Origin of the sequence: Aeromonas sp. Prich7-2 (assembly GCF_017939255.1) — a bacterium.
Classification (GTDB): Bacteria; Pseudomonadota; Gammaproteobacteria; order Enterobacterales; family Aeromonadaceae; genus Aeromonas; species Aeromonas caviae.
On record NZ_JAGKRI010000009.1, the window covers coordinates 1 to 53,861 of the forward strand.

The following is a 53,861-nucleotide window of genomic DNA, read 5'->3' on the forward strand; positions in this document are numbered from 1 at the left end:
TAGAGGCAGTAGAGGCAGTAGAGGCAGTAGAGGCAGTAGAGGCAGTAGAGGCAGTAGAGGCAGTAGAGGCAGTAGAGGCAGTAGAGGCAGTAGAGGCAGTAGAGGCAGTATCAGAATCAACTAAAAGAAAAGCCGGGACAAGCCCGGCTTTTTCTTTTATCACTCAGCAGCTGCTTCAGCAGCGGCCGGGCGGTCTACCAGCTCAATGTAAGCCATAGGAGCGTTGTCGCCAGCACGGAAACCGCATTTCAGAATGCGAGTATAACCGCCGGCGCGCTCCAGGTAGCGCGGGCCCAGTTCATTGAACAGCTTAGCCACGATCGCGTTATCGCGAGTACGGGCAAATGCCAGGCGACGATTAGCAACGCTATCAGTCTTGGCAAGGGTGATCAGCGGTTCAACTACACGACGCAGCTCTTTTGCCTTAGGCAGAGTCGTCTTGATGATCTCATGACGAACCAGGGAGCTGGCCATGTTGCGGAACATAGCCTGACGATGGCTGCTGTTCCGGTTCAGTTGACGACCACTCAAACGATGGCGCATGACCTTATCCTTCTAACTAAATCTGTGAAACCCGTAATCTGGATTACTCGTCAGCGATGCTGGCGGGCGGCCAGTTCTCAAGGCGCATGCCAAGAGACAGACCACGGGAGGCCAACACGTCCTTGATCTCAGTCAGGGACTTCTTACCGAGGTTAGGAGTCTTAAGCAACTCAACTTCGGTACGCTGTACCAGATCACCAATATAGTGGATAGCTTCTGCCTTCAGACAGTTCGCTGAACGAACTGTCAGCTCCAAATCATCGACAGGACGCAGCAGAATCGGATCAAACTCGGGTTTCTCTTCTTTCTTCTCGGGCACGCTGACATCGCGCAGATCCACGAAGGCTTCCAGTTGCTCTGCCAGAATAGTGGCGGAACGACGGATGGCTTCTTCCGGATCCAGAGTACCATTGGTCTCCATGTCGATAACCAGCTTGTCCAAGTCGGTGCGCTGTTCCACACGTGCCGCCTCGACATTGTAGGCGATGCGAACGATGGGGCTGAACGCGGAGTCCAGCAGCAGGCGACCGATGGGACGCTCTTCATCATCGTTGTGAACACGAGCAGAAGCAGGCACATAACCACGACCGCGCTGAACTTTCAGGCGCATGCTGATCTCAGCATTTGCACCAGTCAGGTGGCAGATTACGTGCTCCGGGTTTACGATCTCGACTTCATCACCGTGAGTGATATCACCAGCGGTAACGGGGCCTGTTCCAGACTTGGTCAGGGACAGAGTTACCTCGTCCTTGCCTTCCAGCTTCACAGCGATACCTTTCAGGTTGAGCAGGATTTCAAGAATGTCTTCCTGTACACCTTCTTTGCTGCTGTACTCGTGCAGTACTCCGTCGATCTCGACTTCAGTAACCGCACAACCGGGCATAGATGACAGCAAAATACGACGCAGGGCATTGCCCAGCGTGTGGCCAAAGCCACGCTCAAGCGGCTCGAGAGTCACTTTCGCGTGAGTCGGGCTAACTTGCTCGATGTCAACTAGCCGCGGTTTAAGAAAATCTGTTACAGAACCCAGCATTGTGTCCTCTCTTTAGAAGCTAGCTTTACTTGGAGTAAAGCTCGACGATCAGCTGTTCGTTAATGTCGGCAGACAGGTCGGAACGCTCCGGCAGGCGCTTGAAGGCACCTTCCATCTTAGCAGCGTCAACCTCTACCCAAGTCGGCTTCTCGCGCTGACCAGCAACTTCCAGGGAAGCTTTGATACGCGCTTGCTTCTTAGCCTTCTCGCGAACGCAGATCACGTCCTCAGGGGATACCTGGAAAGAAGGAACATTCACAACGCGGCCGTTTACCATGATGGCTTTGTGGCTCACCAGCTGACGAGATTCAGCACGAGTGGCGCCGAAGCCCATGCGGTAGACGACGTTGTCCAGACGACCTTCCAGCAGCTGCAACAGGTTTTCACCGGTGTTACCCTTTTGACGGGCAGCGTCGCGGTAGTAGTTGCGGAACTGTTTTTCCAATACGCCGTAGATACGACGTACTTTTTGTTTCTCGCGCAGTTGCACACCGTAGTCGGACAGACGCGCTTTACGCGCACCGTGTTGACCAGGAACGGTGTCAATCTTGCACTTAGAATCAATCGCACGAACACCAGACTTCAGGAAGAGGTCGGTGCCCTCACGACGGCTAAGCTTAAGCTTAGGACCGATATATCTTGCCATCTTCTTTCTCCAACAATCCTAGACCAAGTAGCTACAGCGTTACACGCGGCGCTTCTTGGGAGGACGACAACCGTTGTGCGGGATCGGAGTCACATCAGTAATGTTAGTGATGCGGAAACCAGCCGCGTTCAGAGCGCGGATGGAAGACTCACGACCGGGACCCGGACCTTTGACCATGACTTCCAGGTTCTTCACGCCGTATTCTTTGGCGATCTCACCAGCACGCTCAGCAGCTACCTGGGCAGCAAACGGAGTGGACTTACGGGAACCACGGAAACCGGAACCACCAGAGGTAGCCCAAGACAGAGCATTGCCCTGACGGTCAGTAATGGTCACGATTGTGTTGTTGAAAGATGCATGAACGTGCGCAATACCGTCGCTCACTTGCTTTTTAACGCGCTTGCGAGCACGAGTCGGAGTTTTAGCCATTTTCTACCTTCCCGTTACTTCTTGATAGCCTTGCGCGGACCCTTACGGGTACGAGCGTTGGTCTTGGTACGTTGACCACGAACAGGCAGGCTACGACGGTGACGCAAACCACGGTAGCAACCCAGATCCATCAATCGCTTGATGTTCATGGAAATCTGACGACGCAGGTCACCTTCGACGGTGAATTTACCTACTTGTTCACGCAGATTCTCGATCTGAGCTTCGTCCAGGTCTTTAATTTTCACATTCTCAGCGATACCGGCTGCGGCACAGATGGCCTTGGAGCGGGTACGACCGACGCCATAAATAGCAGTCAGTGCAATGACTGCATGTTTATGGTCAGGAATGTTAATGCCAGCGATACGGGCCACTATTCACTCCTACATATAGTAGATAACGACCACCACAAAGCCCGTGAGCGGATACGTGGCGGTCAACCAATACACAACAAAAGTTGGCTGGCTATATTAGCCAGCACAACTATTTGTTGCAAGTACTAACCGTAAAAAATTAGCCTTGGCGCTGTTTATGCTTTGGCTCGCTGCAAATCACACGCACCACACCGTGACGCTTGATGATTTTGCAGTTACGGCAGATTGCCTTAACGGAAGCACGAACTTTCATTGCTTAACTCCGTAACTACGCCGACCTTTAGCGGCCGTAGCCCTTCAGGTTGGCCTTCCTCAGGACGTCGCCATATTGATGAGACATCATATGGGTCTGAACCTGAGCCATGAAGTCCATGATAACTACCACGATAATCAGCAGCGAGGTGCCACCGAAGTAGAACTGTACGTTCCAGGCAGTCATCAGGAACTGGGGTACCAGACAGATAAAGGTAATATAGAGCGCACCTGCCAATGTCAGGCGAGTCATAACCTTATCGATGTAACGTGCTGTCTGCTCGCCCGGGCGGATCCCCGGGATAAAGGCTCCACTCTTCTTCAGGTTATCTGCTGTCTCGCGGGGGTTGAACACCAGCGCGGTATAGAAGAAGCAGAAGAAGATAATGGCTGCTGCATAGAGCATCTCGTACAAGGGCTGACCCGGCTGCAGGACCATAGAGACCTGTTGCAGAATGTCAGCGATCTTGCCCTCGCCCTGACCAAACCAGGAGGTAATGGTACCCGGGAAGAGGATGATGCTGGATGCGAAAATCGCAGGAATCACACCGGCCATATTCACTTTCAACGGCAGGTGTGTGCTTTGCGCAGCGAATACCTGGCGGCCTTGTTGACGCTTGGCATAGTTAACGACGATACGACGCTGACCACGCTCCACGAACACCACAAAGTAAGTCACAGCGAAAACAATCAAGCCCAGCAACAACAACAGCAGGATGTGCAATTCCCCTTGACGTGCCTGTTCGGCCGTAGCGCCAATGGCATGAGGCAGACCGGCGACGATACCTGTGAAGATAATCAACGAGATACCATTACCAATCCCACGCTCGGTAATCTGTTCACCCAACCACATCAAGAACATGGTACCGGTGACCAGACTCACAACGGCTGTGAAATAGAAGCCCAAACCCGGATGAGTCACGAGTCCTTGCATCATATTCGGCAGACCTGTTGCAATACCAATGGCCTGGAACGTTCCCAAAACCAGCGTGCCCCAACGGGTATATTGGCTAATCTTGCGACGGCCGGATTCACCTTCTTTCTTGAGTTCAGCAAGAGCAGGGTGAACCACAGTCAGCAGCTGGATAATAATCGACGCCGAAATGTACGGCATGATCCCCAGTGCAAGAATAGAAGCACGCGAGAGTGCACCACCACTGAACATGTTGAACATCTCAATGATGGTGCCCTTCTGTTGTTGGAACAACTCGGCCAGTACGGCGGCGTCAATACCAGGGATCGGCACATAAGAGCCTGCACGGAACACGATAATTGCCCCGAGAACGAAGAGCAGACGGCTCTTCAGTTCGCTCAGACCACCTTGTGCTTTAACATCCAATCCTGGTTTCTTAGCCATTGTACTGATTATTCCTCGATTTTACCGCCAGCGGCCTCGATGGCTGCACGTGCACCCTTGGTGACGGACAGACCACGAACGGTCACAGCACGGTCAATGTTGCCAGACAGAACAACTTTAGCGAACACGATGTTTTTGGTAATAACACCGGCTTGCTTCAGAGTGCTCACGTCGACCACATCACCTTCTACCAGGGCGATTTCGTTCAGGCGCACTTCGGCAGAAACCAAAGATTTGCGAGAGAAGAAACCGAACTTCGGCAGACGGATTTTCAAAGGCATCTGGCCGCCTTCGAAACCGTTGCGGACCTTGCCGCCACCGGAACGAGAGGTCTGACCTTTAACACCACGACCACCGGTCTTGCCCAGACCAGAACCGATACCACGGCCCGGACGGTGCTTGACGCGCTTGGAGCCAGCGGCCGGAGACAGAGTATTCAGACGCATGCTTAGCCCTCCACCTTAACCATGTAATAAACCTGGTTGATCATGCCGCGTACGCAGGGAGTATCTTCCAGCTCAACGGTGTGACCAATGCGACGCAGACCCAGACCACGCAGAGTCGCCTTGTGCTTTGGCAGACGGCCGATAGAGCTGCGAGTTTGAGTTACTTTTACAGTGTTAGCCATGTCGCATTACCCCAGAATTTCTTCAACGCGCAGACCACGCTTGGCCGCGATCTGTTCCGGTGATTGACCGTGAACCAGAGCGTCGACAGTTGCGCGAACAACGTTGATTGGGTTGGTGGAACCGTAGGTCTTGGCCAGCACGTTGTGGATACCAGCAACTTCCAGTACGGCACGCATGGCGCCGCCTGCAATGATACCAGTACCTTGGGAGGCCGGCTTCATGAACACGGTGGAACCAGAGTGAACGCCACGCACCGGGTGGTGCAGGGTGCCGTTGTTCAGCTCAACCTTGTTCAGGTTACGCTTAGCCTGTTCCATCGCCTTTTGAATGGCGGCCGGAACTTCACGTGCCTTACCGTAACCGTAACCTACACGGCCGTTACCATCACCCACCACGGTCAACGCGGTGAAGGACATGATACGACCACCTTTAACAGTTTTCGAAACACGGTTTACTGCAATGAGCTTTTCTTGCAGTTCGCCGGCTTGAGATTCGACTTTAGCCATCTTCGACTCCTAGCTTAGAACTGAAGACCAGCGTCACGAGCAGCGGCAGCCAGAGCGGCTACACGACCGTGATACTTGAAACCGGAACGATCGAAAGATACGTTCTGAACGCCTTTGGCAATAGCACGCTCAGCGATAGCCTTACCTACAGCGGTAGCAGCATCTGCGTTACCGGTGTATTTCAGAGCTTCACTGATGGCTTTCTCTACTGTGGAAGCAGAGGCCAGAACTTCGGAACCGTTGGCTGCAATAACCTGCGCATAGATATGACGCGGGGTACGGTGAACAACCAGACGGGTAGCTCCCAGTTCCTGCATCTTTTTCCGAGCACGAGTAGCACGACGGAGACGAGCTGCTTTCTTGTCCATAGTGTTACCTTACTTCTTCTTAGCTTCTTTAGTACGCACTTGCTCGTTGGCATAGCGTACACCCTTGCCCTTGTAGGGCTCCGGAGCGCGGTAAGCACGGATATCGGCGGCGACTTGGCCAACCAGCTGCTTGTCCACACCACGCAGAACGATCTCGGTGGCGGACGGACATTCAGCGGTGACACCAGCCGGCAGCGCATGCTCTACCGGGTGAGAGAAGCCCAGTGCCAGCGCAACAGCATTGCCCTTGATGGAGGCTTTGTAACCTACACCAACCAGCTGCAGCTTGCGCTCGAAGCCTTGGGTAACACCGACTACCATGTTATTGACCAATGCACGGGCAGTACCGGCCTGAGCGTCAGCACCAGCGATGCCATCGCGCGGGGCGAACTTCAGTACATTGTCTTCTTTGGTCACTTCTACACCGGCGTGGATGGAACGAACCAGGGAACCCTTGCCACCTTTGATGGACAGTTCTTGGCCGTTCAGAGTCACCTCTACGCCAGCAGGAATAGTGACGGGTGCCTTAGCAACGCGAGACATTTCCGACCTCCTATTAAGCGACGTAGCAGATGATCTCACCACCCATGCTTGCCTTGCGGGCAGCACGGTCGGTCATCACACCTTTAGACGTGGACACGATAGCAACACCGAGACCGCCCATGACTTTCGGCAGATCAGTAGTGCGCTTGTAAATACGCAGGCCGGGACGGCTCACGCGTTGGATCAGTTCTACAACCGGCTTGCCCTGGAAATACTTCAGTTCGATTTCCAGTTCCGGTTTCACGTCACCAGCTACGTTGTAGCCAGCGATGTAACCTTCTTCTTTCAGCACTTTGGCGATAGCCACTTTCAGCTTGGAAGAAGGCATGGAAACCGCAACTTTGCTCGCCGCCTGACCGTTACGGATGCGGGTCAGCATATCCGCGATCGGATCTTGCATGCTCATAGTCTAACTCCCGAGATTCTTACCAAGAGGCCTTTTTGAGGCCCGGAATTTCGCCCTTCATGGCATGCTCACGCACCTTGATGCGAGAGAGGCCAAACTTCCGCAGGAAACCGTGCGGACGACCAGTGATGTTGCAACGGTTACGCTGGCGGGACGGACTGGAATCACGGGGCAGCTGTTGCAGTTGCAAGACAGCATCCCAACGCGCTTCTTCAGAAGCGTTCATATCAACGATGATAGCTTTCAGCTCGGTACGCTTGGTCGCGAACTTGGCTGCCAGCTTCGCACGCTTTGCTTCACGTGCTTTCATGGATGTTTTAGCCATAACCCTAACCTTACTTGCGGAATGGGAAGTTAAAGGCAGCCAGCAGAGCACGGCCTTCTTCGTCGGTATTCGCGGAAGTGGTGATGGTGATATCCAGACCACGGACGCGATCGACCTTGTCATAGTCGATTTCCGGGAAGATGATTTGCTCACGCACGCCCATGGAGTAGTTACCACGGCCATCGAACGCCTTGGCGTTCAGACCACGGAAGTCACGGATACGCGGTACGGAGATGCAAATCAGCCGTTCCAGGAACTCCCACATACGCTCGCCACGCAGGGTTACTTTACAACCTATCGGGTAGCCTTCACGAATCTTGAAGCCCGCAACAGATTTGCGTGCTTTGGTGATCAGCGGCTTCTGACCGGAAATGGCAGCCATATCGGCAGCAGCATTTTCCAGCAATTTCTTGTCAGAGATCGCTTCACCAACACCCATGTTCAGGGTGATTTTCTCGATCCGAGGGACTTGCATGATAGTCTTGTAACCGAACTGCTTGGACAGTTCATTTACTACATCGGATTTGTAGTAATCATGCAGTTTCGCCATCGTTAAACTCCAATTACTTCACAAGTTCGCCGGTGGATTTGAAGAAACGGACTTTCTTGCCGTCTTCAATCCGGAAACCAACGCGGTCAGCCTTGCCAGTGGCAGAGTTGAACAGCGCGACGTTAGATACATCGATGGGGGCTTCTTTGGTGACGATGCCGCCAGCCTGACCCAGTGCGGGTGCCGGCTTTTGGTGTTTCTTCACCTGGTTGATGCCTTCCACGATTACCTTACCTTTTGCAATCAGGACTTGAGTGACTTTGCCACGCTTGCCCTTGTCTTTGCCGGTAAGAACAATTACTTCGTCTTCGCGACGGATTTTAGCTGCCATCGTTCGACTCCTTACAGTACTTCGGGTGCCAGGGACACAATCTTCATGAACTTCTCGTTACGGAGTTCACGGGTCACCGGGCCAAAAATACGAGTACCGATTGGCTGTTGGTTGTTGTTAAGCAACACAGCCGCATTGTTGTCGAAACGGATGACAGAGCCGTCCGGACGACGAACGCCTTTACGGGTGCGTACGACCACCGCGTTATACACATCACCTTTCTTCACTTTACCGCGAGGAATGGCTTCCTTGATGGAAACCTTGATGATGTCGCCGATGCCGGCATAACGGCGGTGCGAACCACCCAGAACCTTAATACACATTACACTGCGAGCGCCGGAGTTGTCGGCAACACCCAGCATACTTTGCATCTGGATCATCTTAGTGCTCCGCTTTGTTTACTTCTTATCCCTGATGGGATCTGGCTGCCTTCAAAAGGCGCGAAACTATAACACAGCTATTTTTGAAAAGGTAGCCTAAAAAACAAACGGCCCCGATGGGGGGCCGTTTGGGCTAAAAAGTACCGAATTAGGCCTTTTCTACGACAGCAACCAGGGTCCAGGACTTGGTCTTGGACAGCGGGCGGCACTCGCGGATTTCCACGAGATCGCCAGCCTTGCACTCGTTGTTCTCGTCATGCACGTGCAGCTTGGTAGTGCGCTTGATGATCTTACCGTAGATCGGGTGCTTTACCTTGCGCTCGATAGCGACGGTGATGGACTTGTCCATCTTGTCGCTAATTACACGACCTTGCAGAGTACGGATCTTGTCAGTCATTACGCACCTGCCTTCTCAGTCAGTACAGTCTTGATACGTGCGACGTCACGACGCACTTGTTTCAGAGTGTGAGTCTGAGCCAGCTGGCCGGTGGAAGCTTGCATGCGCATGTTGAATTGCTCACGCAGCAGACCCAGCAGCTCCTGGTTCAGTTCTTCGACGCTCTTTTGACGCAGATCTTGGGCTTTCATCACATCACCGTCTTAATTACGAAAGTGGTCTGAACAGACAGCTTAGCTGCGGCCAGGGCAAACGCTTCACGCGCCAGAGCCTCAGGTACACCATCCATCTCGTACAGAACCTTGCCAGGCTGGATCGGGCAAACCCAGTATTCCACGTTACCCTTACCTTTACCCATACGAACTTCGAGGGGCTTTTCGGTGATGGGCTTGTCCGGGAACACACGGATCCAGATCTTGCCTTGACGCTTAACGTGACGGGTCATGGCACGACGGGCTGCTTCGATTTGACGAGCAGTCAGTTGACCACGAGATGTCGCCTTCAGGCCAAAGGTACCGAAGGATACTTCGTTACCGGCATTGGCCAGACCGCGGTTACGACCCTTGTGGGTCTTGCGGAATTTAGTACGCTTAGGTTGCAACATTTACCGAATCTCCTTACTTGGCAGCGCGGCGCTTGTTGTCACGCTTGGGCTTCGCAGGAGCTTGCTCTTGAGCAGCGGCAGCATTGACTGCAGCCAGACCGCCCAGAACTTCGCCCTTGAAGATCCAAACTTTAACGCCGATCACACCGTAAGTGGTGTGGGCTTCAGAAGTTGCGTAGTCGATGTCGGCGCGCAGGGTGTGCAGGGGCACACGACCTTCACGGTACCATTCGGTACGCGCGATTTCAGCACCGCCCAGACGACCGGAAACTTCCACTTTGATGCCCTTGGCACCCAGGCGCATGGCGTTCTGTACGGCGCGCTTCATAGCACGACGGAACATTACGCGACGCTCCAGCTGGGAAGTGATGCTGTCGGCAACCAGTTTGCCATCCAGCTCCGGCTTGCGGACTTCGGAAATGTTGATCTGAGCAGGCACGCCAGCGATTGCGGCTACAGCTTTGCGCAGTTTTTCAACGTCTTCGCCTTTCTTGCCGATCACGACACCCGGACGAGCGGTGTGAATGGTCACACGGATGCTCTTGGCCGGACGCTCGATAGTGATCTTGGACAAGGAAGCGTTTTTCAGCTCCTTGGTCAGGAACTGGCGTACTTGGAAATCGCTGTACAGGTTGTCAGCGAAGTCTTTGGTGTTCGCGAACCAGGTAGAATTCCAAGGCTTGGTAATACCCAGGCGAATGCCATTAGGATGTACTTTCTGACCCATTGCTTATCTCCCAGCCTTAGCGTCGGATACCACTACAGTGATGTGAGCGGTACGCTTGAGGATACGATCCGCGCGACCTTTGGCACGCGGGCGGATGCGCTTCATGGAGGGACCTTCGTCTACCATGATGGTGGCAACACGCAGGGTGTCGATATCGGCACCTTCGTTGTGCTCAGCGTTGGCAATGGCAGATTCCAGCACTTTCTTCACCAGAACAGCAGCCTTTTTCGGACTGAAGGTCAGGATGTTCAGAGCCTTGTCTACGGACAGACCACGTACTTGATCGGCTACCAGACGAGCTTTCTGGGCAGAAGTACGGGCATAACGGTGTTTAGCGATAGCTTCCATCATTTATCCCTTAGCGCTTCTTAGCCTTCTTATCAGCAGCATGGCCGCGATAAGTACGAGTCGGTGCGAATTCACCCAGTTTGTGACCGATCATTTCTTCGGTAACGAAAACCGGAACGTGCTGACGACCATTATGGACAGCGATGGTCAAACCGATCATGTTCGGGATGATCATTGAACGACGGGACCAGGTCTTAACCGGCTTTTTATCCCCGCTTTCCACCGCTTTCTCTACCTTCTTCAGCAAGTGCAGGTCGATAAATGGACCCTTCTTGAGAGAACGTGGCATGGTGATTCCTCTATGTTAACAATTACTTGTTACGACGACGTACGATGTACTTGTCGGTACGCTTGTTCTTACGGGTCTTGAAGCCCTTAGCCTTCTGGCCCCATGGGGACACAGGCTGCATGCCCTTGTTACGACCCTCACCACCACCGTGCGGGTGATCAACCGGGTTCATCGCCATACCGCGAACGGTCGGACGAATACCACGCCAGCGGTTAGCACCGGCTTTACCCAGTTGACGCAGCATGTGCTCGGAGTTACCCACTTCACCGATGGTAGCGCGGCACTCGGCCAGAACTTTACGTACTTCGCCGGAACGCAGACGCAGAGTTACATAGTTACCTTCACGAGCCAGGATCTGGATGAAAGTACCAGCGGAACGAGCCAGCTGGGCACCTTTACCAGGCTTCATCTCAACGGCGTGAACGGTAGAACCGACCGGGATGTTGCGCATCGGCAGGGTGTTACCCACCTTGATGGCAGCATCAGCACCAGAGGCGATTGCATCACCAGCTTTCAGGCCTTTCGGAGCCAGGATGTAACGACGCTCACCGTCTGCATACAGCACCAGGGCGATGTTTGCGGTACGGTTAGGATCGTATTCCAGACGCTCAACTTTGGCCGGAATGCCGTCTTTGTCGCGCTTGAAGTCGATCAGACGGTAGTGTTGCTTGTGACCACCACCGATGTGACGAGTGGTGATACGACCGTTGTTGTTACGGCCACCGGACTTGCTTTTGCTGTCCAGCAGAGCGGCGAAGGGCTTGCCCTTGTACAGCTCTTGGTTGACGATCTTGACGACGTGGCGGCGGCCCGGAGAAGTAGGCTTGCACTTAACGATTGCCATTTTTCAGAACTCCTCTTACTCGGCTGCGCCCATGAAGTCGATGTCCTGACCAGCTTTCAGGGTCACATAAGCCTTTTTCCAATCGGAACGACGGCCTACGCGTGCACCTGCGCGCTTGGTCTTACCCTTCATGTTCAGGGTACGGACGGTCTCAACTTCGACCTCGAACAGTTTCGCAACTGCAGCTTTGACTTCCGCCTTGGTGGCATCAACAGCAACTTTGAACACGATAGTGTTCTGCTTTTCTGCGACCATGGTGCTCTTTTCAGAGATGTGCGGAGCCTTCAGAACTTTCAGCAGACGCTCTTCACGGATCATGCCAGCATCTCCTCGATTTGCTTAACTGCGTCAGCAGTCATCAGAACCTTGTCGAAAGCGATCAGGCTGACCGGGTCGATACCGGCAACGTCACGCACGTCAACTTTGTACAGGTTACGAGCAGCCAGGAACAGGTTCTCATCGACTTCAGCAGTCACGATCAGAACGTCAGTCAGTTCCATTTCTTTCAGCTTGGCGATCAGTTCTTTGGTCTTCGGCGCTTCGATGCCGAACTTCTCAACAACGATCAGGCGCTCTTGACGTACCAGCTCGGACAGGATGCTACGGATAGCGCCGCGGTACATCTTCTTGTTTACTTTCTGGCTGTGATCTTGCGGCTTAGCAGCAAAGGTCACACCACCGGAACGCCAGATGGGCGAACGGATGGAGCCAGCACGGGCACGACCAGTACCCTTCTGACGCCACGGCTTTTTGCCGCCACCAGACACTTCAGAGCGAGTCAGCTGCGCACGAGTACCCTGACGGGCACCAGCGGCATATGCAACGACAACCTGGTGAACCAGAGCTTCGTTGAATTCGCGCCCGAAGGTAGTCTCGGAAACTTCAAGAGCGCTCTTGGCGTCTTTCATTACCAATTCCATTACTATCTCCTCAGACGTTACGCTTTGACGGCAGGTTTGACGATCACGTTGCCGTTGGTTGCACCCGGTACTGCGCCTTTGATGAGCAGCAGGTTGCGTTCAGCGTCAACACGAACCAGTTCCAGGTTCTGAGTCGTTACACGCTCAGCACCCATGTGACCAGCCATCTTCTTGCCCTTGAATACACGGCCCGGGGTCTGGTTTTGACCGATGGAGCCAGGTACACGGTGGGACAGGGAGTTACCGTGGGTCATATCCTGGGTACGGAAGTTCCAGCGCTTAACAGTACCGGCAAAACCTTTACCCTTGGATGTGCCGGTAACGTCTACCAGCTTAACGTCAGCGAGAAGATCTACTTTCAGCTCGCTACCAACAGTGAAAGTTTCACCGTTGTTCAGGCGGAATTCCCACAGACCGCGACCGGCTTCTACACCAGCTTTGGCGAAGTGGCCAGCTTCCGGCTTGGTTACGCGGCTGGCTTTCTTGGCGCCAGTGGTAACCTGAATAGCGTTGTAGCCGTCGGTTTCTACAGATTTGACCTGAGTTACACGGTTAGCTTCAACTTCGATAACAGTCACCGGGATAGAAACGCCATCTTCAGTGAAGATGCGAGTCATACCCACTTTGCGACCTACAAGACCGATTGTCATTGTTATCAACCTCTTTCCGTAATTAACCCAGGCTGATCTGGACGTCTACACCAGCTGCCAGATCCAGACGCATCAGAGCGTCAACGGTCTTGTCAGTCGGTTCAACGATGTCTACCAGACGCTTGTGAGTGCGGATCTCGTACTGATCACGCGCGTCTTTGTTGACGTGCGGGGAGATCAGAACGGTGAAACGCTCTTTGCGAGTCGGCAGCGGGATAGGACCGCGAACCTGCGCGCCAGTGCGCTTAGCAGTTTCAACGATTTCCGCAGTGGATTGATCGATCAGGCGATGATCAAAAGCCTTCAGGCGGATACGGATTCTTTGGTTCTGCATTGACAGAGCTCCAATAGATAAAAGAACATAAATCAACACCGCCCGACCGAGATTACTCCCGCCAGAGGTGTGATTTTTCACGTTTCCTCCCATATCGGGAGGACTGTATGGCTGGCAACTCGTAAACGGGAAGCTCAGCAAGCAGACATATCGTCTGGCTGCCTCATGGGCAAGCGGAGGGGATTATACGGATTTTTTCCACTCACGCAAGTGAAGGCGGACAGATTGTGCGCAATGTTGTGTGGCGGATGGATCTCCAGGCGATCAAATCATCGCCCTCGGCGAGACGGTAACGACAATGTTGCAAACAGGCTGATAGACTGCGCCCTCGCCCCTGTTTGCGGAACGCATCCCATGCTCAAGAATCAGAAGAAAGCCTACCAGTACGGGCTCTGTGCCGTCGCCCTCTGGTCCACGGTGGCCAGCGCCTTCAAGATCTCCCTCGCCTACTTTGAACCAGTACAGCTGCTGCTGGTCGCCGCCAGCACCTCGACCCTGACCCTGGGATGCATCGTGGCCTGTCAGGGCAAACTGCCGCTACTGCTCGACTACATCAAGAGTCGCCCCCTCTACTACCTCGCTCTCGGGGTCCTGAACCCCTTCCTCTATTACCTGCTGCTGTTCAAGGCATATGATCTGCTGCCCGCCCAGCAGGCGCAGACTCTCAACTACACCTGGGCCATCACCCTCAGCCTGCTGGCCGTTCCCTTCCTCGGTCAAAAGCTGCGCCGCCGCGATGGCGTCGCCATCGTGCTCGGCTATTTCGGCGCCCTGGTGATCGCCACCAGGGGGGACGTGTTCGGTCTACAGTTCGACAGCCCCCTCGGCGTCACGCTGGCGCTGGTGTCGACCCTGATCTGGGCCGGTTACTGGATCCTCAACACCCGCAATCAGGGGGATCCCGTCGTCAGCCTGCTGCTCGGCTTCCTCATCAGCCTGCCCTTCATCATCGTGGCGACCTGGTTGCTCTCGGACTTTGCCATGACCGCCTGGCAGGGATGGGCCGGCGCCATCTATGTGGGGCTGTTCGAGATGGGCTTCGGTTTCGTGCTCTGGCTGATGGCCCTGCGCCACGCCACCAACACAGCCCCCATCAGCAACCTCATCTTCATCTCGCCGTTTGCCTCTCTGGTGCTGCTCAACCTGTTGATCGGCGAAACCATTCACCCGGCAACCCCCATCGGGTTGGCTCTCATCGTCGCCGCCCTGCTTATCCAGCAACTCAAATATGGCAAGCGCTACCGCAAGGTGAGCGACCCCCACGCCTGACAGACAAAAGGGCGCATCTCTCGATACGCCCTGCTTTCAATCCATCCACTCCAGCGGCTGGTTCTTGGGTAGCCGGATCTCCACCTGCAAGCCCCCCAGTTCGGAGCGCCCCAACCTGATGGTGCCGTGATGCTGGGAGACTATCTTGGCAACGATGGCTAGCCCCAGCCCGCTGCCGCCACCGGTGCGCGCCACATTGCCCTGGGTGAAGGGCTTGAGCACCCGGGAGTAGTCCTCTTCTGCGATCCCCGGGCCATTGTCGGAGAGTCGCAGCCGCACCCAGTGGCCATCATCCCTGAGCTCGGCCTGCAACCGGGTCGCGCCATAGCGCAGGGAGTTGCCCGACAGATTGTTGAGGATACGGCGAATGCTGATGGGATGGCAGGCCACACGCACCGCCTCCTCCGGCAGGAGCAGCTCCACTTCCAGTCCCTGATCGGTCTGCATCAGCAACGCATCGTGAATGAGCTGGGTCAGGTCGACGGGCCGGGCATCGAGCCCCTCGTTCGGGCGAATGTAGTCGATGAACTGATCAATGATACCGTTCGACTCATCGATGTCCGCATTGATGCTCTCCTTGAGGTACTCATCCCCCGAGGACATCATCTCGGTCGCGAGACGAATGCGGGTGAGAGGGGTGCGCAAATCGTGGGATACCCCGGCCATCATCAGGTTGCGCTCCTCGATCAGCCCCTTGATGGAGCTCGACATGTGGTTGAAGGTGCGGGTCAGGCGGCGCACCTCCCGCGAGCCCTGCTCCCCCAGGGCATCGGGAAAGTTGCCGCGCGCCACCGCCACGGCCCCCGCTTCCAGATCCTCCAGCGGTCGCACCAGCTGACGGGCAAAACGCCAGGCTGCAAACAGGGTCACCACCAGCAAGACGCTCATATAGAGGATGAGCGGTTCGATGTCGTCATCTTCAATTTCAGTCAGGGGAATGCGCACCCACATCTGGCTGGCCTGGGGAGGCTGGATCCAGATGATGTAGTGATCCTGGATTTCAACTCTGACCCTGGTATCCCCTTTCAATTCGCGGCTGATGCTCTGCTCCAGATAGGGGTAGGGCTTGGAATCATTCAGCCCGTGCTGCTCCGCCTCGCTCTGGGTATAGATGTCGCTGCCAGTGGTCACATAGACCAGCGCCTCGGCATCTTCACTGAGCGCCAGCTGGTTGTTGTCCACCGGGAAGATGAGTTTGACCTGGTTTGCCAGCAGGTGGCTGATCTGCTTGACGGTCGGCGCCAGCAGGTAGTTGTAGAAGGTAACGTAGGAGACGACTTGATAGACCACCAGCACGGCAGCCAGAAACCAGAGCATGCGGGAGAACATGCTGCCCACTTTCTTCATGCGTTCTCACCGTCCGGTACGAACACATACCCCAGACCCCAGACGGTCTGCAGATAGCGGGGCTGGGCCGGGTCCTGTTCCAGCAGGCGGCGCAGGCGGGAGACCTGCACATCAATGCTGCGCTCGGTGGCCGTGTACTCGCGACCACGGGCCAGGTTCATCAGCTTGTCACGGGAGAGCGGTTCGCGAGGATGACTCACCAGCACCTTGAGCACGGCGAACTCCCCGCTGGTCAGGGCAACCGGTTCGCCATCACGACTCAGTTCACGGGTCGCCAGATTGAGCTGGTAGGCCCCGAAACTCACCATCTTCTCCGCCGCGGAAGGGGCGCCGGGCAGCTCCACGGTATGGCGGCGCAGCACGGCGCGGATCCGGGCCAGCAGCTCACGGGGGTTGAACGGCTTGGGCAGATAATCGTCGGCCCCCATCTCCAGACCGACGATGCGATCCACTTCGTCCCCCTTGGCGGTGAGCATCAAGACAGGGATCTGGTTGCCGGCCTCGCGCAGGCGGCGGCAGATGGAGAGGCCGTCTTCCCCCGGCAGCATCAGATCAAGCACCATCAGGCTGAAGTTTTCACGCGTCAGCAGGCGATCGGCCTGCTCCCCGTTGGCGACACCTCGCACAACAAACCCCTGCTCGGTGAGGTAGCGCTCCAACAAGGAACGCAGTTTCAGATCGTCGTCCACCACCAGGACCTTGTATTGCTGACTCATTGCCACCTCTCTTTTCTGTCTCCCCTCATACTAGAGCCGCCCCCTGCAACCACAAAGCATAAATATGTTACCGGTTATTGCCCTCATTCGGCCCCGGAGCCGGGAGGGATGGATGGCCAGCTCTGCTTTTTGCTCGACAGCGCGGCGACAATGACTAAGATCCCGAGCAACCGGATGCAATTGGCGAGGGAGTGATAACCCCATGAAAACCAAACTCATTACCCGTGAAGGCTACACCAGGCTCCGGCAGGAGCACGACATGCTCTGGCGGGAGGAGAGGCCCGATGTCACCAAAAAAGTGGCCTGGGCGGCGAGCCTGGGTGATCGCAGCGAGAATGCCGATTACCAGTACAACAAGAAACGCCTGCGGGAGATCGACCGCCGGGTTCGCTACCTGCGCAAGTGCCTGGAAGAGCTGACCATAGTCGACTACTCCCCCTCCCAGGAGGGCAAGGTCTTCTTCGGCGCCTGGGTCGAGGTGGAAAACGACGAGGGTGAGACCAAGCGCTTTCGCATTGTCGGCTATGACGAGATCTTCGGCCGCAAGGATTACATCTCCATCGACTCCCCCATGGCCCGCGCCCTGCTCAAGAAAGAGGTGGGCGATGAAGCCATGGTGCAAACGCCAGTGGGTGACGCCTGCTGGTACATCAATGAGATCAGCTATCCCAAATAAGCCAGCACCGACCCTGACTGCCAAATCGGCTGACAAGGCCAGGAGAGACCGAGCATATCCGCCCACCGGGTATGAGAAACGTCATTTCTGCCGGGGTGGCATCCCGCTGCCCGACCCCATATAGTGCTCACACCCGGCGCCTTGCGGCGCCAACCGGCCCGCGCGGCAGTGGCCTGGCAGGTATCTAAAGTATCGCCAGGACAGACCCCCTGTTCGGCGACATAGCCCCACGCTGGCCAGTTAGACAGGACCCGACCAAGAGACCCTCGATGCAAAGCCACGTAATAGAACATCAGATCGCCGGTGAGCTGAATGCCCGCCCGGAACAGGTGCAGGCAGCCGTTCGCCTGCTGGACGAAGGCGCGACCGTTCCCTTCATCGCCCGTTACCGCAAAGAGGTGACCGGCGGTCTGGACGACAGCCAGTTGCGTACCCTGGAGAGCCGCCTCGGCTACCTGCGTGAACTGGCGGATCGCCGTCAGGTGATCCTGCGCTCCATCGAGGAGCAGGGCAAACTGACCCCCGAGCTGGCCCGCGAGCTGAACGAGGCCGACAGCAAGACCCGTCTGGAAGACCTCTACCTTCCCTACAAGCCCAAGCGCCGCACCAAGGGGCAGATGGCCATCGAGGCGGGGCTGGAGCCACTGGCGGATTTGCTGCTGGGTGACCCCATGAAGGATCCCGAACAGGAGGCGGTTCGCTTCCTCAATGTCGAGCAGGGGATCACCGACGGCAAGGCCGCCCTCGACGGTGCCCGTTACATCCTGATGGAGCGTTTCGCCGAGCAGGCCGATCTCCTTGAGAAGTTGCGGGACTACCTGTGGCACAACGCCACCCTGCGTACCCGCGTAGTGGCAGGCAAGGAGCAGGAAGGGGCCAAGTTCAAGGACTACTTCGAACACGACGAACCCCTGCACAAGGCCCCCTCCCACCGGGTGCTGGCCATGTTGCGCGGCCGCAACGAGGGGATCCTCAACCTGGCGCTGGTCACCGGCGAGGATGAGGGTACCAGCCCCTGCGAAGGGATCATTGCCCATCACCTCAGACTCAACCTGCAACACCGCCCGGCCGACAAGTGGCTGCAGGGGGTGGTGAGCTGGACCTGGAAGATCAAGCTCTCCCTGCAGATGGAAACCGAGCTGATCGGCCGTATCCGCGAGTCAGCGGAGGAGGAGGCGATCAAGGTGTTCGCCATGAACCTCAAGGATCTGCTGATGGCGGCACCGGCCGGCATGCGCTGCACCATGGGGCTGGATCCCGGCATCCGCACCGGGGTCAAGGTAGCGGTGGTGGATGCCACCGGCAAGCTGGTCGATCACGCGACCATCTATCCGTTCGAACCCAAACGCCAGGTTGACCAGAGTCTCAAGACCCTGAGCGAGCTGTGCCAGAAGCACAAGGTCGAGCTCATCAGCATCGGCAACGGCACCGCATCCCGGGAAACCGACCGCCTGGTGAGCGATCTGTTCGAGCGCTACCCGGCCGCCAAGGCACAGAAGATAGTAGTGAGTGAAGCGGGGGCATCGGTCTACTCCGCCTCCGAGCTCGCCTCCCAGGAATTCCCGGATCTCGACGTCTCCATTCGCGGCGCCGTCTCCATCGCTCGTCGTCTCCAGGATCCCCTGGCAGAGCTGGTCAAGATCGATCCCAAGAGCATCGGTGTGGGCCAGTACCAGCACGACGTCGGCCAGAGCCAGCTGGCCCGCCGCCTCGACGCGGTGGTCGAGGATTGCGTGAACGCGGTCGGGGTGGATGTGAATACCGCCTCGGTCGCCCTGCTCAACCGGGTTTCCGGCCTCTCCCAGACCCTGGCCCAGAACATCGTCGCCTACCGCGACGAGAACGGCGCCTTCAAGAGTCGTCAGCAGCTGCTGAAAGTAAGCCGACTCGGGCCCAAGGCATTCGAGCAATGCGCCGGCTTCCTGCGCATTCGGGGCGGCAGCAACCCGCTGGACGGCTCGGCGGTGCACCCGGAATCCTACCCGGTGGTGGAGCGGATCCTCGCCAAGCTGGAGCAGACCGTGGACAGCCTGCTCGGCAACAGCAGCCTGCTGCGCACCCTCAAGCCCACCGACTACACCGACGATCAGTTCGGGGTGCCTACCGTCACCGACATCATTGGCGAGCTGGACAAGCCCGGCCGCGACCCGCGTCCCGAGTTCAAGACCGCCACCTTCAAGGAAGGGGTGGAGAAAATCAGCGATCTGGTGCCCGAGATGGTGCTGGAGGGTGTGGTCACCAACGTCACCAACTTCGGCGCCTTCGTCGACATCGGCGTCCATCAGGACGGGCTGGTGCACATTTCTTCCCTCACCGATCGCTTCGTCAAGGATCCCCGCGAGGTGGTCAAGGCCGGTGACATCGTCCGGGTCAAGGTGCTGGAAGTCGACGTACCGCGCAAACGCATCAGTCTGACCATGCGTCTGGATGAAAAAGCCGGCCAGCCTGCACGCAAAACGGCCGAGCCGCGTCACACCGGCAACACCCGACCGAAACAGGCGCCCCGTCAGAGCGCTCCGACCGAGGGTGCCATGGGCAACGCCTTCGCGGCTGCCCTGTCGAAACTGAAGAAATAAGCCCCCAGAATGCAAAAAAGCCCCGAAAGGGGCTTTTTCATGCCTGCACGGAGCGGGATCAGACGTCCTGACTCAGGCTATGCGGGGAGGCCGGCCTCACCGCTTGCTGATAGTGCCTGGCAATCACCTGGTTTCGATTGTCCATATAAGCACCGAGCGGGCCTGTGGTTTCCTGCCTGAGGGTCATCAGATCCTTGCGGGCCTGTGCCTCCTTGCCAGAGGCGGCACGGGCCACACTCATGTCTTGTGACGATGGTTCATCGGGAGCCAGTGCAGCGGCACGCACCTGCTGCATCTTGGCGATGGTCGCGGCGGGATCCCCGGGAATGGTCCCCATGTCGATGACCACCTCCCCCCCGGTGGCATAACGCTTGCCATCCGGCCCACGGGAAAACTGGTAGGTAGGGCTCCCCGCATGCTCGCCGCCGGCTGCCTGGTGAGCCTGCTCGTGCTTGCGGACTTCGAGATCCCGCTCGACCAGCGCAGCCACCTGACGCTGCTGCTTTTGCTGCTCCTGCTGTTCACCCTCCTGACGTTGTCGACGCTCCCCCTCCTCCCCCGTTACCTCGACAAAACGGTGCGTCACCATCACGGGGCCGGTCTGGCCGTTCTCTTTCGTGGACGAGGATGGGGCGGCGGGATTGGCCTGGGCGGCCCGGGATCTCTCTTTCTGGGAACCGACGCCGGACTCGGCGTTGGACGCCTCACTCTGGCGGCTGGGGGGCACCAGTTCTGCGCGGCGGTTGTCAGTCTGTGCCGATTCCGTCTGCGGCTGCAGTTGATTCGGAATGATGGTCGGCAGACTGACGTTGATGTTCATGTCACACCCGGATATCGATCAGGGTGCCCAGCATGTCGCTGGCCGTCTGGATCACCTTGGCGGATGCCCCGGCATGCAGCTCGGCCACCTTGAGATTCACCAGTTCATCCGGCAACTGCACCTGATCACCCGCTGGCGTATTGAGACGGGCAATCTGGCTGGACGCCTGGCCCGCCAACTGCTCGGCCCGTTGGAACCCCTGCACGCCCGCCGTCATGGCTGATTCGATACGCATTGGCACACTCCTCTGTAGGGTTGGCTAATTATCCACCAACCTGACGAGTTATTGAAGCCTGCCGCTCAAATCTCAGTCAATGAACTGCCGCAGGAGGGTGATGAACTGCTCTGGATGGGAGATGAAGGGAGCATGGGATGCCTTCTCCAGCACCAGACTGTGGCTGACAGGATAACGCGCATCCAGCAAGGGAATGGCGGCCTTCGGCACAAGGGTATCCAGCCTGCCGTAAAGACGCAGCCAGGGCAGATCCAGGCCGATCAGTTCATCCCGCAGATCGACCTCGGCCAGCAGGCCCAGACCCGCCTCCAGGGCCGCAAGCCGGGGAGCGGGTCGCTCCGCCAGCCAGTGACGCAACTGGCGAATGTCGTTTCTGGCGTGCTCGCTGCCCATGGCCTGAATCGCGAGGAAGCGCTCTATGGTCTGCATGAAGTCGCCGGCCAGCATCTGGTTGAACCCCGCCAGCACCTTGGGGGCAATCCCGGGCCACTCGTCGCGGGCCATGAAGCAGGGAGAACTGGCTACGGTAATGAGAGAGTGAAGGCGTTCAGGCATGGTCAGCGCCAACTGACTCGCCACCAGACCACCGAGGGACCAGCCGAGCAGATGGCATTTTTCAGGCAATATGGCCGCCACCTGCTCTGCCAGCCGGGGCAGGGTGTAGTCTGTCCCTGCTTGCAGGGGGCTGTTGCCAAAGCCGGGCAGGTCCACCAGATGCAGCCGATAGTGGGCAGCCAGTTCTTGGGCAATACCATGCCAGACGGCCCCGTTCATGCCCCAGCCATGCAACAACACCAGGTCCGGGCCCTGGCCAAACCGCTCAACCGATACGCTCATCTAGACTCAAGATCCCTGTTTATCTGCTTGGAGCCTGCATGTTAAAGCGGCTGCTCGCCAAAGCAAGTCCGATCCTTGGCACCCAGTCCGACTGGCTCGGTCTGTGCCTGCTCTGTCGCCAACCCTGTGACGAGACGCCCTTGTTGTGCTCCTGGTGTCGCCACGCCCAGCGCCAACACGACAGACGATGCCTGATGTGTGCAGCACCGCTGCCGGAGCAACATCGCGAGAGCGAACTGCTGTGCGGTCGCTGCCAGCGCAGACCCTCCCCCTGGGAGCGTTTACAGGTGATCGGCGATTATCAGGCACCTTATGCCCAACTCATCCCCCAGCTGAAGTATTCCGGTCAGATCCTGCTCGCGCCGCTGCTTGCCCGCCTGCTGGCAGACCATCTGGACCTCGCCAACCCACCGCAGGTCATCATTCCGGTTCCCCTGCACTGGTGGCGCCAGTGGTGGCGCGGCTTCAATCAGGCAGAAGAAATCGGCCATGCCCTGAGCGCACTCACCGGCATTCCTTGCGACACCCGCGTACTGCGCCGGACAAGGTCGACCCCGCAACAGACCCGGCTCAGTGCCGGCCAGCGGCGACGCAATCTGCGTGGCGCCTTCGAAATAGAACCTCACCACTACCGGCATGTGGCACTGCTTGATGATGTGGTCACCACGGGCGCCACCGCAGGTCAGCTCACCCGGTTGCTTCATGAGCACGGCGTCACCACGGTAGAGGTGTGGGCCATCTGCCGTACCCTCCGACACCTGAAATAACCGGGCTGGGATCCGGCCCGGGAGTCCGCTGGCGGCATGATTCCGATACGCCCGGGCTCACAGGCTCGCCATCGGCACGCTACCCAAGCCCCGCCAAGCGAGTTATCATGAATACCCTAGTCGTACACTCAGGTTTATGAGGATAGTGATGATCAGCATTTCCGACACCGCCCAGGCCCACTTCCGCAAGTTGCTGGAGAAGCAGCCTGATGGCACCAACATCCGGGTGTTTGTGGTCAATCCGGGAACCCAGAATGCCGAGTGCGGCGTATCCTATTGCCCACCCGACGCGGTCGATCCGGAAGATCAGCACCTGCCCTTCAGCGGCTTCGACTGCCTGGTCGATCCCCTGAGCGCCCCCTTCCTGGTGGATGCCACCATCGATTTCGTCACCGATCAGATGGGCTCCCAGCTCACCCTGAAAGCCCCCAACGCCAAGATGCGCAAGGTGGCCGACGACGCCCCGCTGATCGACCGTATCGAGTACGTGTTGATGTCCGAGGTGAACCCCATGCTGGCCGGTCACGGCGGCAAGGTCACCTTGGTCGAGCTGACCGACGACAAACTGGCCATCCTGCAGTTCGGCGGCGGTTGCAACGGTTGCTCCATGGTCGACTACACCCTGAAAGAGGGGATCGAGAAGCAGTTGCTGGAGAAATTCCCGGGCGAACTCAACGGCGTGAAAGATGCCACCGAGCACCAGCGCGGCGACCACTCCTACTACTGATTTGCCCCCTTGCGGCAAAGAAAAGGCCCCGCCAGTTGGCGCAATGCTGTTCAGATAAGCACTTTTTTGACTGATTATTCATAAATTGGATTTGAGTTGAGGGGGCAAGGCTGTGTCCAGTCGATCTTCCTCCAGCCTTTATCCAGCGGGGCTTGCAATAGAAAGAGGGAGGCATCATGCCTCCCTCGATTTTTTGTCCTGATACTACGTGGACTGGAACTCAAATTCTCTTAAGTGAACAGCATTGCGCCAGTTGGCGGGGCCTTTTGCATGCTGCGGCTGGCAGAAGATCACTCGTCCTTCTTGTCTCGCGACAGCAGGGCGATGGCCGCCTCTTTCGGATTCTTGCCTTCGTACAGCACCTTGAAGATCTGTTCGCAGATGGGCATCTCGACGCCACAGCGGGCCGCCAGCAGATGCACCTCCTTGGTGTTGCGATAGCCTTCCACCACCTGGCCTATCTCGGCCATGGCGGTGTCAACCGACTTGCCCGCTCCCAGCGCCAGACCGAAACGGCGGTTGCGCGACTGGTTGTCGGTACAGGTCAGCACCAGATCCCCGAGCCCCGCCATCCCCATGAAGGTCTTGGCGTCGGCCCCGAGGGCGGCGCCCAGACGCTGCATCTCCACCAGGCCCCGAGTGATGAGCGCAGTTCTGGCGTTGGCCCCAAAGCCGAGTCCGTCGGAGAGACCGGCACCGATGGCGATGACGTTCTTGACCGCCCCGCCCAGCTGCAGACCGATGAAGTCCGGATTGGTATAGACCCGGAACGAGCGGCCGCAGTGCAGCAGGTGGGAGAGATCGTCGGCAAAGTCGTCGTGGGTCGAGGCCACCGAGATGGCGGTCGGCAGACCGGCGGCCAGCTCGCGGGCGAAGGTCGGGCCCGAGATGACCGCCAGTGGAATGGCATCCCCCAGCACCTCCCGCGCCACCTCTTGCAGCAGACGGCCGCTATCCGGCTCCAGCCCCTTGGTGGCCCAGGCGATCCGGGTATCCGGGCGCAGGAAGGGTTTGACCTGGGCCAGTACCTGGCCGAACACATGGCTCGGCACCACCAGCAGCAGCACGGGAGCGGCTTGCACCGCCGCCTGCAGATCCGACGTCAGTTGCAGATCGGCCGGGAAGGGGACATCCGGCAAGAATGCCTTGTTGCAGCGATCCTGTTCCAGCTCGGCGACATGGGCAGGGTCGTGACCCCACAGCAGGGTCGGATGACCATTGCGCGCCAGAGAAATGGCAAGGGCGGAGCCATAAGACCCCGCCCCCAGGACCGAGATTGCGATCTGGTCGGCCATTATCAGGCTTCCGCAGTCGCCTGCTGGGCCTGTACCTGCGCCATGTGCTGGGCGAACAGGGCGTCGAAGTTGACCGGTGCCAGGTTCAGTTGCGGGAAGGAACCCTTGCTCACCAGGTTGGACACCGCTTCGCGGGCATACGGGAACAGGATGTTCGGGCAGAAGGCCGCCAGGCAGTGGGCCAGTTGCGGCTCAGGCAGGTTGCCGATGGTGAAGATGCCGGCTTGCTGCACTTCGCACAGGAAGGCGGTCTCGGTTTCCAGCTTGCAGGTGACAGTCAGGGTCAGCACCACTTCATAGACGCTGTCGGCCAGGACATTGGTCTTGGTGTCCATGTCCAGCTTGACGTCAGGCTGCCACTCTTTCTGGAAGATGTGCGGGGTATTCGGGGCTTCGAAGGAAACATCCTTGGTGTAGACACGCTGGATGTGGAATTCCGGTTGCACTTCCTGGTTGTTGATTTCGTCAGCCATTTCGTTTGATTCCTTTTTAAGATAATGAGTGGGCGCAGGCCCTTAAATCAGCGTTTTTTGGTCACCGGCAGATTGTCTGCACGCCATTGGGCCATGCCACCGCTGAGCACATACACCTGCTTGAAACCGGCCTTGCTCAGTTGGCGACCCGCGCCACCAGCGGTCATCCCCGACTCGCACACCACTATGATGGGGGCATCCTTGTGCTTTTCAACCGGACCCAGATTATTCGCCTGGATCTGGGCGAGCGGCAGGTGATGGGCCCCGGCCAGATGACCCTTGGCAAATTCATCCTGACTGCGAATGTCCACGACGGTGGCATTTTCACGGTTGATAAGCAGGGTAGCGGCGTGGTTGTTGACCGCCTTCACCGGAGAAAAACGAGCACGCACAGTGGTATACACCAGGGTGCCTGCCAGGCCCAACCAGGCTGCGGTCAGCAGCGGATTGCGGGCCGCGAAATCCAAATACTCTTGCATCTTCTACTATCCAGGGACCAAGACAAGGGCCCGAGTATACATGGGGCCCTGCATAAGATCAGCCATCTTGGCGGCAAAGCGAGAGCAAGCTCCCATCAGGGATGGCTGCCGATTCTTCCTCCTCCAACCGGGCCGAACGAGAGGATGCTCCATGCCGAAAAGAGGGGGGAAACAGAGGAAAACCCGCCGCGGCAGACAAGCCGGCAACATGCCTAAAACAGCGGGATAACAGTTAAAAAGCGAGGCTGGAGAGGGACTTGGCTATCAGGTGACTATTTCGGCAGATGTAGTAATATTACGCTAGTTTCACTTCCCGCAATTCATTCCTATCCGAGAGGACATAGCCTTATGTCAACAGCTAAGAAACCGCTGGTTCTGGTCATCATGGACGGTTGGGGCTACAGCACCAAGCAAGAGTACAACGCCGTTGCTGCTGCCAAGACCCCCAATCTGGATCGCCTGGCCCGTGACTACACCAGCACCCTGATCTCCGGCTCCGGCCTGGACGTGGGTCTGCCGGACGGCCAGATGGGCAACTCCGAAGTGGGCCACACCAACATCGGTGCCGGTCGCGTCGTCTATCAGGAGCTGACCCGCATCTCCAAGGACATCCAGGACGGCGACTTCTTCCAGAACGTCGAGCTGGCCAAGGCTGTCGACGCTGCCGTGACCAAGGGCAAGGCCGTGCACATCATGGGTCTGATGTCCCCGGGTGGCGTACACAGCCACGAAGAGCACATCATGGGCATGATCGAGATGGCCGCCAAGCGTGGCGCCGAGCAGATCTACTTCCACGCCTTCCTGGATGGCCGCGACGTCCCGCCGCGCAGTGCCCAGTCCTCCATCGATCTGTTCGACGCCCTGTTTGCCCGACTGGGCAAGGGTCGTTTCGCCTCCATGATCGGTCGTTACTACGCCATGGACCGCGACAACCGCTGGGATCGCGTGCAGCAGGCCTATGACCTGATGACCCAGGGCAAGGGCGAATTCACCGCCGACAACGCCACCGACGCGCTGGCCGCTGCCTATGCCCGCGACGAGAACGACGAGTTCGTCAAGGCCACCCGCATCGGCGACGCTGCACCGATGATCGACGGCGACGCGCTGATCTTCATGAACTTCCGTGCCGACCGCGCCCGCGAAATCACCCGCGCCTTCGTCGATACCGACTTCACCGGCTTCGCCCGCACCGCCACCCCGGCCCTGCACTTCGTGATGCTGACCGAATACGCGGCCGACATCAAAACCGCCTGCGCCTATCCGCCCACCGCCCTGGTCAATACCCTGGGTGAGTGGCTGGCCAAGCAGGGCAAGACCCAGCTGCGCATCTCCGAGACCGAGAAGTACGCCCACGTCACCTTCTTCTTCAACGGTGGCGAAGAGGCCTGCTTCAGCGGCGAAGATCGCGAAATCGTGGCGAGCCCGAAAGTGGCTACCTATGACCTGCAGCCGGAGATGAGCTCCGAAGAGCTGACCGACAAGCTGGTTGCGGCCATCAAGAGCGGCAAGTACGACGTCATCATCTGCAACTACCCGAACGGCGACATGGTCGGTCACACCGGCGTGTTCGATGCGGCCGTCAAAGCCTGTGAAGCGGTCGACCACTGCATCGGTCGCGTCACCGACGCCCTGGCGGAAGTGGGTGGCGAGTGCCTCATCACCGCAGACCATGGCAACGCCGAGAAGATGATGGACGAAGAGACCGGTCAGGCCCACACCGCCCACACCAATCTGCCGGTTCCCCTCATCTACTTCGGTCGTAAAGCCGAGGTCGCCGAAGGCGGCAAACTGTCCGATCTGGCCCCCACCATGCTGACCCTGATGGGTCTGCCGGTGCCGCCGGAAATGACTGGCAAGCCCCTGATGATTCTGAAATAATCCTGCCCCATGCGGGGATGCGAAATTATTTCACAGAAAACCAGTCGCGTCGGCCTGTTGGTCGGCGCGCTGTTTTTTTGCCTGATCGGCGGTACCGGCACAGCCCGGGCTGCGAACCAGCAGCTGGGGGCCATGCAGTCCCAGATCAAGGAACAGCAACAGACCCTCAAGCTCAGCAAGCAGGAGCTTGCCAAGCTCAACACCCAGCTCAAGGCTGACGAGCAGGCCATTTCGGCTGCCGCCGCCAAACTCGAGCAGACCAGACAGCAACTCCGGCAGAACCAGCAGAAGCTGGCGTCCCTGCAGCAGGACAAGCTGGCACTGGAGCAACAAGCAAAACATCAGAAACAGTTGCTGGCCAAGCAGGCGGAAAGCGCCTTCCAGGCGGGCAACCACGATTACCTCAAACTGCTGCTCAACCAGCAGGATCCGGCCAAGCTGAGCCGCGCCCTCGACTATTTCGACTACCTCAACAAGGCCCGTATCGAGGCCATCGAAGCCCTGCGCGCCACCCGTGACAAGCTGGCCAAGAACCAGCAGGCCACCAAAGAGACCGAGAACCGGCTCCAGACCCTGATCGGCGAGCAGCAGGAGCATCACCAGAGCCTGCTGGCCAGCCAGCAGAGCCGTGCCAAGGTGCGCAACCAGTTGCAGCAGTCGGTGCAGGCCGACGAGCAGAAGCTCGACAAGCTGGTCAAGGCGGAGAAGGCGCTCAAGGCGCGGCTGGAAGAGCTGCGTCGTCAGCAGGAAGAAAAGGAACGCCGCGAACGGGCCGAGCGGGAGCGCCTTGCCAAGATCAAGGCCGAGCAGGAGCGCCAGCGCCGTCTGGAGGCCCAGCGCCTGGCAGCCGAGCAGAAACGCATCGAGGAGCAGCAGCGGATCGCAGCCCAGCAGCGCCAGGTCGGCGAACAGCAGCGGCTGGCGGCCCAGCAGCAACGCGTCGCCGAACAGCAGGCCAAGGTGGCGCAGCAGCAAGCAGCCGCCCGCAACAGCGCCAAGGCGAGCAGCAACGGCTACGGCGGTCTGAGCACGGGTGGCAACCTGCGCTGGCCGGTGCAGGGCCCCATCCTCATCTCCTACGGCTCGCCGCGTACCGCCGAGCTGAAGTGGAAGGGCACCCTGATCGGCGCCAGCGAAGGGACCCAGGTCAAGGCGGTGGCACCGGGCCAGGTGGTCTACGCCGACTGGCTCGACGGCTTCGGCATGCTGCTGGTCATCGACCACGGCAAGGGCTACATGAGCCTCTACGGCCACAACCAGTCGCTGCTGCGCCAGGTGGGACAAAAGGTGGAGCAGGGTGAGCCCGTGGCCCTGGTCGGCGACAGCGGCGGACAGGAGCGCTCCGGCCTCTACTTCGAGATCCGCTATCAGGGCGAGGCCATCAACCCGACCAAGTGGCTGGCCAGACGCTAGGCCCGCCTTGTCGGTGCCCGAGTGGAGTCCGCTACCTCATCCCCAGCCCTTCTCCCGCGAGGGGAACAGGGAGCAAAAGACAGCAACACCGCGTCGTTTACCACTTCACCTGACAAAAAGTCTGCATCGCGCAGGCTTTTTGCTTGGCAGGGGAGGCACCACACCGCCCGCCCCGATGATGAAAACTTACCTCTTTTCCACCCCGCTCAGGGGAAGACCACCAGCCCGATCTGCTCCAGCAGCCCCTGCTGCTGATCTTCATTGATCTGCACCCCGGCGAGGTTGACCCGGCGCAGATCCAGACCGGGCAGATCGCACTGGCGCGATCGCAGCCTTGCAGGTTGAAGCTGGTCCAGTCGATTCGCCCGAACTCGGAGCCGCTGAGATCCGAGCCCGCCAGGGAGGCGCCCAGCAGGTTGGCCCCCTGCCAGCGGTTGCCGGCAAGCTCGCAGCGCTCCAGCAGGCAGCTTTCGAAGTTGGCGTAGCTGAAGTTGTTGCCGGTGAGGTGGGCCTCGCAGAAATAGCTTTTGGCAGTGATCCGGTTGGCGAAGCTGGCATGGGCGAAGTTGATCCCCATGGCCTGGCAGTCGCGCATCTCCAGCCCAAGACACTGGCTACGGCCGAAGTCCGCCAGGGTGAGATCGCAGCGCAGGAAGCTCGCCTCCCGCAGATCGCAGCCCTGAAACAGGCATCCCAGCTCCCGTTCCCTGTCATAGAAGCTGCAGTCGACGAAGCGGCTCTCCCCAAGATCGAGCCAGGAGAAGGTACAGCCGATGAAGCGGCACCCCTGGAACTGCTCCCCCTCCACCTCCTGCTGCTCGAAGTGGACCCCCTCGAAACACCTGCCCTTGATCATCCCCTGCCCCCTGTTGATGGCGTCATATGCTGACATTGCCGTGCAAAAACGGTAATGTTACGTGTAACATTTTTTGCCGGATCCCCAGATGAACGACACCCGCAAGCGCCGCCCTACCCTGCAGGACATTGCCGACCTGACCGGTGTCACCAAGATGACCGTCAGCCGCTACCTGCGCGACCCGTCCGCCGTGGCCGAAGGGACCCGCGAACGCATCGCCGCCGCGGTGGAGGAGCTCGGCTACATCCCGAACCGGGCGCCGGACATGCTGTCGAACGCCACCAGCAAGGCGATCGGCATCCTGATCCCCTCCCTCTCCAACCAGGTCTTCTCGGCGGTGATCCACGGCATCGAGGCGGTGACCCGGCCCGCCGGCTACCAGACCCTGCTCGCCCACTACGGCTACAGCCCGGAGCGGGAGGAGGAGCAGGTCGCCTCGCTCCTCTCCTACAACGTGGACGGGCTCATCCTCTCGGACACCCAGCACACCGAGCGCACCCGCAAGATGATCGCCACCGCCGGCATCCCGGTGGTGGAGACCATGGATCTGCCCCTCTCCCCCATCGACATGGTGGTGGGCATGGATCACCGGGCCGCCGCCCGGGCCATGGTAACAGAGATGCTGCGCCGGGGACGGCGCAAGGTGATCTACCTCGGTGCCCGGCTCGACGTGCGCACCCAGCTGCGAATGGAAGGCTACTACCAGGCGATGGCCGATTTCGGTCTGACCGGCCAGCACCTGCTGACGGAGCAATCCTCCAGCTTCACCCTGGGGGGAGAGCTGCTGGCCCAGGCCATGGCGCGCTTCCCCGATCTCGACGGCCTGTTCTGCACCAACGACGACCTGGCGGTGGGGGCCCTGCTGCAATGCCAGGCCAGGTGGATCCCGGTGCCCCAGCAGGTGGCCATTGCTGGCAGCAACGCCCTCGACATCGGCCACGCCATGACCCCCAAGCTCGCCAGCATCGTTACCCCCCGCGAGACCATAGGTCGCGAAGCCGCCATCATGCTGCTGGCCCGCCTCGGCGGCCAGCCGCTGGCGACCAGGTGCAAGGACATCGGCTTCTCCCTCTATGAGGGGGAAAGCCTCGGCTGATCCCCGTCCATCATGGCGCGTTCGACCGCCATGATGGCGCCTTCTCCCCTCTCCCCTCGCCGCCCCCTGGCCTATGCTGGCTCCTCCATCCACCCTGTCAGGAGCAGACCATGCACCACACCGAACGATTGAAAGCCTGCCTGCAGCGCGTCATCTGCGATCCCGCCTTCCCCCTGGCGGAGCTCGACGCCTGGTTCACCCCAGACTACTGCCAGGAGGTGAACGGCGAGCGGCTCGACTACCCGGCGTTTCACCAGCACATCGCCACACTGCGCCGCCATCTGGCCGGTGCGAGCATCGAGTTTGTCGCCACCCTGGCGCAGGGGGAGCGGGTGCACTCGACCCATGTGGTACGGGCCACCCGCCAGGACGGCGGCACCCTGGTCTGCAAGGTAAGCGGCCTCTTCACCTTTCGCGGCGACCGGATCTGCCACACCGACGAGGTGACCTGTCTGCTGGCAGGCAGCAAGGAGGATGCGGATATCGGCTCGCGGCGCTGACTGCCGGCAACCCGCAGACACCGCCATGGCGGGCAGGAAGGCAGACGACGGGCCCTCAGGCCGCCGGTTCGCGTCGGGCAAGGCGCTGGAGGGCGCGGGACAAGGCGCCGGGATCCTCGTAGCCGAGCCGATCGGCGATCTGGGCCAGCGTGAGCCCCCTGTGCTGCAACTGGCGCGCCCGTCCCAGCACCACCTGCTCCCGCCACTGGCGAAAGCTGCACCCCAGCTGCTGGAGGAAGAGCCGGTTGAGGGTGCGCACCGAGGCGCCGCAATCTGCCGCCAGCGCCGTCAGCGTCAGATGGATGGCGGGTGCCTGGCACACCCTGTCCAGCACCCGCAGCAGGCGCGGGTCCAGCGCCCCGGCGAGGGGAATGCGCGCCGCGAGCGGGTCGGCGCGCTCCAGCTCCTGGCCAAGCACCGTCAGATAGGCCCCTTTCACCTCCTCCTCGGCCAGCTCGGACAGGCGGGCGAAGAGGCCCGCCAGCAGCGGGCTGGCCTGCAAGGGGCCGAAGGCGGTACGGGCCGACGTCGGCACATAGAGGAGGGAGAGCCGGGAGCGGCGCAGCACGCGAAACTCGTGCTCCCACCCCGCCGGAATAAAGCAGATCTGGCCCGCCACCAGCAGTTCTCCCTCCCCTCGCCCCGTGATGATGCCGCCCCCGTCGTGCAGATAGCAGTATTGGGCATGGGGGTGGCAGTGCAGCGCGGTGAAGTGCCCTTGCGGGTAGGATGGATGCAGACAGGACATGAAGGCTCCAGGGGAGAGGGGCAGCCCCCGACCTTAAGCCAGGGCGAGGCCGGAAGCAAACGGCCCACCCCCTCCGGGGGCGGAAAAACAGCAGGCCACCCGGGGGTGGCCTGTTTAATTTTTCTAAACGATATTTGCTTAGCGTTTAACCAATTCAACCGCTTCCCGGGAGAGGCGGGTCACCTCCTCCCAGTTGCCGCTCTTGACGGCGTCTGCCGGCAGCATCCAGGAGCCGCCGACGGTGGCCACACATTTCAGCGCCAGGTAGTCGGCCACGTTTTTCGGGCCGATGCCGCCGGTGGGGCAGAATTTCACCTGGGGCAGGGGCGCCGCGATGGCGGAGAGTGCCTTGGTGCCGCCGTTCGCCTCGGCCGGGAAGAATTTGAGGTGGTCGTAGCCCGCTTCCAGCGCCTGCATCACCTCGGACGGGGTGGCCACCCCCGGGATCAGCGGCGCCGTGCTCTTGGCCGCGTGGGCCAGCAGGGCCGGGGTCATGCCCGGGGAGATGACGAAGCGGGCACCGGCAGCGACGGCGGCATCAAACTGCGCGCAGTTGAGCACGGTACCGGCACCGACCATGGCATCCGGCATCGCCTTGGCGATGAGGGCGATGGCGTCCAGCGCCACCGGGGTGCGCAGGGTGATCTCGAACACCGAGATGCCGCCGTCGAGCAGCGCCTTGGCCATCGGCAGGGCCTGCTCCAGGTCGTTGATGACCATCACGGGTACCAGGGGGGAGGCGGCAAACACCTCGGCAGGGGTCACTTTCCAGTTCTGCATAGCTCTTCCTTAGTCAAAGATGGTGGCGCCGCACTCGGCGCTCGATACCGCGCGACGCATCACGCTGAACAGTTCACGACCCCACCCCTCTTGTTCCAGGGTGAGGTCGATCTCGGCCTGGGTACGGCCACTCAAATCGGTCAGGCAGTCGAGGCGGCCTGACTCGGCATCCACCCGCAGCAGGTCGCCATCGGCGAGCAGGCCGATGGCCCCGCCGTGCAGCGCTTCCGGGGTGACGTGGATGGCGGCCGGGATCTTGCCGGAGGCACCGGAGAGGCGACCATCGGTGACCAGGGCCACCTTGTGACCCGCCTTCTGCAGGTTGCCAAGCACCGGCATCAGCTTGTGCAGCTCCGGCATGCCGTTGGCGGCCGGGCCGTTGTGGCGCACCACGATGACGGCGTCCTGGTTCAACTCACCGGCCTTGTAGGCCGCCTCCACCGCATGCTGGGAGGAGAAGACCCGGGCCGGGGCCTCGATGACCCGATACTCGGGCGCGACGGCGGAAACCTTGACCACGGCGCGGCCCAGGTTGCCCGCCAGCAGCTTGGTGCCGCCGGTGGCCTGGAACTCGCTGCCAGAGGGGGAGAGCACGCTCGGATCCCCGCTCTCGCCCACCGGTTGCCACACCAGCTTGCCATCCACCAGTGCCGGACGGCTGAGGTAGTCCTGCATCTCGCCGAAGACCGGGGTGGCATCCATGTGGATCAGCCCTTCTTCGGCCAGACGACGCATCAGGCCGGGCACGCCCCCCGCCTGCTCGAAGGCGTTGACGTCCGCCGGGCCGTTCGGGTACATGCGCACCAGGAGCGGCACCACGTCGGAGAGATCGCTCAGGTCGTCCCAGGTCAGCTCCAGCCCGGCGGCACGGGCCAGCGCCACCATGTGGATGCTGTGGTTGGTGCTGCCGCCGGAGGCGAGCAGGGCCACCAGGCCGTTGACCAGGGCGCGCTCGTCGATCACCGCACTCAGGGGGCGATAGGCGGGGGAGCCCGGGATCATGGCGCTGATGCGGCGGGCCGCTTCCTCGGTGAGGGCGTGGCGCAGCTCGCTGTGCGGATGCACGAAGGCGGAGCCCGGCAGCATCAGGCCCATGGCTTCGAACACCAGCTGGTTGGTGTTGGCGGTGCCGTAGAAGGTGCAGGTGCCCGCCGCGTGGTAGGCGCCGCACTCCATCTTGAGCAGGGCGTCGCGGCCCACTTCACCGGCAGCGTACTGCTGGCGCACCTTCACCTTCTCGTCGTTGCTGATGCCGCTCGCCATGGGGCCGGCAGGCACGAAGGCGGTGGGCAGGTGGGCGTGGGAAAGCGCCCCCATGATCTGGCCCGGGGCAATCTTGTCGCAGATGCCGAGCAGCAGGGTGGCGTCGAAGGTGTTGTGGGAGAGGGAGACCGCGGTGGCCTGGGCGATGAGGTCCCGGGAGAAGAGGGACATGTCCATCCCCGGCTGACCCTGGGTCACGCCGTCGCACATGGCGGGCACGCCGCCGGCGACCTGGGCGCTGTGGCCGAGCTCCGCCAGGGCGCCCTTGATGATGTCCGGGTAGCCCTGATAGGGCTGATGGGCACTCAGCATGTCGTTGTAGGCGGTGACGATGGCCACGTTGGCGCGGGTCATGTCGAGGATCCGCCCCTTCTCGTCACAGCTCGAGGCGGCCACGGCGTGGGCCAGGTTGCCACAGGAGAGGGAGGCGCGGGTCTTGCCCTGATCAGCCTGGCGCTGGATGCGGGCCAGGAAGCGGGCACGGCGGGCGGTGCTGCGCTCGCGGATGCGGTTGGTCACCTGGGTGATCACGGGATGGGTCATAGCTTTCTCTCCAACTCTATATACGGGCGCGGTCGGCTGCAGCCGGGCGCGCGACATGGCTCATTGCGCCTGCGTCAGCGCGGTGACGGCACGGTCGACCACCTGTTCGAAGGTCCCGTCGATATCGATGCGAAACACGCCGGGCTCGCCATCCGGTCGCTCCAGGGTATCAAACTGGCTTTGTACCATGGCTTCGCGCATGAAGTGGCCCTGCCGTGCCCGCATCCGTTCGAGAATGAGGGACTGGCTGCCATCCAGAAACAGGAAACTCACCGAGTCGTTGCCCTCGCGGATCTGGTCGCGGTACTGCTTCTTGAGGGCCGAGCAGACGATGACGCCGAGCTCGTTCTTGCGCTCCAGGCTGTAGGCCGCATCGCGGATCCGCTCCAGCCAGGGGGCCCTGTCTTCATCGTTGAGCGGGTTGCCCGCCGCCATCTTCTGGATGTTCGCGCGAGGGTGCAGATCATCGCCGTCGATGAACTTGGCCCCCAGGGCATTGGCCACCTTGAGGCCGATGCTGGACTTGCCGCTGCCACACACACCCATCACGATAATGCACTTGCCCGCCATTATTTGACCTCTCTCTCACTTTTCAAAAAACGTTCGCCTGATGGGTTCTAAGCTACCACGTTACCGGTAACATGTTACCGGTAACGTTTCGCAATGTGAAGTGCAGCACAGAAATGTGCAGAACAACAACTAGAACCATTTGAGGACAATTTTATGGACGGAGCAATGAACACACCCGATGTCGCCTATCTGCTCTCGGTAGCGGGCGGAGCCATTGTCATGTTGCTGGTGCTGATCATGCGATTCAAGGTACATGCCTTCGTGGCATTGACCCTGGTCAGCATGCTGACGGCCCTGGCCACCGGGGTCACCTATGACCAGGTGATCCCCACCATGCTGACCGGTTTCGGCGGCACCCTGGCCTCGGTCGCGCTGCTGGTCGGCCTCGGCGCCATGATAGGCCGGATCCTGGAGATGACGGGGGGCGCCAAGGTACTGGCCGATACCCTGATCAACCGCTTCGGCTCCCACCGCGCCCCCTTCGCGCTGGGTGTGGCCTCCCTGCTGTTCGGCTTCCCGATCTTCTTCGACGCCGGTCTCATCGTCATGCTGCCCATCATCTTCAGCGTGGCGAAGCAGTTCGGCGGCTCCGTCCTCAAGTATGCCCTGCCCTCCGCCGGCGCCTTCGCGGTGATGCACGCCTTCCTGCCGCCCCACCCGGGCCCGGTGGCCGCCAGCGAGCTGCTGGGTGCCAACATCGGTCTGCTCACCGTCGTGGGCCTGCTGGTCGCGCTGCCCACCTGGTATCTGGGTGCTTACCTGTTCGGGCTCTGGTCCGGCAAGAAGTTTGAGTTGCCCCTGCCCCCGAGCTTCACCGCCAGTGCCGAGCAGCTCTCCGACAAGGCGCCGAGCTTCGGCCAGGTGATCTCCATCCTGCTGCTGCCGCTGGTGCTCATCTTCATGGATACCGGCCTCAATACCCTGGGCGTCATGGGCGTCATCGACAAGGGTGCGGACTGGGTCAACGTGCTGCGCATGGTCGGCAAGACCCCGGTCGCCCTGCTCATCACTGTGCTGTACGCCCTCTGGATGTTCCGCCAGAGCCAGGGCAAGGTGCAGCTCGAGAAGTTCTGCAACGACGCCCTGGCCCCGGTCTGCGCCGTCATCCTGGTCACCGGTGCCGGCGGCATGTTCGGCGGCGTATTGCGGGCGAGCGGCATCGGCACCGCGCTGGCCGACGTGCTCTCCGATACCGGCATGCCGGTGATCCTCGCAGCCTTCCTGGTGTCCGCCGCGCTGCGGGTTGCCCAGGGTTCCGCCACCGTGGCCCTGACCACCACCGCCGCCCTGATGGCGCCGACCGTGGCCGCCACCACCGGCCTGAGCGAGCTGGACCTGACCTTCATCGTCATCGCCATCGCCGGGGGCGCCACCGTGCTCTCCCACTTCAATGACTCCGGCTTCTGGCTGGTCAGCCGCTTCCTCAACATGGACGAGAAGACCACCCTCAAGACCTGGACCGTGATGGAGACCCTGCTCGGCACCATCGCCTTCCTCATCGTGGCCACGGCCAGCGCCATCCTCTGACGGAAACACATCGGGGCCGCATCCGTCGGCCCCGATGTGATATTGCACCGACTTTTTACGGATTCTTGCTTGGGCCCATCGCCACAGATTGCTAGAATTGCCTATTCTTCGCCCCGAGTGGAACGCTTCATCCCGTGATTTCAGGCTTCTCTATGCATTCATCGGCACATTATCGACAGTTGCTGACCCGCTTACCCCAGATCGCGGTCGCCGCGGATCAGTTCCAGATACTCAGCAGCGCCAAAGACTTCAAGAGCCGGATCCTGTCGCTCATCGCCCATGCGACCCAGCGCATCTATCTGATCGCGCTCTATCTGCAGGATGACGAGGCGGGACGGGAGATCCTCTCCGCCCTCTATGCCGCCAAGCAGCGCAATCCCTCTCTCGACATCAAGGTGTTCGTCGACTTCCACCGCGCCCAGCGCGGCCTGATCGGCAAGGGCAAGCAGGGGGGCAACCACCTGATGTACCAGGCCATGGCCGCCAGCCACCAACACCAGATCGAGATCTACGGCGTGCCGGTCAAGGGCCGCGAGCTGCTCGGGGTGCTGCACCTCAAGGGCTTCATCTTCGACGACACCCTGCTTTACTCCGGCGCCAGCCTCAACGACATCTACCTGCACCAGCAGGAGCGCTACCGCTTCGATCGCTATCACCAGATCCACAGCCCGGCACTGACCCGCAGCATGGTCAACTACGTGGATGACGTCTTCCTCGGCAGCGAGGCCGTCCAGCGGCTGGATCGCACCGGCATCCCCGGCGCCAAGCAGCTCAAGGGGCCGATCCGCCGCTTCAAGCAGCGTCTGCGCCTCTGCCAGTACCGCTTCGAGAGCATCAAGCCCAACGATCGGGAGATCGCCGTGACCCCCATGGTGGGCCTGGGCAAGCGGGGCAACCAGCTCAACCGGATGATCCGCAACCTGGTGCGGGCCACCGAGCGGGAGATCTTCATCTGCACCCCCTACTTCAACCCCCCCAAGGAGTTGAACAAGGACGTGGAGGCGCTGCTCAAACGCGGCTGCAAGGTGACCATCGTCGTGGGCGACAAGACCGCCAACGACTTCTTCATCCCCCCGGAGGAGAAGTTCTCCACCATCGGTGGTCTGCCCTATCTCTACGAGACCAACCTGCGCAAGTTTGCCGAGCGCAACCAGCACCACATCGACAACGGCCGGCTCAACCTCATGCTCTGGTGCTGCGAGAAGAACTCCTATCACCTCAAGGGGATCTTCGTGGATGAGGAGTGGGCCCTGCTCACCGGCAACAACCTCAATCCCCGAGCCTGGGCGCTGGATCTGGAGAACGGCCTGCTGGTACACGACCAGCACCATCACCTGCGCGAGCAGTTCAGTGCGGAGCGGGAGAACATCCTGGCCCACACCCGCCGCATCAGTCACTTCGACCAGATAGAGCAGATCAAGGATTACCCGGATCAGGTGCGCAAGCTGCTGGCCCGGATCCACAGGGTCAAGGCTCACCTCCTGCTCAAGCGCATCATCTGACCGCCAGGGCGCCCCGTCAGTGAAAAGGCCTGCCGTTTCCGGCAGGCCTTTTTCATGGATGACCCTCCCCCCGCTCCCTTGCCCACCAGCCCGGAACGGCACAACGCGGCTTGCATCGAGGCCGCAACAACCCCTATCATCTGGACATATTTACAGTGTTTTCGGGCATCTAATTGATGAAATTGGATAAAATCTCCCTCGACAGCCTCAAGGGTGTCGGCAGCAAGATGCTGGAGAAACTCGAGCGGCTGGGGCTGGCCACGGTACAGGACCTGCTGTTCCACCTCCCCCTGCGCTACGAGGACCGCACCCAGGTGTGGCCCATCGGCGATCTGCCGCCCGGCCTGCACGGTGCCGTCGAGGGCGAGATCCAGGACACCCAGCTGGTGATGGGGCGCCGCCGCATGCTGGTGTGCCGTATCAGCGACGGCACCGGCAGCCTGACCCTGCGCTTCTTCAATTTCACCGCTGCCCAGAAAAACAGCCTGGCCCAGGGCCGCCTTATCCGCTGCTTTGGCGAGACACGTCCCGGCAAGTACGGCCTGGAGATGGCCCACCCCGAGTACAAGCTGCTCGGCGAGGAGCAGGCCGGCCAGACCGAAGAGGCCCTCACCCCCGTCTACCCCACCACAGAGGGGCTGCGCCAGCTCACCCTGCGCAGCCTCACGGATCAGGCCCTGGCCCAGCTCGACCTCTACGGGGTCGAGGAGCTGCTGCCTGCCGGCCTCTATCCCCAGCAGATCGATCTTGCCGCCGCCCTGAAGCTGCTGCACCGCCCGCCTCCCTCGGTGGCGCTGGCCCTGCTCGAGAGCGGCCAGCACCCGGCACAGCAGCGGCTCGTACTGGAAGAGCTGCTGGCCCACAACCTCTCGGTCTTGAAGGTGCGGGCCCAGGCACAGACCCAGCTGGCCCGAGCCCTCAAGCCCGCTCCCGAGCTGGTCCGGCAGCTGCTCGGCGCCCTGCCGTTCACCCCCACCGGTGCCCAGAGCCGTGTGGTGGCGGAGATAGCCAGGGATCTGCAACAGAGCCACCCCATGATGCGCCTGGTCCAGGGGGACGTGGGCTCAGGTAAAACGCTGGTCGCTGCACTGGCCGCCCTGCAGGCCATCGGCAACGGCTGCCAGGTGGGGCTGATGGCCCCGACCGAGCTGCTGGCCGAACAGCACGCCATCAACTTCGCCAGGTGGCTGGAACCGCTCGGCATCAAGGTCGGCTGGCTGGCGGGCAAGCAGAAGGGCAAGGCGCGGGAAGAGGCGCTAGCCGCCATCGCGGACGGCAGCGTCAAGATGGTGGTGGGCACCCACGCCATCTTCCAGGAGCAGGTGGTGTTCCAGCGCCTCGCCCTGGTCATCATCGATGAACAGCACAGGTTCGGGGTGCATCAGCGCCTCGCCCTGCGGGAAAAAGGAGAGCGGGAAGGGGTGCATCCCCACCAGCTCATCATGACCGCCACCCCCATCCCCCGCACCCTGGCGATGACCGCCTATGCGGACCTCGACACCTCCATCATCGACGAGCTGCCGCCGGGCCGCACTCCCATTACCACGGTCGCCCTGCCGGACAGTCGCCGCCAGGACGTGATCGAGCGGGTGAGGCTCGCCTGCGAGGAGGGCAAGCAGGCCTACTGGGTCTGCACCCTGATCGAGGAGTCGGAGGTGCTGGAGTGCCAGGCCGCCGAAGACACCGCCGCCGAGCTGCAAACCCTGCTGCCCGGCCTGCACATCGGCCTGGTACACGGCCGGATGCGCCCTGTCGAGAAACAACGGGTGATGGAGGAGTTCAAGGCGGGCATACTGCAACTGCTGGTCGCCACCACCGTCATCGAGGTGGGGGTGGATGTGCCCAATGCCAGCCTGATGATCATCGAAAACCCGGAGCGACTGGGGCTGGCCCAGTTGCACCAGCTGCGCGGCCGGGTCGGGCGGGGGTCGGTGGCCTCTCACTGCGTGCTGCTCTATCATGCCCCCTTGTCCAAGACCGCCCAGAGCCGCCTCGGGGTACTGCGGGAGACCAATGACGGCTTTCTCATCGCCCAGCGGGATCTGGAACTGCGCGGCCCAGGCGAGCTGCTCGGTACCCGCCAGACCGGCCTGGCCGATCTCAAGATCGCCGATCTGGTGCGCGACCAGCCGCTCATCCCTCAGGTGCAGAAGATGGCGCGCTTCCTGATGGACAAACACCCGGCGCATGTCGAGCCTCTGATCCGCCGCTGGCTGGGCCTGCGAGACCACTACTCCAATGCTTGACCAAGGCAGATGCAGAAGAGGGTCACCTTGCCTGATGGATAAACACCCGAGCCATGTCGAGCCCCTGATCCGCCGCTGGCTGGGCCTGCGAGACCACTACTCCAATGCTTGACCAGGGCAGATGCAGAAGAGGGTCACCTTGCCTGATGGATAAACACCCGAGCCGTGTCGAACCCTTGATACGATGCTGGCTCGGTCTACGGGATCACTACTCGAATGCCTGACCAAGCAACAGAAACAGGAGGAAAGCACTGATGAATTCCTGGCTGCGCGGCCTGCTCTACACCTTTGCCTTCCTGCTGCTCTTTGTCTGGGTCGGTCTCGGCCTGTTCGATGCCGAGCGCGCCAAAGGCCCCATCGCCAACTGGCTCAGCCAGCAGACCGGGGTGCCCGTCACCATAGGCCGACTGGTGTTCAATCCGCTGCACCCCTACACCCTGCTGGCGGAGCAGGTGCGCTATGGGGATGCGGTACAGCTGGAAAAACTCTATCTGGAGATCGAGCACATCGACTGGTTGAACCGGGATGTGCGCATCGCCCACCTGGACCTCATCCGTCCCGTCATCAAGCTGCCGCTCCCCAACCAGTTGCCAAGCCTGCCGGTTCACTCCCTCACCATCAGCGACAGCACCATCGACAACCTGAGCCTGCAGAGCGAGGCCCTGACCCTGCGCGGCCTCAGTGCGTCCCTGAGTGACTGGGAACTGATCGACCCGAGACGCCAGCCCCAGGCCAACCTCACCCTGGGCATCAACCAGCTGGAGACCCCCATGTTCACCCTGGCCCGTCTCAGCCTCAAGGGGCGGCTGGAGGGGCAGGTGCTCAGCACCGACAGACTGACCACCAACCTGTTCGACGGCCTGCTCGAGACCGGCATGGTGCTGAACTGGCCAGAGCGCAGCCTGCAACTGCACGATCTCAAGGCCCGCGCCATGCGCCTCGAGCTTGGTGACATACCCCCTGGCGAGTTCCCCCTGCGCCGCATCACCCTGGACAGGGGTCAGCTTGCCCAGGTGAGCATCAATGCCATCGATCAGGAGCTCTCCCTCAACAACTTCAACGGCCAGCTCACCGCCTTCGACTGGCAGACGGGCAGCCAGCCCAGCGGCTATCTGGCGGGCACCCTGGGCGACATGGGCCGCGGCCTGTTCCAGCTTGAGGCCGTCGAGGGCAAGCTCGCCTTCTCCCCCCGGCAGCTGGATGCCGAGCTGCGGGGCAAGGCATACGAAGGGGAGTTCAACGTCGAGCTGGCCCTCGACACCCAGCAGCAGAAGCTCGTCCTGAAGGATCTGGCCCTGAGCGGCATGGACATCAGCTTGCCCCAGGGGTGGTGGCAGGATTGGCAGGGCTGGCGCCCGCAACAGATCGACATCCGCAAACTGGCCTTCGACAAGCTCAAGGTGCTCTCTTTCGACGACACCCTGCCCCTCTCCCTGACCGGCTGGCAACTCTACCTGAACGATCTCGCCCTGTGGGGCAACCAGCCAGGCCCCCTGCTGGGGCGTGCCCGCATCGAGAGCAAGTGGTTCGAGCTGGTGTGGGACGGTCTCAGTGCTCGCAACGGCACCCTGGATGGCGAGCTGACCCCCAGCTCCTGGCAGCTCAACACCCTCGCCACCTCCCTGCCCGACGAGGGCTCCCTCAACCTGAGCGGCCAGTGGGGCAGAACGCCCGGGCAGGAGAGCCGCCTGCAGTTGCAGGGCAAGCAGCTGGATCTGGAGCAGTGGGGCAAGCTGCTGCACTCCCCCGTCTCCTTCGCGGGCAAGGTGGATCTGGCGGCAGATCTGCAGGCCGACCTCAACGGGCAACCCGGCGAGCAGACGGCCAACTGGCGCCGGACCCTTCAGGGCAGCCTGAGCCTGGAGAGCAAGGATCCCTTCTGGGACAAGGTCGGCATCGACCCCCTGCTGGATGACTGGTTCAGGGAGCAGACCCCCCCCGATCTGACACCGCAGACGCTGTGGCAGGCGATGCAGCGCGGAGACACCCCCTTCTATCAGATCAGGCTGGATGCCAGGGCGGAGCAGGGCAAGGTGCGGATCGAGCAAGGCGGTGCCTCCACCATCACCCACCTGCTGGCACTGCAAGGGGGTGTCGACCTGGCCGCAGACCAGTGGCAGCTCGACCTCGGGGTCCTGAACAAGGGACGCTGCGCCGAGCTGCTCGCCCGCTGGCGCGGCCCCCTCAATGCGCCCGACCTGGGCTGGAGTTTCCCCACGGGACAGGACGCCTGTGGCTGGGAGGCGGGTGTGCGCTACCCCGCCCAGGGACGAAGCGGCCCGCTCTGGCGCCCCCGGCCCCCGGCCCCTGCCGCCCAATAACGAACAAGGCCTCGCGAAGAGGCCTTGTTGCTGTGAACACCAGGGATCAGCGTGCGCCGCGCTTGATGGGCAGTACCACATACTGACCGACAAACTCCACCGCCAGCTTGCGGCCGCTGAACAGCTGCACCCGCAGGCTGAACTTGGCGGATTCTCCGCCCCTCAGCGGCTCGAGCACGGCGGGCATGCCCTCCCGGGCCACCCGCGCCTCCGGCTCTTCGCTCACCGGCCGGTAATACTTGATGTTGCCCTCGGCCAGCACGGTATCGCCTCCCAGCCCTGCCTCCTTGAGCTGCAACCAGATGAGACCCCAGCCCGCCAGCACACACTGGCTGTAAATGCTGCCGGCGAACATGGTGTCGTGGACGTTGAGATTGGCCGCCAGGTTGGCCTTGAGGTGGAAGGTCTGGCCATCGTAGTGGGTGATGTGCACCCCCATCTTCTCGCTGATGGGAATGCCCCGCGACCAGCGGGTGGTGAGATCCTGGCACCACTCCGGACGGTACTGGATGGTCTGCATGGGACTCAGGGACTTGATCATCTGGCGGTGAGGGATGCGGCCGAAAGAGACGGGGCCTTCCCCTACCTCGAGGAAGCCGCAGCGGCGATAGAACTCCACCGCCTCCTGGCGGGCGTTCATCACCAGCCGTTTCACCTTCTCGTCGCGGGCAAGCTGTTCGAGATCCTCCACCATGCGGGCGCCCAGCCCCTGGCCGCGAAATTCGGGTCGCAGCGCCATAAAGCGGATCTGGGCTTCATCGCCGCCCACAAAGAGGCGACCCACGGCGATGGGCGTTCCGTCGGGGGAGAGCATCAGCCGGTGAATGGCAACGGTATCGTACTCGTCACGCTCGGAGCCAAGGGGCAGATTGAAGGGTTTGCGCAGTAGTTCCCAGCGCAACTGATAGTAAGCATCCAGCTCCGCTGGTGTTTCTGGGGTGACTACCCGGTACATAAAGCGATCCTTGAGTGTGCGCCGACTGGCAGATGGAAGGACTGACGCAACCATTTCTCCCGGCGCAGCCTGTAGTAGGTATCCAGCTCGGCTGCCGTTTGGGGGATGACCACCCGGTACATAACAACATCCTTGAGTTACACTGGTCGAAAACCATCTTGCCGTGCAAATTCATGGACTTCAATCTGCAAGCGTACCAAGCCGATCACTTATTGCACCTCAGTGCCAAACCCGAACGCCGCGTTTCGGTGCTTGAAAATGCCCGTCATCGCTGGCTGGAAATGGACGGCGTGGTGCAATCCGCCATGAGCCTCCACCAACCGGCCCGCCTCTGTCTGCCTCATCAACGGAGCATCGCGGAGCAGTTGCCAAAGCAGGCAAGCCGGATCCTGGAGCTGGGGCTGGGCGGAGGGGATCTCACCCGTCACCTGGCGGCACGCTGGCCCGATGCCCACCACGACTGCGTGGATCTGGATGCCGACATCCTCACCCTGTTCCAGCAGTTCTTCCTCCCCTCGTCAGGGGGCTCACCTCGGCTGCATCACGCCGATGCGCTGCACTTCCTGCACCAGAGCCAGGAGATCTACGATCTGGTGCTGCTGGATTTGTTCAGCCAGGACGGCAACCCCCTTCTGCTGTTCCAGGCCCCGCTCTATCAGGCGCTGGCCAGCCGCCTGAGCGGTACCCTCATCATCAATCTGCTGCCCCGCACCCGGCTCGAACAGGCACAGGCTCTGCGACTGGCAGAGGAGTGGATAGGCCCGACCCACGTCCACGACGTGCCCGGCTACCGCAACGTCATCCTGCACGCAACCCGTCAGCATGGCCAGGGCGGGCGAGCACCGGCAGGGTGAAGAACCTGCGAAGTGTGCAGGCATCGCGTCCTGCCCCTCCGGTGAGGCCTGCCCTGCCTGCCACCCTTATACCTGCAGCCAGAAGGTGACGGGGCCGTCGTTGAGCAGCCTGACCTTCATGTCGGCGGCGAAGCGGCCGGTTTCGGTCGGCACGCCGCTCTCCCTGGCGCGAGCCACGAAGTACTCATAGAGTCGCTCGGCATCTGCGGGATGGGCGCCACCGGAGAAGCTGGGTCTCATCCCCTTGCCGGTATCCGCCGCCAGGGTGAACTGGGAGACCACCAGCAGGCTGCCGCTCACCTGGCTCACGTTGAGGTTCATCTTGCCGTTCTCGTCAGAGAAGATGCGATAGCCGCTCACCTTGTGCAGCAGCTTGTCCGCCTTGGCCTCGTCATCCCCCTGCTCCACCCCGAGCAGCACCAGCAACCCCTGGCCGATGGCCCCGGTCACCTCTCCCTCTACCGTTACGCTGGCCTCGCTGACCCGCTGAATCAGTGCAATCACATCCCTCTCCTCTCAAAACAGCACGACCGCCCATCCTGCGGGATGAGCGGTCGTCGATGCTACCAATAAATGCCCTGCCCGGGCCAACGCCTTTGTGTCGGGATCCGGTGTGATGGCCGGCCGGCGTCAGGCCAGCTCCTCTGCACCGGGCTTCTCGTACTCCCCGAGGCAGGCGGTGGTCTCGGCCCCCAGCAACACCACCAGCCAGCTCAGATACACCCAGACGAACAGGATGGGAATGGTCGCCAGGGCGCCATAGATGGCCTGGTAGGAGGGGAAGTTGGTGATGTAGATGGCAAAGCCGCGCTTGGCCAGCTCGAACAGGGTGGCCGCCACCAGGGCACCGATGAAGGCGTGGGTCAGCCGCACGCGGCAGTTGGGCACCACGGTATAGATCAGCAGGAAGGTGAGCACGGAGAAGAGGAACGGCAGGCTGCGCAGCAGCAGATAGCCAATACCGAACAGGCTGTCAGCCGCGAACAACCTGAGCGAGAGAATGTAGGAGGAGATGGCGATGCTGGCACCGATGAGCACGGGGCCCAGGGTCAGGATCATCCAGTACATGGCGAATGCCTGGGCCAAGGGCCGACTTCGGGTGGATCGCCAGATGTAGTTGAGGTTCTTGTCGATGGCCGAGATGAGCATCAGGGCCACCACGATCAGGGCACCGATACCGACGGCCGTGGTGTTGGTGGCGTTGGCCACGAAACCGTCGATGTACTCCTTGAGCATCTCGCCGGCGGTGGGGACGAAGTTGTGATAGACGAACTGCTCCATCGCCTGCTTCAGGCTCTGGAACACCGGAAAGGCCGACATCATGCCGAACACCACGGCGATCATGGGCACCAGGGAGAGCAGGGTGACATAGGCCAGGTAACCGGCGGTCACCGTCAATCTGTCCTGCTGGAAGCGGCCCCAGACAAACTGGGCGAAGTGGGCACCATCGTGGCGCAAGAAGGAGAGTGCATGGGCCAGACGGCCGCGGATCTGCTGCTGCATCTTGTTTCTCGTAAGCGTGATCATGCAGACATTGTGTCAGATAGGGTGGTCATTTGACCACCCGCAGACCGGCCGGATGCGCCTCCATCCAGCTCAGGCCCCATGAGCCCATAAAAAAAGAGGCCTTAAGGCCTCTCTTTGGTCTGTCGATGAACAGCTATCGATCAAGCACGACCGGCGCGCTTGCGATCCAGTTCGGTCAGCAGCTTTTTACGGATACGGATGGCCTTGGGGGTGATCTCCACCAGCTCGTCGTTGTCGATGAACTCGAGAGCCTGCTCCAGGGTCATGCGGATCGGCGGAGTCAGCACCTGGGCTTCGTCGGTACCGGAGGCACGCATGTTGGTCAGCTGCTTGCCTTTCAGGCAGTTGACGGTCAGGTCGTTGGAGCGGGAGTGGATCCCGATGACCTGGCCTTCGTACACTTCGGTCGCGTGACCGATGAACAGACGACCACGATCTTGCAGACCGAACAGGGCGAAGGTCAGGGCCTTGCCGGTGGCGTTGGAGATCAGCACGCCGTTCTGACGCTCACCGATGCTGCCACCCTTGTGCGGACCGTAGTGGTCGAAGGTGTGATACAGCAGACCGGTACCAGAGGTCATGGTCAGGAACTCGGTCTGGAAGCCGATCAGGCCACGGCTCGGGATGATGAAGTCCAGACGGACGCGACCCTTGCCATCCGGGGTCATGTTGGTCATCTCGCCTTTACGCAGGCCGAGCTGCTCCATCACGGAACCCTGATGCGCTTCTTCCACGTCCACAGTGACGGTTTCGAACGGTTCTTGCAGTTCGCCATCCACGGTACGCAGGATAACTTCCGGACGGGATACCGCCAGTTCGTAACCTTCGCGACGCATGTTTTCGATCAGGATGGAGAGGTGCAGTTCACCACGGCCGGAGACGCGGAACTTGTCCGGATCTTCGGTCTCTTCCACGCGCAGGGCCACGTTGTGGACCAGCTCCTGGTTCAGACGCTCCAGAATGTTGCGGGAGGTGACGAACTTGCCTTCTTTACCGGCGAACGGCGAGGTGTTGACCTGGAAGGTCATGTTCACGGTTGGCTCGTCAACGGAGAGCGGCGGCAGGGCTTCGACGGCACTGTTGTCACAGATGGTGTCGGAGATCTTCAGCTCGCCCAGACCGGTGATGGCGATGATGTCGCCCGCTTGCGCGTCGGTCACTTCGGTACGGGACAGGCCCAGGTAGCCCAGCACCTGACCGACCTTGCCGGTACGCGGTTTACCGTTGGCACTGACGATGGTGACCTGCTGGTTGGTCTTGACGCGACCACGAGTGATGCGGCCGATACCGATGACGCCCACGTAGGAGTTGTAGTCCAGCTGGGAGATTTGCATCTGGAAGGCACCGTCAACGTCGCCCTTCGGGGCTTCCACGTTGTCGACGATGGCCTGGAACAGGGGTTCCATGTTCTCGGACGGGACGTCCTGATCCAGGGTGGCCCAACCGTTCAGTGCAGAGGCGTAAACAACCTTGAAGTCCAGTTGCTCATCGGTGGCACCCAGGTTGTCGAACAGATCGAAGACCTGATCCATTACCCAGTCAGGACGAGCACCCGGACGGTCGATCTTGTTGATGACCACGATGGGCTTCAGACCCTGGGCGAACGCCTTCTGGGTCACGAAACGGGTCTGCGGCATCGGGCCGTCAACGGCGTCGACCAGCAGCAGCACGGAGTCAACCATGGAGAGCACGCGCTCAACTTCACCACCGAAGTCGGCGTGACCCGGGGTATCCACGATGTTGATGCGGTAGTCGTTCCAGCGGATCGCAGTATTCTTGGCGAGAATGGTGATGCCACGTTCCCGTTCCAGATCATTGGAGTCCATGATCCGTTCCTGACCTTCGCTGGTGCGATCCAGAGTGCCGGATTGCTGCAGCAGCTTATCAACCAGAGTCGTTTTGCCGTGGTCAACGTGCGCAATAATCGCAATATTGCGTAAATTCTCTAACATTCTCGCCTCAAATCACCGGGTAAAATTGGGCGCTAATTGTACTCTCGCCTTTGTGATCTGCCTAGCAGAATTGCAACACATTCACACACAACAAAGGATCAGGATCATGGACCCCGCAGCAAAAGGCTGCTTAGATGGCCTGGATACGCTGGTGCACCATCTCGGCGCACCAAAACGATCCAAGGTTGCACCACTTTAATGCAGCAACCGGCATGAGAACGGGTTTCTCGACAGCCTGAAACGGTGCAAGTGCCCTGAAATCAAGCTGTCACAAACTTGGCACGATACTGGCTTATGTAAATGTGACGACGCATTCACCCAAAGAGTTTTAACACCGGAGGTTACTTAGCATGTCAGCCCAGAACGTTTTGGCCCTGATCCAGGAACACGAAGTCAAGTTTGTTGATCTGCGTTTTACCGACACCAAGGGTAAAGAGCAGCACGTATCCATCCCTTCCCACCAGGTTGACGAAGACTTCTTCGAAGACGGCAAGATGTTCGATGGTTCCTCCATCGGCGGCTGGAAGGGCATCAACGAGTCTGACATGGTGCTGATGCCGGACCCGGCTTCCGCCAAACTGGACCCGTTCACCGAAGAGACCACTCTGAACATCGTCTGTGACGTGCTTGAACCCGCCACCATGCAAGGCTATGACCGCGATCCGCGCTCCATCGCCAAGCGTGCCGAAGATTTCCTGAAGTCCAGCGGCATCGCTGACACCGTGCTGTTCGGGCCGGAGCCGGAATTCTTCATGTTCGACAACATCACCTTCTCCAACACCATGGGCCACAGCTTCGTGAAGATCGAATCCGAAGAAGCTGCCTGGAACTCCGGTACCGACTACGAGCACGGCAACAAGGGTCACCGTCCGTTCGTCAAGGGTGGTTACTTCCCGGTTGCCCCGGTTGACTCCTCCCAGGACATCCGTGCTGCCATGTGCCTGGTGCTGGAAGAGATGGGCCAGGTCGTCGAAGCTCACCACCACGAAGTGGCGACCGCCGGTCAGAACGAGATCGCAACCCGCTTCAACACCCTCACCCTGAAGGCTGACGAAGTACAGGTCCTGAAGTACGTGATCCACAACGTGGCCCACGCCTACAACAAGACCGTCACCTTCATGCCGAAACCCATGTTCGGTGACAACGGCTCCGGCATGCACTGCCACCAGTCCCTGGCCAAAGATGGCGTCAACCTGTTCGCAGGCGACCTGTACGGCGGTCTGTCCGAGATGGCACTGCACTACATTGGCGGCATCATCAAGCACGCCAAGGCCATCAACGCCTTCGCCAACCCGACCACCAACTCCTACAAGCGTCTGGTGCCGGGCTATGAAGCACCGGTCATGCTGGCCTACTCCGCCCGCAACCGTTCTGCCTCCATCCGTATCCCGGTCGTGCCGAGCCCGAAAGCCCGCCGCATCGAAGTACGCTTCCCGGATCCGGCTGCCAACCCGTACCTGGCCTTCGCTGCCCAGCTGATGGCCGGTCTGGACGGCATCATCAACAAGATCCATCCGGGCGATGCCATGGACAAGAACCTGTACGATCTGCCGCCGGAAGAAGCCGCTGAAGTGCCGACCGTTGCCGGTTCCCTGGACGAAGCGCTGTCCGCACTGGATGCAGACCGTGAGTTCCTGACCCGTGGTGGCGTGTTCAGCGATGACTTCATCAACTCCTACCTGGAACTGAAACAGCAGGATGTTGACCGCGTGCGCATGACTCCGCACCCGCTGGAGTTCGAGCTGTACTACTCCGTCTAATCCGCTTTCCCATGATAAACCCGCCATCTGGCGGGTTTTTTTCATTCTGGCAACGGAAATACCGCCAAACGGGCACGCTCGTGCAGAAAGATGATCCCGTTCACGGAGCCGTACCACCCTCGGCTGTTCACACCCCGACCCCGTGGTTTTTCTCTGATAGGATTAAGGTGAACCCCGTCAAGGAGAGATGGATGAACACTGTACCCTGGCTGCTGAGCCTCCTGCTGATGGCCTCCTGTTCCGCACAGGCCGCCCGCGTCTACTCCTGGGTCGATCCCCAGGGGGTGACCCACTACACCGATGCCCCTCCTCCCGGCAAGAGCGCAAAAGAGGTGGACCTGCGGGTCTCGCCGCTCATCGGCACCGCCCCCCACTCGGTCCAGGTGGACAACTTCAACAGCCTGACCGGTGTCGATGCCAGGAAAGCCCTGGAAGCGGCTCCCCTGGAGATCGACCTCATCTCTCCGGAACCGGGCAGCACATTGCGCGACAATACCGGCAACATCGTCTTCCAGGGCGAGATCTCTCCCCAGGTCCCGGTGCAATACGATGTGCGCCTGATCCTGAAAGGCAAGGCGGTGCCCCTGGTTCACAACAGCCTGGCCATACGGGTGGAAAACCTCGATAGGGGCGCTTACGAGGCACGGCTCGAGTTGCTCGCCAAAGACGGTACGATCCTTGCTAAATCTAAGCCAACCACCTTTTACCTGCACAGGGCGTCGGTGAATCAGGCTCCCAGAGCCGCCCCCAAGGCCAATTAGGGGTGATGTGACGCACCGATGCGGGTAAACTTGATGCACTATATTGGTGCATTCCAGGTGTACAGCACCGTTTTAGGGAGAAACCTGTGCCAACCCGCTCGGACAACGCCAAGACACTCTTGGACAATCTGCTGACCGCCGTCATTCTCATGGATGAACGTCTCTGCATTCAATTCGTCAACCCGGCGGCAGAGCAGCTGCTTTCCCTCAGCGAACGACGACTGATCGGCATCGAACTGCCCCACCTGCTGGAACACATCTCTCTCGATCTGCAGCGTTTCAAACAGTGCCTCATTTCGGGGCAGGGCTTCACCGACAGCGAAGTCACCCTGGTGGTGGAGGGGGAGCCCAGGCTGGTGGAGATCAGCGTCAGTCCCATGGCCTATCATGAACAGCGACTGATGGTGGTAGAACTGCGCAAGATCGATCAGCAGAAGAAGATCAGCCAGGAGCTGCAGCAACACGCCCAGCAGCAGGCCGCCAAGGAGCTGGTGCGCGGCCTGGCGCACGAAATCAAGAACCCCCTGGGGGGATTGCGCGGCGCGGCCCAACTGCTGCAAAAGGAGTTGCCCGACCCGGCCTTGCGTGAATACACCGGCATCATCATCGAGCAGGCCGATCGCCTGCGGGTGCTGGTCGACAGGTTGCTCGGTCCCCAGCGTCCCGGCCGTCACCAGATGCACAACGTTCACTCCGTGCTGGAGCAGGTGCGCCGTCTGGTGGACCTGGAGCTGCCGCCGCAGATCCGCATCGAGCGGGACTACGACCCCAGCATCCCCGAATTCGAGATGGAATCGGATCAGCTGCAACAGGCGTTCCTGAACATAGTGCGCAACGCCGCCGAGGCCCTTGGGGATCAGGACGGCCTCATCCGCATCAAGACGCGCACCGCCTTCCAAATCACCATCCATGGCCAGCGCTATCGCCTGGCGGCCGAAATCAAGATCATCGACAACGGCCCCGGCATTCCCGACGCCATTCGCGACACCCTCTTCTACCCCATGATCACCGGCAAGGAAGGGGGAACGGGCCTGGGCCTCTCCATAGCCCAGAACCTGATCGATCAGCACAAGGGGCGCATCGACTGCATCAGCTGGCCGGGCCACACCGAATTCACCATTTATTTACCACTTCGCAAGTAAGGGAACCTCATGACAGCAAAAGTGTGGATCGTCGATGACGACAGCTCCATCCGGTGGGTTCTGGAGCGCACCCTTGGCAGCGAAGGCTTCGAATGCGAAAGTTTCGCCGACGGCGAAGCCCTGCTGAGTTCACTGGAGATGCGCTCACCGGACGTGATCCTCTCGGATATCCGCATGCCGGGCATCGACGGCCTGAGCCTGCTGGAGCAGATCCATCGCCGCCAGGCCGATCTGCCCATCATCATCATGACGGCCCACTCGGACCTCGACAGCGCGGTCAACGCCTACCAGCGAGGTGCCTTCGAATACCTGCCCAAGCCGTTCGACATCGACGAGGCGGTCACCCTGGTACGCCGGGCCGAGAACCACCTCAAGGAGCAACGTACCAAGCGCAAGGCTCGCCAGCAGGAAGCCACCACCACCCCGGAGATCATCGGCGAAGCCCCTGCCATGCAGGAGGTGTTCCGCGCCATCGGCCGGCTGTCGCGCTCCAGCATCTCGGTGCTCATCAACGGCCAGAGCGGTACCGGCAAGGAGCTGGTTGCCCATGCCCTGCACAAGCACAGCCCCCGGGCCCACAAGAACTTCATCGCCCTCAACATGGCGGCCATCCCGAAAGATCTCATCGAATCCGAGCTGTTCGGTCATGAGAAGGGAGCCTTCACCGGCGCCAACAACATTCGTCACGGCCGCTTCGAACAGGCCGATGGCGGCACCCTGTTTCTCGACGAAATAGGCGACATGCCGCTGGACGTGCAGACCCGGTTGCTGCGGGTACTGGCGGACGGGCAGTTCTACCGGGTTGGCGGCCACCAACCGGTGCAGGTGGATGTGCGGATCATTGCCGCCACCCACCAGAATCTGGAGAAGCGGGTCGCCGACGGCGAGTTTCGGGAAGACCTGTTCCACCGCCTCAACGTCATCCGCATCCATATTCCGGCCCTCAAGGAGCGCCGGGAGGACATCCCCCAGCTGGCCCAGCACTTCCTGCTGCGAGCCGCCAAGGAGCTGAACGTGGAGGCCAAGAGCCTGCACCCGGATACCCAGACCTACATCAGCCGCCTCCCATGGCCGGGCAACGTGCGCCAGCTGGAGAACGTCTGCCGCTGGCTGACGGTGATGGCCTCGGGCCAGGAGGTGCTGGTAGGCGATCTGCCCACCGAGCTGCTGACTCCCATCACCAGCACCGCCGAGCCGGGCCAGCCCGCCCTGACCGGTGGCTGGCAGCAGCAGTTGCAGGACTGGGTGGCCGCCAAGCTGGCGCTGGGGGAGACCGATATCCTGGCGGATGCCATGCCCCAGTTCGAACGGATCATGCTGGAGACGGCACTGGATCACACCCATGGTCACAAGCAGGAGGCAGCCCGCCTGCTCGGCTGGGGCCGCAATACCCTGACCCGCAAGCTCAAGGAGCTCGACATTCCCTGAGCCTGCGGGAAAAACGATTCCCATCACGCCTTGAGGGAAAGCCTGACCAATCACACCCCGTTTGCTTGCAAACGGGGTATCTTTTTCAGGCGCCCCGCCTAGAATGGCAGGCTTTCCAACCCGACTCGCAGAAGGTGCCCCATGATTGACAGATCCCTCCCCCTGACCGACCTGCATCGCCATCTGGATGGCAACATCCGCCCGCAGACCATTCTCGAGCTGGGACGTCAGCACAACATC

The 53,861-nt window shown here is 60.6% G+C and carries 63 protein-coding genes and 1 pseudogene (1 of these 64 running past the window's edge); 19 read left to right on the plus strand and 45 right to left on the minus strand.

Annotated features, from left to right (window positions below; translation table 11 throughout):
* Window positions 1-159: 159 nt before the first annotated feature.
* The 28 genes from rplQ to rpsJ form a co-directional block, all read right to left on the minus strand.
* Window positions 160-543 (minus strand): 50S ribosomal protein L17, encoded by a 384-nt coding sequence (gene rplQ / locus J9892_RS02355; RefSeq protein WP_005307999.1) that lies wholly within the window; start codon window positions 541-543, stop codon window positions 160-162.
* A gap of 43 nt (window positions 544-586) precedes the next feature.
* Window positions 587-1,576, minus strand: a complete 990-nt coding sequence (rpoA, locus tag J9892_RS02360) for a DNA-directed RNA polymerase subunit alpha (RefSeq protein ID WP_005307997.1) — start codon at window positions 1,574-1,576, stop codon at window positions 587-589.
* Window positions 1,577-1,601: 25 nt separating this feature from the next.
* Entirely contained in the window at window positions 1,602-2,222 is a 621-nt protein-coding gene (gene rpsD, locus J9892_RS02365; RefSeq protein WP_010672568.1) for a 30S ribosomal protein S4, read from the minus strand.
* 39 nt (window positions 2,223-2,261) lie between these two features.
* Window positions 2,262-2,651, minus strand: a complete 390-nt coding sequence (gene rpsK, locus J9892_RS02370; RefSeq protein ID WP_005319702.1) for a 30S ribosomal protein S11 — start codon at window positions 2,649-2,651, stop codon at window positions 2,262-2,264.
* 14 nt (window positions 2,652-2,665) lie between these two features.
* On the minus strand, window positions 2,666-3,022 hold the full coding sequence (gene rpsM, locus J9892_RS02375) for a 30S ribosomal protein S13 (RefSeq protein WP_024944692.1): 357 nt from the start codon (window positions 3,020-3,022) through the stop codon (window positions 2,666-2,668).
* Window positions 3,023-3,161: 139 nt separating this feature from the next.
* Window positions 3,162-3,275, minus strand: coding sequence for a 50S ribosomal protein L36 (rpmJ, locus tag J9892_RS02380; RefSeq protein WP_005319705.1), 114 nt, complete (start codon window positions 3,273-3,275; stop codon window positions 3,162-3,164).
* Window positions 3,276-3,302: 27 nt separating this feature from the next.
* Complete coding sequence (gene secY, locus J9892_RS02385) at window positions 3,303-4,631, minus strand: preprotein translocase subunit SecY (RefSeq protein WP_010672567.1); 1,329 nt, start codon at window positions 4,629-4,631, stop codon at window positions 3,303-3,305.
* A gap of 8 nt (window positions 4,632-4,639) precedes the next feature.
* Window positions 4,640-5,077, minus strand: a complete 438-nt coding sequence (gene rplO / locus J9892_RS02390) for a 50S ribosomal protein L15 (RefSeq protein WP_005307987.1) — start codon at window positions 5,075-5,077, stop codon at window positions 4,640-4,642.
* A gap of 2 nt (window positions 5,078-5,079) precedes the next feature.
* Window positions 5,080-5,259: a 50S ribosomal protein L30 gene (gene rpmD / locus J9892_RS02395; protein WP_005307985.1), complete on the minus strand. Its 180-nt coding sequence runs from the start codon at window positions 5,257-5,259 to the stop codon at window positions 5,080-5,082.
* Window positions 5,260-5,265: 6 nt separating this feature from the next.
* A complete protein-coding gene (rpsE, locus tag J9892_RS02400) occupies window positions 5,266-5,766 on the minus strand; it encodes a 30S ribosomal protein S5 (RefSeq protein ID WP_005340605.1) in 501 nt (166 codons plus the stop codon).
* Between the two features lie 14 nt (window positions 5,767-5,780).
* Window positions 5,781-6,134, minus strand: a complete 354-nt coding sequence (gene rplR, locus J9892_RS02405; protein ID WP_010672566.1) for a 50S ribosomal protein L18 — start codon at window positions 6,132-6,134, stop codon at window positions 5,781-5,783.
* A gap of 9 nt (window positions 6,135-6,143) precedes the next feature.
* Window positions 6,144-6,677, minus strand: a complete 534-nt coding sequence (gene rplF / locus J9892_RS02410; protein WP_010672565.1) for a 50S ribosomal protein L6 — start codon at window positions 6,675-6,677, stop codon at window positions 6,144-6,146.
* 13 nt (window positions 6,678-6,690) lie between these two features.
* Window positions 6,691-7,083 carry a 30S ribosomal protein S8 gene (rpsH, locus tag J9892_RS02415; RefSeq protein ID WP_010672564.1) on the minus strand — a complete coding sequence of 131 codons (393 nt, stop codon included), beginning with the start codon at window positions 7,081-7,083 and terminating at the stop codon, window positions 6,691-6,693.
* A 19-nt stretch (window positions 7,084-7,102) separates the two neighbouring features.
* Complete coding sequence (gene rpsN / locus J9892_RS02420) at window positions 7,103-7,408, minus strand: 30S ribosomal protein S14 (protein ID WP_005331161.1); 306 nt, start codon at window positions 7,406-7,408, stop codon at window positions 7,103-7,105.
* A gap of 10 nt (window positions 7,409-7,418) precedes the next feature.
* Entirely contained in the window at window positions 7,419-7,958 is a 540-nt protein-coding gene (rplE, locus tag J9892_RS02425; RefSeq protein ID WP_005331162.1) for a 50S ribosomal protein L5, read from the minus strand.
* A 13-nt stretch (window positions 7,959-7,971) separates the two neighbouring features.
* Window positions 7,972-8,289, minus strand: coding sequence for a 50S ribosomal protein L24 (gene rplX, locus J9892_RS02430; RefSeq protein ID WP_201871944.1), 318 nt, complete (start codon window positions 8,287-8,289; stop codon window positions 7,972-7,974).
* Window positions 8,290-8,300: 11 nt separating this feature from the next.
* Window positions 8,301-8,669 (minus strand): 50S ribosomal protein L14, encoded by a 369-nt coding sequence (gene rplN, locus J9892_RS02435; RefSeq protein ID WP_005307975.1) that lies wholly within the window; start codon window positions 8,667-8,669, stop codon window positions 8,301-8,303.
* A gap of 148 nt (window positions 8,670-8,817) precedes the next feature.
* Window positions 8,818-9,066 (minus strand): 30S ribosomal protein S17, encoded by a 249-nt coding sequence (gene rpsQ, locus J9892_RS02440; RefSeq protein ID WP_005307966.1) that lies wholly within the window; start codon window positions 9,064-9,066, stop codon window positions 8,818-8,820.
* A complete protein-coding gene (gene rpmC / locus J9892_RS02445) occupies window positions 9,066-9,257 on the minus strand; it encodes a 50S ribosomal protein L29 (RefSeq protein WP_005307965.1) in 192 nt (63 codons plus the stop codon). The genes rpsQ and rpmC overlap by 1 nt, the downstream gene beginning before the upstream one ends.
* A complete protein-coding gene (gene rplP / locus J9892_RS02450; protein ID WP_010672562.1) occupies window positions 9,257-9,670 on the minus strand; it encodes a 50S ribosomal protein L16 in 414 nt (137 codons plus the stop codon). Before rplP ends, rpmC begins: the two co-directional genes overlap by 1 nt.
* A gap of 13 nt (window positions 9,671-9,683) precedes the next feature.
* Entirely contained in the window at window positions 9,684-10,397 is a 714-nt protein-coding gene (gene rpsC, locus J9892_RS02455; protein ID WP_005331168.1) for a 30S ribosomal protein S3, read from the minus strand.
* A 3-nt stretch (window positions 10,398-10,400) separates the two neighbouring features.
* Entirely contained in the window at window positions 10,401-10,745 is a 345-nt protein-coding gene (gene rplV / locus J9892_RS02460; protein ID WP_010672561.1) for a 50S ribosomal protein L22, read from the minus strand.
* Window positions 10,746-10,755: 10 nt separating this feature from the next.
* Window positions 10,756-11,034: a 30S ribosomal protein S19 gene (gene rpsS / locus J9892_RS02465; protein WP_005307960.1), complete on the minus strand. Its 279-nt coding sequence runs from the start codon at window positions 11,032-11,034 to the stop codon at window positions 10,756-10,758.
* 22 nt (window positions 11,035-11,056) lie between these two features.
* Entirely contained in the window at window positions 11,057-11,878 is an 822-nt protein-coding gene (rplB, locus tag J9892_RS02470) for a 50S ribosomal protein L2 (RefSeq protein ID WP_010672560.1), read from the minus strand.
* 15 nt (window positions 11,879-11,893) lie between these two features.
* Window positions 11,894-12,193, minus strand: a complete 300-nt coding sequence (rplW, locus tag J9892_RS02475) for a 50S ribosomal protein L23 (protein WP_342690021.1) — start codon at window positions 12,191-12,193, stop codon at window positions 11,894-11,896.
* Window positions 12,193-12,798 carry a 50S ribosomal protein L4 gene (gene rplD / locus J9892_RS02480; protein ID WP_005340616.1) on the minus strand — a complete coding sequence of 202 codons (606 nt, stop codon included), beginning with the start codon at window positions 12,796-12,798 and terminating at the stop codon, window positions 12,193-12,195. The genes rplW and rplD overlap by 1 nt, the downstream gene beginning before the upstream one ends.
* A gap of 17 nt (window positions 12,799-12,815) precedes the next feature.
* The gene (gene rplC / locus J9892_RS02485; protein ID WP_010672559.1) at window positions 12,816-13,448 is read right to left on the minus strand and encodes a 50S ribosomal protein L3; all 633 of its coding nucleotides are present in this window, start codon (window positions 13,446-13,448) and stop codon (window positions 12,816-12,818) included.
* A 22-nt stretch (window positions 13,449-13,470) separates the two neighbouring features.
* A complete protein-coding gene (rpsJ, locus tag J9892_RS02490) occupies window positions 13,471-13,782 on the minus strand; it encodes a 30S ribosomal protein S10 (protein WP_005307944.1) in 312 nt (103 codons plus the stop codon).
* 354 nt (window positions 13,783-14,136) lie between these two features.
* On the opposite strand from rpsJ, the gene J9892_RS02495 reads away from it, so the two are divergent.
* Window positions 14,137-15,051, plus strand: a complete 915-nt coding sequence (locus J9892_RS02495; protein ID WP_043153503.1) for a DMT family transporter — start codon at window positions 14,137-14,139, stop codon at window positions 15,049-15,051.
* Window positions 15,052-15,087: 36 nt separating this feature from the next.
* Here J9892_RS02495 and envZ read toward each other — a convergent pair whose 3' ends face one another.
* Entirely contained in the window at window positions 15,088-16,398 is a 1,311-nt protein-coding gene (gene envZ / locus J9892_RS02500) for a two-component system sensor histidine kinase EnvZ (protein ID WP_010672557.1), read from the minus strand.
* A complete protein-coding gene (gene ompR, locus J9892_RS02505) occupies window positions 16,395-17,114 on the minus strand; it encodes a two-component system response regulator OmpR (RefSeq protein WP_010672556.1) in 720 nt (239 codons plus the stop codon). Before ompR ends, envZ begins: the two co-directional genes overlap by 4 nt.
* Before the next feature lie 202 nt (window positions 17,115-17,316).
* On the opposite strand from ompR, the gene greB reads away from it, so the two are divergent.
* Both greB and J9892_RS02515 read left to right on the plus strand, forming a co-directional pair.
* Window positions 17,317-17,790, plus strand: coding sequence for a transcription elongation factor GreB (greB, locus tag J9892_RS02510; protein ID WP_039039492.1), 474 nt, complete (start codon window positions 17,317-17,319; stop codon window positions 17,788-17,790).
* Between the two features lie 269 nt (window positions 17,791-18,059).
* A complete protein-coding gene (locus J9892_RS02515; RefSeq protein ID WP_210537968.1) occupies window positions 18,060-20,366 on the plus strand; it encodes a Tex family protein in 2,307 nt (768 codons plus the stop codon).
* 58 nt (window positions 20,367-20,424) lie between these two features.
* On the opposite strand, the gene J9892_RS02520 is transcribed toward J9892_RS02515, so the two are convergent.
* From J9892_RS02520 to bioH, 3 genes are all read right to left on the minus strand, one after another.
* Window positions 20,425-21,186 carry a putative metalloprotease CJM1_0395 family protein gene (locus tag J9892_RS02520; protein ID WP_052815278.1) on the minus strand — a complete coding sequence of 254 codons (762 nt, stop codon included), beginning with the start codon at window positions 21,184-21,186 and terminating at the stop codon, window positions 20,425-20,427.
* Between the two features lies 1 nt (window position 21,187).
* A complete protein-coding gene (locus J9892_RS02525; RefSeq protein WP_010672552.1) occupies window positions 21,188-21,421 on the minus strand; it encodes a hypothetical protein in 234 nt (77 codons plus the stop codon).
* Between the two features lie 72 nt (window positions 21,422-21,493).
* Window positions 21,494-22,258 carry a pimeloyl-ACP methyl ester esterase BioH gene (bioH, locus tag J9892_RS02530; RefSeq protein ID WP_119197043.1) on the minus strand — a complete coding sequence of 255 codons (765 nt, stop codon included), beginning with the start codon at window positions 22,256-22,258 and terminating at the stop codon, window positions 21,494-21,496.
* Window positions 22,259-22,296: 38 nt separating this feature from the next.
* On the opposite strand from bioH, the gene J9892_RS02535 reads away from it, so the two are divergent.
* A complete protein-coding gene (locus J9892_RS02535) occupies window positions 22,297-23,025 on the plus strand; it encodes a ComF family protein (protein WP_210537969.1) in 729 nt (242 codons plus the stop codon).
* A gap of 148 nt (window positions 23,026-23,173) precedes the next feature.
* Complete coding sequence (gene nfuA, locus J9892_RS02540; RefSeq protein WP_010672549.1) at window positions 23,174-23,752, plus strand: Fe-S biogenesis protein NfuA; 579 nt, start codon at window positions 23,174-23,176, stop codon at window positions 23,750-23,752.
* 290 nt (window positions 23,753-24,042) lie between these two features.
* On the opposite strand, the gene gpsA is transcribed toward nfuA, so the two are convergent.
* The 3 genes from gpsA to J9892_RS02555 are packed head-to-tail and all read right to left on the minus strand — an operon-like array spanning window position 24,043 to window position 25,999.
* Window positions 24,043-25,047 carry an NAD(P)H-dependent glycerol-3-phosphate dehydrogenase gene (gpsA, locus tag J9892_RS02545; RefSeq protein WP_043153517.1) on the minus strand — a complete coding sequence of 335 codons (1,005 nt, stop codon included), beginning with the start codon at window positions 25,045-25,047 and terminating at the stop codon, window positions 24,043-24,045.
* A 2-nt stretch (window positions 25,048-25,049) separates the two neighbouring features.
* Window positions 25,050-25,520, minus strand: coding sequence for a protein-export chaperone SecB (gene secB / locus J9892_RS02550; RefSeq protein WP_010672547.1), 471 nt, complete (start codon window positions 25,518-25,520; stop codon window positions 25,050-25,052).
* A 47-nt stretch (window positions 25,521-25,567) separates the two neighbouring features.
* Complete coding sequence (locus tag J9892_RS02555; RefSeq protein ID WP_010672546.1) at window positions 25,568-25,999, minus strand: rhodanese-like domain-containing protein; 432 nt, start codon at window positions 25,997-25,999, stop codon at window positions 25,568-25,570.
* 348 nt (window positions 26,000-26,347) lie between these two features.
* On the opposite strand from J9892_RS02555, the gene gpmM reads away from it, so the two are divergent.
* Window positions 26,348-27,877 (plus strand): 2,3-bisphosphoglycerate-independent phosphoglycerate mutase, encoded by a 1,530-nt coding sequence (gpmM, locus tag J9892_RS02560; protein WP_210537970.1) that lies wholly within the window; start codon window positions 26,348-26,350, stop codon window positions 27,875-27,877.
* 9 nt (window positions 27,878-27,886) lie between these two features.
* Window positions 27,887-29,290: a peptidoglycan DD-metalloendopeptidase family protein gene (locus J9892_RS02565; RefSeq protein WP_161470143.1), complete on the plus strand. Its 1,404-nt coding sequence runs from the start codon at window positions 27,887-27,889 to the stop codon at window positions 29,288-29,290.
* Window positions 29,291-29,496: 206 nt separating this feature from the next.
* On the opposite strand, the pseudogene J9892_RS02570 reads toward J9892_RS02565, so the two are convergent.
* A pseudogene (locus J9892_RS02570) lies at window positions 29,497-30,146 on the minus strand (Qnr family pentapeptide repeat protein).
* Window positions 30,147-30,234: 88 nt separating this feature from the next.
* Between J9892_RS02570 and J9892_RS02575 the strand changes: the two are divergent.
* Window positions 30,235-31,242 carry a substrate-binding domain-containing protein gene (locus tag J9892_RS02575; protein WP_039039499.1) on the plus strand — a complete coding sequence of 336 codons (1,008 nt, stop codon included), beginning with the start codon at window positions 30,235-30,237 and terminating at the stop codon, window positions 31,240-31,242.
* Window positions 31,243-31,352: 110 nt separating this feature from the next.
* Window positions 31,353-31,742: a nuclear transport factor 2 family protein gene (locus J9892_RS02580; protein ID WP_041214080.1), complete on the plus strand. Its 390-nt coding sequence runs from the start codon at window positions 31,353-31,355 to the stop codon at window positions 31,740-31,742.
* Between the two features lie 55 nt (window positions 31,743-31,797).
* Here the strand turns inward: J9892_RS02580 and J9892_RS02585 are convergent, their stop codons facing one another.
* The 4 genes from J9892_RS02585 to J9892_RS02600 all read right to left on the minus strand — a co-directional run bounded on the left by J9892_RS02585 (window position 31,798) and on the right by J9892_RS02600 (window position 35,646).
* The gene (locus J9892_RS02585; RefSeq protein ID WP_151027772.1) at window positions 31,798-32,490 is read right to left on the minus strand and encodes an AraC family transcriptional regulator; all 693 of its coding nucleotides are present in this window, start codon (window positions 32,488-32,490) and stop codon (window positions 31,798-31,800) included.
* Window positions 32,491-32,628: 138 nt separating this feature from the next.
* On the minus strand, window positions 32,629-33,270 hold the full coding sequence (locus tag J9892_RS02590) for a bifunctional 4-hydroxy-2-oxoglutarate aldolase/2-dehydro-3-deoxy-phosphogluconate aldolase (RefSeq protein ID WP_039039502.1): 642 nt from the start codon (window positions 33,268-33,270) through the stop codon (window positions 32,629-32,631).
* A gap of 9 nt (window positions 33,271-33,279) precedes the next feature.
* Window positions 33,280-35,076, minus strand: coding sequence for a phosphogluconate dehydratase (edd, locus tag J9892_RS02595; RefSeq protein ID WP_043153528.1), 1,797 nt, complete (start codon window positions 35,074-35,076; stop codon window positions 33,280-33,282).
* Between the two features lie 60 nt (window positions 35,077-35,136).
* Complete coding sequence (locus J9892_RS02600; protein ID WP_039039504.1) at window positions 35,137-35,646, minus strand: gluconokinase; 510 nt, start codon at window positions 35,644-35,646, stop codon at window positions 35,137-35,139.
* A gap of 165 nt (window positions 35,647-35,811) precedes the next feature.
* On the opposite strand from J9892_RS02600, the gene J9892_RS02605 reads away from it, so the two are divergent.
* From J9892_RS02605 to J9892_RS02620, 4 genes are all read left to right on the plus strand, one after another.
* On the plus strand, window positions 35,812-37,173 hold the full coding sequence (locus tag J9892_RS02605; protein ID WP_234035436.1) for a GntP family permease: 1,362 nt from the start codon (window positions 35,812-35,814) through the stop codon (window positions 37,171-37,173).
* 152 nt (window positions 37,174-37,325) lie between these two features.
* Entirely contained in the window at window positions 37,326-38,675 is a 1,350-nt protein-coding gene (gene pssA, locus J9892_RS02610; RefSeq protein ID WP_042015252.1) for a CDP-diacylglycerol--serine O-phosphatidyltransferase, read from the plus strand.
* A 176-nt stretch (window positions 38,676-38,851) separates the two neighbouring features.
* Window positions 38,852-40,921, plus strand: coding sequence for an ATP-dependent DNA helicase RecG (gene recG / locus J9892_RS02615; protein ID WP_010672534.1), 2,070 nt, complete (start codon window positions 38,852-38,854; stop codon window positions 40,919-40,921).
* Window positions 40,922-41,175: 254 nt separating this feature from the next.
* Window positions 41,176-43,242, plus strand: coding sequence for an AsmA-like C-terminal region-containing protein (locus tag J9892_RS02620; protein ID WP_043153532.1), 2,067 nt, complete (start codon window positions 41,176-41,178; stop codon window positions 43,240-43,242).
* 46 nt (window positions 43,243-43,288) lie between these two features.
* On the opposite strand, the gene J9892_RS02625 is transcribed toward J9892_RS02620, so the two are convergent.
* Window positions 43,289-44,197: a bifunctional GNAT family N-acetyltransferase/hotdog fold thioesterase gene (locus J9892_RS02625; RefSeq protein WP_010672532.1), complete on the minus strand. Its 909-nt coding sequence runs from the start codon at window positions 44,195-44,197 to the stop codon at window positions 43,289-43,291.
* A 173-nt stretch (window positions 44,198-44,370) separates the two neighbouring features.
* Between J9892_RS02625 and J9892_RS02630 the strand changes: the two genes are divergently transcribed.
* Window positions 44,371-45,051, plus strand: coding sequence for a methyltransferase domain-containing protein (locus J9892_RS02630; protein WP_043153606.1), 681 nt, complete (start codon window positions 44,371-44,373; stop codon window positions 45,049-45,051).
* 66 nt (window positions 45,052-45,117) lie between these two features.
* Here J9892_RS02630 and dtd read toward each other — a convergent pair whose 3' ends face one another.
* From dtd to typA, 3 genes are all read right to left on the minus strand, one after another.
* Window positions 45,118-45,555, minus strand: coding sequence for a D-aminoacyl-tRNA deacylase (dtd, locus tag J9892_RS02635; RefSeq protein ID WP_010672529.1), 438 nt, complete (start codon window positions 45,553-45,555; stop codon window positions 45,118-45,120).
* Between the two features lie 126 nt (window positions 45,556-45,681).
* Window positions 45,682-46,554 carry a virulence factor BrkB family protein gene (locus tag J9892_RS02640; RefSeq protein WP_039039511.1) on the minus strand — a complete coding sequence of 291 codons (873 nt, stop codon included), beginning with the start codon at window positions 46,552-46,554 and terminating at the stop codon, window positions 45,682-45,684.
* Window positions 46,555-46,718: 164 nt separating this feature from the next.
* Window positions 46,719-48,530: a translational GTPase TypA gene (gene typA / locus J9892_RS02645; RefSeq protein WP_010672527.1), complete on the minus strand. Its 1,812-nt coding sequence runs from the start codon at window positions 48,528-48,530 to the stop codon at window positions 46,719-46,721.
* Window positions 48,531-48,880: 350 nt separating this feature from the next.
* On the opposite strand from typA, the gene glnA reads away from it, so the two are divergent.
* From glnA to add, 5 genes are all read left to right on the plus strand, one after another.
* Window positions 48,881-50,290: a glutamate--ammonia ligase gene (glnA, locus tag J9892_RS02650; RefSeq protein ID WP_010672526.1), complete on the plus strand. Its 1,410-nt coding sequence runs from the start codon at window positions 48,881-48,883 to the stop codon at window positions 50,288-50,290.
* A 191-nt stretch (window positions 50,291-50,481) separates the two neighbouring features.
* Entirely contained in the window at window positions 50,482-51,051 is a 570-nt protein-coding gene (locus J9892_RS02655) for a DUF4124 domain-containing protein (protein WP_201871935.1), read from the plus strand.
* Window positions 51,052-51,137: 86 nt separating this feature from the next.
* Entirely contained in the window at window positions 51,138-52,193 is a 1,056-nt protein-coding gene (gene glnL / locus J9892_RS02660) for a nitrogen regulation protein NR(II) (RefSeq protein WP_201871933.1), read from the plus strand.
* A 9-nt stretch (window positions 52,194-52,202) separates the two neighbouring features.
* Window positions 52,203-53,621, plus strand: coding sequence for a nitrogen regulation protein NR(I) (glnG, locus tag J9892_RS02665; RefSeq protein ID WP_010672523.1), 1,419 nt, complete (start codon window positions 52,203-52,205; stop codon window positions 53,619-53,621).
* 141 nt (window positions 53,622-53,762) lie between these two features.
* Window positions 53,763-53,861, plus strand: the 5' end (the start) of a protein-coding gene (add, locus tag J9892_RS02670; protein WP_161470141.1) for an adenosine deaminase. Its footprint extends 903 nt past the window's final position; only the first 99 of its 1,002 coding nucleotides appear in the window; the start codon lies at window positions 53,763-53,765; its stop codon lies off the right edge, out of view.

What these genes read in the sequence shown, in the direction of transcription:
- rplQ (WP_005307999.1), bottom strand. Translation starts at nt 543, where the DNA reads ATGCGCCATCGTTTGAGTGGTCGTCAACTGAACCGGAACAGCAGCCAT.
- rpoA (WP_005307997.1), bottom strand. Translation starts at nt 1,576, where the DNA reads ATGCTGGGTTCTGTAACAGATTTTCTTAAACCGCGGCTAGTTGACATC.
- rpsD (WP_010672568.1), bottom strand. Translation starts at nt 2,222, where the DNA reads ATGGCAAGATATATCGGTCCTAAGCTTAAGCTTAGCCGTCGTGAGGGC.
- rpsK (WP_005319702.1), bottom strand. Translation starts at nt 2,651, where the DNA reads ATGGCTAAAACTCCGACTCGTGCTCGCAAGCGCGTTAAAAAGCAAGTG.
- rpmJ (WP_005319705.1), bottom strand. Translation starts at nt 3,275, where the DNA reads ATGAAAGTTCGTGCTTCCGTTAAGGCAATCTGCCGTAACTGCAAAATC.
- secY (WP_010672567.1), bottom strand. Translation starts at nt 4,631, where the DNA reads ATGGCTAAGAAACCAGGATTGGATGTTAAAGCACAAGGTGGTCTGAGC.
- rplO (WP_005307987.1), bottom strand. Translation starts at nt 5,077, where the DNA reads ATGCGTCTGAATACTCTGTCTCCGGCCGCTGGCTCCAAGCGCGTCAAG.
- rpmD (WP_005307985.1), bottom strand. Translation starts at nt 5,259, where the DNA reads ATGGCTAACACTGTAAAAGTAACTCAAACTCGCAGCTCTATCGGCCGT.
- rpsE (WP_005340605.1), bottom strand. Translation starts at nt 5,766, where the DNA reads ATGGCTAAAGTCGAATCTCAAGCCGGCGAACTGCAAGAAAAGCTCATT.
- rplR (WP_010672566.1), bottom strand. Translation starts at nt 6,134, where the DNA reads ATGGACAAGAAAGCAGCTCGTCTCCGTCGTGCTACTCGTGCTCGGAAA.
- rplF (WP_010672565.1), bottom strand. Translation starts at nt 6,677, where the DNA reads ATGTCTCGCGTTGCTAAGGCACCCGTCACTATTCCTGCTGGCGTAGAG.
- rpsH (WP_010672564.1), bottom strand. Translation starts at nt 7,083, where the DNA reads ATGAGCATGCAAGATCCGATCGCGGATATGCTGACCCGCATCCGTAAC.
- rpsN (WP_005331161.1), bottom strand. Translation starts at nt 7,408, where the DNA reads ATGGCTAAAACATCCATGAAAGCACGTGAAGCAAAGCGTGCGAAGCTG.
- rplE (WP_005331162.1), bottom strand. Translation starts at nt 7,958, where the DNA reads ATGGCGAAACTGCATGATTACTACAAATCCGATGTAGTAAATGAACTG.
- rplX (WP_201871944.1), bottom strand. Translation starts at nt 8,289, where the DNA reads ATGGCAGCTAAAATCCGTCGCGAAGACGAAGTAATTGTTCTTACCGGC.
- rplN (WP_005307975.1), bottom strand. Translation starts at nt 8,669, where the DNA reads ATGATCCAGATGCAAAGTATGCTGGGTGTTGCCGACAACTCCGGCGCT.
- rpsQ (WP_005307966.1), bottom strand. Translation starts at nt 9,066, where the DNA reads ATGACTGACAAGATCCGTACTCTGCAAGGTCGTGTAATTAGCGACAAG.
- rpmC (WP_005307965.1), bottom strand. Translation starts at nt 9,257, where the DNA reads ATGAAAGCCCAAGATCTGCGTCAAAAGAGCGTCGAAGAACTGAACCAG.
- rplP (WP_010672562.1), bottom strand. Translation starts at nt 9,670, where the DNA reads ATGTTGCAACCTAAGCGTACTAAATTCCGCAAGACCCACAAGGGTCGT.
- rpsC (WP_005331168.1), bottom strand. Translation starts at nt 10,397, where the DNA reads ATGGGTCAGAAAGTACATCCTAATGGCATTCGCCTGGGTATTACCAAG.
- rplV (WP_010672561.1), bottom strand. Translation starts at nt 10,745, where the DNA reads ATGGAAGCTATCGCTAAACACCGTTATGCCCGTACTTCTGCCCAGAAA.
- rpsS (WP_005307960.1), bottom strand. Translation starts at nt 11,034, where the DNA reads ATGCCACGTTCTCTCAAGAAGGGTCCATTTATCGACCTGCACTTGCTG.
- rplB (WP_010672560.1), bottom strand. Translation starts at nt 11,878, where the DNA reads ATGGCAATCGTTAAGTGCAAGCCTACTTCTCCGGGCCGCCGCCACGTC.
- rplD (WP_005340616.1), bottom strand. Translation starts at nt 12,798, where the DNA reads ATGGAATTGGTAATGAAAGACGCCAAGAGCGCTCTTGAAGTTTCCGAG.
- rplC (WP_010672559.1), bottom strand. Translation starts at nt 13,448, where the DNA reads ATGACAATCGGTCTTGTAGGTCGCAAAGTGGGTATGACTCGCATCTTC.
- rpsJ (WP_005307944.1), bottom strand. Translation starts at nt 13,782, where the DNA reads ATGCAGAACCAAAGAATCCGTATCCGCCTGAAGGCTTTTGATCATCGC.
- J9892_RS02495 (WP_043153503.1), top strand. Translation starts at nt 14,137, where the DNA reads ATGCTCAAGAATCAGAAGAAAGCCTACCAGTACGGGCTCTGTGCCGTC.
- envZ (WP_010672557.1), bottom strand. Translation starts at nt 16,398, where the DNA reads ATGAAGAAAGTGGGCAGCATGTTCTCCCGCATGCTCTGGTTTCTGGCT.
- ompR (WP_010672556.1), bottom strand. Translation starts at nt 17,114, where the DNA reads ATGAGTCAGCAATACAAGGTCCTGGTGGTGGACGACGATCTGAAACTG.
- greB (WP_039039492.1), top strand. Translation starts at nt 17,317, where the DNA reads ATGAAAACCAAACTCATTACCCGTGAAGGCTACACCAGGCTCCGGCAG.
- J9892_RS02515 (WP_210537968.1), top strand. Translation starts at nt 18,060, where the DNA reads ATGCAAAGCCACGTAATAGAACATCAGATCGCCGGTGAGCTGAATGCC.
- J9892_RS02520 (WP_052815278.1), bottom strand. Translation starts at nt 21,186, where the DNA reads ATGAACATCAACGTCAGTCTGCCGACCATCATTCCGAATCAACTGCAG.
- J9892_RS02525 (WP_010672552.1), bottom strand. Translation starts at nt 21,421, where the DNA reads ATGCGTATCGAATCAGCCATGACGGCGGGCGTGCAGGGGTTCCAACGG.
- bioH (WP_119197043.1), bottom strand. Translation starts at nt 22,258, where the DNA reads ATGAGCGTATCGGTTGAGCGGTTTGGCCAGGGCCCGGACCTGGTGTTG.
- J9892_RS02535 (WP_210537969.1), top strand. Translation starts at nt 22,297, where the DNA reads ATGTTAAAGCGGCTGCTCGCCAAAGCAAGTCCGATCCTTGGCACCCAG.
- nfuA (WP_010672549.1), top strand. Translation starts at nt 23,174, where the DNA reads ATGATCAGCATTTCCGACACCGCCCAGGCCCACTTCCGCAAGTTGCTG.
- gpsA (WP_043153517.1), bottom strand. Translation starts at nt 25,047, where the DNA reads ATGGCCGACCAGATCGCAATCTCGGTCCTGGGGGCGGGGTCTTATGGC.
- secB (WP_010672547.1), bottom strand. Translation starts at nt 25,520, where the DNA reads ATGGCTGACGAAATCAACAACCAGGAAGTGCAACCGGAATTCCACATC.
- J9892_RS02555 (WP_010672546.1), bottom strand. Translation starts at nt 25,999, where the DNA reads ATGCAAGAGTATTTGGATTTCGCGGCCCGCAATCCGCTGCTGACCGCA.
- gpmM (WP_210537970.1), top strand. Translation starts at nt 26,348, where the DNA reads ATGTCAACAGCTAAGAAACCGCTGGTTCTGGTCATCATGGACGGTTGG.
- J9892_RS02565 (WP_161470143.1), top strand. Translation starts at nt 27,887, where the DNA reads ATGCGGGGATGCGAAATTATTTCACAGAAAACCAGTCGCGTCGGCCTG.
- J9892_RS02575 (WP_039039499.1), top strand. Translation starts at nt 30,235, where the DNA reads ATGAACGACACCCGCAAGCGCCGCCCTACCCTGCAGGACATTGCCGAC.
- J9892_RS02580 (WP_041214080.1), top strand. Translation starts at nt 31,353, where the DNA reads ATGCACCACACCGAACGATTGAAAGCCTGCCTGCAGCGCGTCATCTGC.
- J9892_RS02585 (WP_151027772.1), bottom strand. Translation starts at nt 32,490, where the DNA reads ATGTCCTGTCTGCATCCATCCTACCCGCAAGGGCACTTCACCGCGCTG.
- J9892_RS02590 (WP_039039502.1), bottom strand. Translation starts at nt 33,270, where the DNA reads ATGCAGAACTGGAAAGTGACCCCTGCCGAGGTGTTTGCCGCCTCCCCC.
- edd (WP_043153528.1), bottom strand. Translation starts at nt 35,076, where the DNA reads ATGACCCATCCCGTGATCACCCAGGTGACCAACCGCATCCGCGAGCGC.
- J9892_RS02600 (WP_039039504.1), bottom strand. Translation starts at nt 35,646, where the DNA reads ATGGCGGGCAAGTGCATTATCGTGATGGGTGTGTGTGGCAGCGGCAAG.
- J9892_RS02605 (WP_234035436.1), top strand. Translation starts at nt 35,812, where the DNA reads ATGAACACACCCGATGTCGCCTATCTGCTCTCGGTAGCGGGCGGAGCC.
- pssA (WP_042015252.1), top strand. Translation starts at nt 37,326, where the DNA reads ATGCATTCATCGGCACATTATCGACAGTTGCTGACCCGCTTACCCCAG.
- recG (WP_010672534.1), top strand. Translation starts at nt 38,852, where the DNA reads ATGAAATTGGATAAAATCTCCCTCGACAGCCTCAAGGGTGTCGGCAGC.
- J9892_RS02620 (WP_043153532.1), top strand. Translation starts at nt 41,176, where the DNA reads ATGAATTCCTGGCTGCGCGGCCTGCTCTACACCTTTGCCTTCCTGCTG.
- J9892_RS02625 (WP_010672532.1), bottom strand. Translation starts at nt 44,197, where the DNA reads ATGTACCGGGTAGTCACCCCAGAAACACCAGCGGAGCTGGATGCTTAC.
- J9892_RS02630 (WP_043153606.1), top strand. Translation starts at nt 44,371, where the DNA reads ATGGACTTCAATCTGCAAGCGTACCAAGCCGATCACTTATTGCACCTC.
- J9892_RS02640 (WP_039039511.1), bottom strand. Translation starts at nt 46,554, where the DNA reads ATGCAGCAGCAGATCCGCGGCCGTCTGGCCCATGCACTCTCCTTCTTG.
- typA (WP_010672527.1), bottom strand. Translation starts at nt 48,530, where the DNA reads ATGTTAGAGAATTTACGCAATATTGCGATTATTGCGCACGTTGACCAC.
- glnA (WP_010672526.1), top strand. Translation starts at nt 48,881, where the DNA reads ATGTCAGCCCAGAACGTTTTGGCCCTGATCCAGGAACACGAAGTCAAG.
- J9892_RS02655 (WP_201871935.1), top strand. Translation starts at nt 50,482, where the DNA reads ATGAACACTGTACCCTGGCTGCTGAGCCTCCTGCTGATGGCCTCCTGT.
- glnG (WP_010672523.1), top strand. Translation starts at nt 52,203, where the DNA reads ATGACAGCAAAAGTGTGGATCGTCGATGACGACAGCTCCATCCGGTGG.